Here is a 56761-nt window from a genome sequence, read left to right as displayed (position 1 = left end):
TCATCGTCCAGGCGCGCGATCTGGAGGTCCGTGCCCGCCTCGATCGCGATGGCGATCTGGTTGATCTGGATGGCGGCCCGGGCCCCGGCCTCGGTGTAGAGCGCGTTGCCCGCGGCGAGCGCGGTGTTCGCCGCGGCCGGGGTCCACTCATCCTCCGGCGACTGGCGGAAGGCGACGCTGCCCTGCACGCGGGCAAGGCGGCCAACCCGGCCCGGCGGCTCCTCGGCGACGGCCTCGACGTCATCGGGCGCGTCGGGGGCCGCCTCGCCGTCGCGCGGCAGGCGCAGGCCCAGCGATTGCTCGGCGCCGGGTGGCAGGGCGGTGTGGGGAACGAGCGGGTTCGGGGTCTCGGCCGGCAAGGTGCGAGGCGGCACCTGCGGGCTCTCGGCCGCCGGTGGTTCGCCCTTGCCCTGGGCCGGGGCAAGGCCGGGCAGCAGCGATAGCGGAATCGCGGCGAACGCCATCCGCCGGAAATTGCCGCGATTGCTCTTCGTGCCTGTCACCAGCCTCGTCCTCCCGCGCGTCGTGTCGCGCGCGGAAGATATCTAAGCGCGGCTCTGTGCAGAAACGATGGCAATCGATCCGTCGTGATGACGGCACGATCCGCCGGACGGCCTGGGGTCACCCCAGGCTGATCGGCGTCAGGTCCTGGAACCAGCTCTGCGCCTGGACGAAGCCGCGCACGTTGCGCGTCATGGCCCGCGGGTTGAGGTCGTGCGCGACGAACAGGAACAGTGCCTCGTCCAGCACCTTGTCATGCAGCTGCTTGAGGATGGCGTCCTGGGCGGGGATGTCGAAGGTCTCGTAGACCTGCTGGATCAGCGCGTCGTAGGCCGGGTCGTTCAGGTAGCCCCAGTTGTTCGCCACCGGCGAGACGAGGTCCGACTTCAGCAGCCGGATCATGGCGCTGTAGGGATCGAGCGCGGTGTAGGTCACGTTGATCGCGGTGCAGCCGCGGATGTTGGGCGAGCGCGCGCCCTCCCGCCACGTCGTCAGCAGCGTGTTCCAGTCGAACACCTCGAAGGTGATGTCGATGCCGATTTCCTTGAGGCTCTGCTGCAGCGCCTCGTTCATCGCGAGAGGCTGCATCTGGCCGGAGCCGGAGGCCGAGATCGCGACCTTGGTGCGCATCGGATTGCGCGGGGTGAAGCCGGCCTGGGCCATCAGCGCGCGCGCGGCGTTGGGGTCGTAGTTGAGGCGCGGCGAGCGCACCGGGTTCCATGGGCCGCCGACCGGCACCAAGCCGCCGCCCTCCAGCATCATCCCGCCCAGCATGTCCTTCATGCCGGCCCGGTCCACGCCGAGGTTGGCCGCGCGGCGGACGCGGACGTCGCGCCAGGGCGAGCCCTCGATGAGCGAGAGGTGCCAGGTCCAGTTATGGCCGTACTGGTTCGACGTGATGTTGAACCCGGCCTGGCGCAGCGAGGGGATGGCGTCGGGCGGCGGGGCCTCGACGAAATCGACCTGGTTGGAGCGCAGTGCCGCGACGCGCGTGTTGGGCTCGGGCAGCGGCAGCAGCGTCACGCGGCCCACCTTCGGGATGCGCGCCGTCTCCCAATAGTCCGGGTTGCGCACCAGCACGGCGCGCTCGCGGATGTTGAAGCTCTCCAACTTGAACGGGCCGGTGCCCACCGGGCGCTGCAGAAGCCGGTCATTGTCGCGGCCCGCCGCCTCCCAGGCACCCTGATGGGTGATGCCGGTCCAGGTCGCGCCATAGGGAACCAGGCTATCCACCGTGCGCGTCTCGAGGATGAAGGTGCGCTCGCCTTCGGCGTACCAGCGCAGGTTGGTCGGCATGCGGCCGCGCACCTGGGAGGAGCCGCGCGCGTCGTAATGCGGCGCGTCGGGCTTGAAGGCGCGGTCGTAGGAGAACACCACGTCCTCGGCGGTCAGCAGCTTGCCGTCGTGGAACTTCACGCCTTCGCGGATGGTGAAGATCCAGCGCTTGGGGTCATTGGGATCGACGCGCCAGGCGGTGGCAAGGCCGGGCCGCAGCGCGGCCGGGCCATCGGATTTGGACAGGTCCCACATCACCAGGTGGTCATAGAGCGTGATGCCCATGAAGCGGTGCCCCTCCGCACCCTGATCGGGCATGCCGTTTGGCAGCGGCACCGCGGAGGCGGTCATCCCGACGCGGAGGTTCGTCGTGGGCGCGCCCTGCGCGAGGGCGAGGTCCCAGGGCAGGGCGGCGGCGGCGAGGCCGCCGAGGAGGGTGCGGCGGCTGGGCGCGAAGGGCATGGGACGTCTCCGGAGCGATGGTTCGGGCAGGAATGTCGCGCGGGCAGCGTGGCGCTCGCAATCAGCCGGGCGGCGTTATTGGCGTCTTGCGGCCCTGGTTTGCCTCAATGATGGGCGGCGGAAGGGCTGTCTGCTCAGCCGTTATGCGACGGGGGGAAGGCACGGCGGAGGGAGGTCACAGCTTCGCCGCCGGTGCCTCCGTCGACGCGACAGCATTGACAACCCTGGCCCGGCCATGTGCGCGGCGCTCCGGCCGACGCGCTGCTCGCAGCCTCGTCGTCATCCGGTCTCTCACGCGCGCCGGCGTGGATGAGACACCGAGGTCGCCCTGCCGCAGCTTGCCCCGAGCGGGCGCCGAGACCACTCTGCCGGCAAAATACGGGAGGCTGTCCCATGACGCATCGTCGCACCCTATTGCTCGCGGGCGCCGCGCTCGCCGCGCCGCGCATCGCGCGCGCTCAGGCCTGGCCAACGCGGCCCGTCACCCTGGTCACCGGCTATGCTCCGGGCGGCCTCACCGACCTGACGGCGCGGGCCATCGCTGAGCGCATGCAGCGCGACCTCGGCCAGACCGTGCTGGTCGACCCAAAGCCGGGCGGCGCCACCTCCCTCTCCGCCACCCAGGTCGCGCAGGCGCGCCCGGATGGCTACACCCTGCTAATGGGGGCGACCTCGCTGGCCATCAACCCGGCCTTGCAGCCGAGCTTGACCCCGCGCGACCCGCGGCGGGAGCTGCTACCGGTCGGCATGGCGTACACCAGCCCCTTCGTGCTGCATGTGCACCCGGACCTACCGGTCCGCACGCTCCCCGAGCTGATCGCCTACGGCAAGGCGCGGCCGGGGCAGCTCAACTTCGGCTCCTCCGGCACCGGGGCGGTGAACCACCTGTGCCTGGAGATGTTCAAGCGCGATGCCGGCATCGATGTGGTGCACATCCCCTATCGCGGCGGTGCGCCGGCGCTGATCGACCTGCGCGCGGGGCGCATCCAGGGCATGTTTGCCGCCGTGCTGGAGGCGCTGCCCACGATCCGCGAAGGCCATACGCGCGCCATCGCCATGTCGTCCGCCGCCAGGCTGCCGCTGATGGCCGATGTGCCGGCGGTGGCGGAGACCCTGCCGGGCTATGACGGCGTGTTCTGGCAGGGGTTGTTCGCCCCCATCGGCACCCCGGCCCCGATCGTGGAGCGGGCCGCCACGGTGCTGCGCGCCGCGACCGAAGACCCGGAGCTCGGCGCGCGGCTGGCGGCGCAGGGCGTCGCCCTGCAGACCGGCAATGCCGCCTACCTCGCCGATCTGCTCGAGCGCGAGACGGTGACCTGGGGCCGGCTGATCCGGGAGGCGAATATCCGCGCGGAGTAGCGCGGCGCGGCATTTGCTAGCTTTGGGATCGCAGGTTCCAGGGGGTCATGGGTCATGAAGCCATTTGCATGGGCGCTCGCGGCGATGGCCGCGCTTGCGCAGCCGGCACTCGCGCAGCCCGCGCCGCGCACCCTGCGCATCGCCATGACCGCGGCCGACGTGCCGACCACCTCCGGCATGCCCAACAATGGCTATGAGGGGATGCGCTTTCTCGGCTACCCGATCTTCGAGCCCTTGGTGCAGTGGGACCTCTCCCGCGCCGACGTGCCGGCCGATATCCGCCCCGGCCTCGCCGAGCGCTGGGAACAGGATGCGACCGATCCGCGCAAATGGCGCTTCTCGCTGCGCCGGGGCGTGGCCTTCCATGACGGGACGCCGTTCAATGCGGATGCGGTGATCTGGAACCTCGATCGGTTCTTCCGCAATGACAGCCCGCAATTCGACGTCACCGGCAGCGCGATCGCGCGCGGCCGCATCTCCGTCATGGGTGCGTATCGCAAGATCGACGACTTCACCGTCGAGATCGAGACGACGCGCCCGGTTTCCTACTTCCCCTATCTGGCCACGCTGATCCTGTTCACCTCGCCGGCCTCCTTCGAGGCGGGTGGGCGGCAATGGGCGCAGGTGGCCGCGCTGCCGCCGGCCGGCACCGGCCCCTTTCGCCTGACGCGCTTCGTGCCGCGCCAGCAGGCGGAGCTCTCGCGCAACGCCACCTATTGGGAGGAAGCGCGCCGCCCCCGCCTGGATCGCGTGGTGCTGCTGCCGATGCCGGAGGCGAATACGCGCCTTGCCGCGCTGCGCTCCGGGCAGGTGGATTGGATCGAAGTACCGCCTTCGGATGCCATCGCCTCGCTGCGCACGGCTGGGTTCCAGGTGGTCACGAACTCCTACCCGCACGTCTGGCCCTGGGTGTTCGCCGCCGGGCGTGCGAGCAGCCCGACCTCCGATGTGCGCGTGCGCCAAGCGCTGAACTACTGCTTCGATCGCGGCGGGATGGTGGCCCTGCTGAGCGGGACGGCAGAAGCCTCGGTCGGCTTCTTCAAGCCGGAGGACCCGCGCTTTGGTTCGCCGCAGAACCGCTATCGCCTGGATGCGGCGCGCGGCCGTGCGTTGCTGGCGGAGGCAGGCTATGGCGCGCAACGGCCGCTGCGGCTGAAGATCGCGATCTCGCCCTCCGGCTCGGGCCAGATGCTGCCGCTGCCGATGAACGAGTTTCTGCAGCAGAGCCTGCGCGAGAATTGCGGCGTCGAGATCAGCTTCGAGGTGGTGGAGTGGAACACGCTGCTGGGTGCGCAGCGCGTGGCACCGGACCAGCCGGCCTGGCTGGGGGCGGATGCGGTGAACATCTCGCTGGTGTCGTCGGATTCATCGCAGATGGCGCGGTGGTTCCTGGGGTCCAATGCATCGCCGCGCGGGTCCAATGCGGGGCATTGGCTGGATGCGCGGTTCGATGCGGCCTTCAGCGCGCTGGAGACGGAGCGGGATCCGGCGCAGGTGCAGGCGCAGCTGCGCGTGGCGCATGAGCGGCTGGTGGATGATGCGCCGTGGCTGTGGATTGTGCATGACCTGAACCCGCGGGCGATGAGCCGACGCGTGCGAGGGTTTGTGTCGGCGCAGAGCTGGTTTCAGGATTTGACGACGGTTGAGGTGCAGTAAGACTGGGTGAAAAGAATTTCCCCCAGACTCCCATTCTTTTATTTTTGGCTTTTTGGTGCTGGCTATGAGGAAGCACCAATAGATAGAAAAGAAAGAATGGGGCGAAAACGTATACGTTTTCGGGGGAAAGTCATTTCCCCCATGCTTTCTTTTTGGAGGGGGCTCATGAAGAAGCTTATTTTGGCGCTGATCCTGCTGGCGATGCCTGCCATGGCACAGCAACCGCGCGTGCTGCGCATCGCGATGACCGCGGCGGACGTGCCTACCACCACCGGCATGCCCAACAACGGCTTCGAGGGCATGCGCTTCCTCGGCTACCCGATTTTCGAGGGGCTGGTGTTGTGGGACCTGTCGCGCAGCGACCAGCCAGCGACGCTGCGACCGGGCCTCGCCGAGAGTTTCGCGCAGGACCCCAATGACCCCAAGATCTGGATCTTCCGGCTGCGCCCTGGCGTGACCTTCCACGACGGGACGCCGTTCAACGCCGATGCGGTGATCTGGAATTTCGACCGCTACTTCCTCAACACCAGCCCGCAATTCGAACCGGCGGCGAGCGGCATCAGCCGCGCGCGCGTCACCATCCTCGAGAGCTATCGCAAGATCGACGACATGACGATCGCGATGACCACCGTGCGGCCGGCCTCCTACTTCCCCTACATGGTCGTGTACCTGCTGATGACCTCGCCACAGTCCTTCGAGCAGGCTGGTCGGGACTGGGCGCGCGTCGCGCTGCTGCCGCCGGCGGGGACGGGGCCGTTCCGGCTGTCTCGCGTGGTGCCGCGGCAATCGGCGGAGCTCACGCGTCATGACGGGTATTGGGACCGCACGCGCATCGCCCGGCTGGACCGCATCCTGCTGCTGCCGATGCCGGAGGCGAATACGCGCATGGCGGCGCTGCGCTCGGGCCAGGTGGATTGGATCGAGGTGCCGCCGCCCGATGGCATCCCCTCGCTGCGCCAGGCAGGATTCACGATTTCCACCGGCAGCTACCCGCATGTCTGGCCGTGGTTCTTCCAGATGGAGGGCGACACGCCGTTCCGCGACGTCCGGGTGCGCCAGGCGCTCAACTACTGCGTCGATCGCACCGGCATGGTGGGGCTGCTGAACGGCACGGCGGAGCCTTCCGTGGGCTGGCTGAAGCCCGGCGACCCCGCCTTCGGCACGCCCGATAATCGCTACAGTTTCGACCCGGCGCGCGGGCGTGCGTTGCTGGCGGCGGCTGGCTTCAACGCGCAACGGCCGCTGACCTTCAGGGTGCTGATCTCGCCCTCGGGGTCGGGCCAGATGCTGCCGCTGCCGATGAACGAGTTCCTGCAGCAGAACCTGCGCGAGGCCTGCGGCGTGCAGGTGAATTTCGAGGTGGCGGAATGGAACACGCTGCTGACGGCCGTGCGCAGCCCGCCTGGCGCGCCGATCCTGAACGGGGCGGTGTCGATCAATCCGTCCTCGCCATCGTCGGACCACTCGGTGGCGGTGCGCTACTTCATGCGCGCGGCCTTCCCGCCCACGGGCTTCAACTGGGGGCAATGGGTGGACCCGGCCTTCGAAACCGCGATGGGTCAGCTGGAGTCGGCGCGCGACCCGGCGGCGGCGACGGCGGCCTTCGCGCTGGCGCATGCTCGGTTGGTGGACAACCCGCCCTGGCTCTACATCGTGCATGACCTGAACCCGCGCGCGATGAGCAGGCGGGTGCGCGGGTTCACCCCGGCGCAGAGCTGGTTCCAGGACTTGGTGCCGGTGGAGGTGCAATAAACCCGGCCATCATTGACGCGGCGCAAGGCGACGAGGAAAAGGGTCCCTAAGAAGACCGTCGCCTTGGGAGGAATGCCGCAATGGCCGATGACCTGATGATCGCCGTGAAGCCCGAGATCGCGGAGCACGCGCGCGTCACCGCCGCGCAGCGCGAAGCGATGGTGGCCGAGGCGACCGCCGACCCCGACGCGTTCTGGGCGAAGGAAGCGCAGCGCATCGCCTGGATGCAGGCGCCGAGCATCATCAAGAACACCAGTTTTACGGGTGATGTGTCGATCAAGTGGTTCGAGGATGGGGTGCTGAACGCCTCCGTCTCCTGCCTCGACCGGCACCTGGCCACGCGCGGCGACCAGGTCGCGATCCTGTGGGAAGGCGATGACCCGAGCACCGATGCCAAGGTCACCTACCGGCAGCTGCATGAGCGCGTGTGCAAGCTGGCCAACGCCATGCGCGGCATGGGTGTCGCGAAGGGCGACCGCGTCTGCATCTACATGCCGATGATCGTGGAGGCGGCGGTCGCCATGCTCGCCTGCGCGCGCGTGGGTGCGGTGCATTCGATCGTGTTCGGCGGCTTCTCGCCCGACAGCCTGGCCAGCCGCATCCAGGATTCCGAATGCGTGATGTTGATTACCGCCGATGAAGGCCGGCGCGGCGGCCGCAAGGTGCCGCTCAAGGCCAATGCGGACGAGGCGCTGAAGGCCTGCCCCTCCATCAGCAACGTGATCGTGGCGAAGAACACCGGCGGCGCCGTGGCGATGCAGGCCGGGCGCGACCATTGGTGGGCGGATGCCTGCGACGCGCAGCCGGCCGAATGCGCGCCGGAGCCGATGAACGCCGAGGACCCGCTCTTCATCCTCTACACTTCGGGAAGCACCGGGAAGCCCAAGGGCGTGCTGCACACGACCGGCGGCTACATGGTCTGGGCCAGCTTCACGCATGAGAACGTCTTCGACTACCGCCCCGGCGAGATGTACTGGTGCACGGCCGATGTGGGCTGGGTGACCGGGCACACCTACATCGTCTACGGCCCGCTCGCGAACGGCGCGACCACGCTGATGTTCGAAGGCGTGCCGAGCTGGCCCGACAATGGCCGCTTCTGGCAGGTGGTCGCCAAGCACAAGGTGAACATCTTCTACACCGCGCCCACCGCGATCCGCGCGCTGATGCGCGACGGCGAGGGGCCGGTTAAGAAGCATGACCGGTCGTCCCTCCGCATCCTGGGTTCCGTCGGCGAGCCGATCAATCCCGAGGCCTGGCTATGGTATTACCGCGTGGTGGGCGATGAGCGCTGCCCGATCGTGGACACCTGGTGGCAGACCGAGACGGGCGGCATCCTGATCTCGCCGCTGCCGGGCGCGGTGGGCCAGAAGCCGGGATCGGCCACGCTACCGCTGCCCGGTGTGCTGCCGGCGCTGGTCGACAATGAGGGCACGCTGCTCGAGGGCGCGACCGAGGGCAACCTTGTGATCCTGGATTCCTGGCCGGGGCAGATGCGCACGGTCTATGGCGACCATGAGCGCTTCATCCAGACCTATTTCTCCACCTTCCCCGGCAAGTATTTTACCGGTGACGGCGCCCGGCGCGACGCGGATGGCTACTGGTGGATCACCGGCCGCGTGGATGACGTGATCAACGTCGCCGGTCACCGCATGGGCACAGCCGAGGTCGAGAGCGCGCTGGTCGCGCATGCGTCCGTGGCGGAGGCGGCCGTGGTCGGCATGCCGCACGACATCAAAGGCCAGGGCATCTACGCCTATGTGACGCTGATTGCCGGCGTCGAACCCACCGACGCTCTTCGCAAGGAACTGGTCGCCTGGGTGCGGAAGGAGATCGGACCGATCGCGACGCCGGACGCCATCCAATGGGCGCCGGGGCTGCCGAAGACGCGCTCCGGAAAAATCATGCGCCGCATCCTGCGCAAGATCGCGGCGAACGAGACCGAGGGGCTGGGCGATACTTCGACGCTCGCGGACCCAAGCGTGGTGACGGACCTGATCGACAACCGGGTGGGTTAGCGCGTCTCAATCCGCGCGGATGTTCCCTTCGCGGATTACCTGCCGCCACCGTGTCAGCTCGCCCGCGATCAGCGCGGTGTAGGGGCCGCTCTTCAGATCCCCTGGCCGCACGCCGATGCTCGCAAAACGCTGCTTCACCGTGTCCGAGGCCAGCGCCTCCGCGATCAGCGCTTCCCAGCGCGCGGCGAGCCCGGGCGGGATGCCCGCGGGCGCCGAGAAGCCGAACCAGTTGGTCGATGTGACGCCCGCGAACCCGGCCTCCGAAAACGTCGGCACGTCGGGCAGCGTCGCGTCGCGCGCCGTCTCGCTCTGCGCGATGGGCTTGAGGCGACCGGCGCGGATATGGCCCATCGCGGTCGGCAGGCTCTCCATCAACGACGGCAGGTTGCCCGCGATCACATCCGTCATCGCAGGTGCGGAACCGCGATAGGGCACATGCGTCAGCTCGACCCCGGCGGCGCGGCCGAACAGCTGCCCGATAAGATGGTTCATCGTGCCATTGCCGCCCGAGCCATAGGTGAGCGCGCCCGGCTGCACCCGCGCGGCCGCGATGTACTCGGCCAGGGTCGCGGCGGGAAAGGCGGGGTTCACCAGCAGCACCGAGGGGAAGGTGCCGATGCTGTGGATGTGCACGAAATCGCCCATCGGGTCATACGGCACGTTCGCGTAGAGCACCGGCCCGATGCCGTGCGAGGCCGCGTTCGAGATCATGACCAGATGCGCATCGCCGCGCGCCTTGGCGACCAGGTCGGTGCCGACCAGCCCGCCGGCGCCGGGGCGGTTCTCCACCACGATCGGCTGGCCGAGGCGATTGCCGAACCACTCCGCCAGGGTGCGCGAGAGGATGTCCGCGGCACCCGCGGGCGGGAAGTTCACGATCCAGCGGATCGGGCGTTCCGGCCAGGCGGGCTGCGCCGCGACGCCCCGGGCCAGCAGCAAGGCGGGTGCGGCGAGCAGCGCGCGTCGGGAAGGGCGAGGCATCATTCAAACTCCGGCATTGGCGCCTTGCGCGCAGGGCGCGTTGTTTGCAAGGCTCGTGCCGCCCTGGAGACACGCCATGCCGGCCTTCATCTGCACCGCCTGCGGCATCCAGCACGCCGAGAGCGACGCGCCGCCCGCATCCTGCGCCATCTGCGCCGATGAACGCCAATACGTCCCCCCGACCGGGCAGGGCTGGACCACGCTGGAGCGGCTGCGGCGCACCCATATGGCCACGTTCCGGATGGAGGGCGCGCTGCTCGGCATCGGCACCGCGCCGGCGGTGGGGATCGGCCAGCGCGCGCTGCTGCTGCGCACGCCGGCGGGCAATGTGCTGTGGGATTGCGTGAGCCTGATCGATGACGCGATGGTGCAGGTCATCAACGCGCTGGGCGGCCTTGCCGCCATCGCGATCTCGCATCCGCACTACTACACGACGCAGGTGGAGTGGAGCCGCGCTTTCGGAGGCGTGCCGGTGCACTTGCACGCCGCCGACCGCGAATGGATCATGCGCCCCGACCCCTGCATCGAGTTGTGGGAGGGGGATGCGAAGCCGCTGCTGCCCGGCGTCACGCTGATCCGCGCCGGTGGGCATTACCCCGGCGGCACCGTGCTGCATTGGGCGGAGGCCAAGGGCGCGCTGCTGACCGGGGATCTGCTGCAGGTGGTGGCGGACCGCGCGCATGTCGGCTTCATGTGGTCCTACCCGAACTTCATCCCGCTGGGTGCGGCGCCGGTGCGCGGCATCGCCGCGCGCATCGCGCCCTACCGCTACGACGCGGTCTACGGCGCCTTCTGGGACCGGGTGATCCTGTCCGGTGCGGAAGATGCGGTCGCGCGCTCCGTCGCGCGGCACGTCGACTGGGTGGGGCGGACCGAAACGGGATGATCCCGGGCATCGCCATCGCCGCGCTGATCACGGCCGCCCTCGCGCTGCTGCTGGTGGGTGCGGGGTTGTGGCGCATGACGCAGCCGGCCGATCGCGGTCGCCTGGCGCTGGGCTTCGCGCTCGCGCTGCCGTTGCAGCCAGGCGCGTTCTGGCTGGTGCGGATGCCGCTGCACCATGCGCTGGTCGGCGCGCTCGGCACCGAGGGCGTGATGGCCTGGCTGCCGATCCTCTACGCGCCGGTGACGGAGGAAGCCGCGAAATGGGCGGTGCTGTTGGCGGTGTTCCGCGGCGTGCGCCCGACCCTCGCGCTGCCGGCGGCGCTGGCCATCGGTCTCGGATTCGGGATCGGCGAGATCGGCTTCCTGGCCGAACGCCTCGCGCGAAGCCCGGCCATGGCGGCGCTGCCCTTCTGGATGTTCGGCGGATTCCTGGGTGAGCGCATCAGCGTCTGCATCATGCACGGGCTGTTCATCACGCCGCTCGCCTTCGCCCTGGCGCATGGCCGCGGCGCGGTCCTCGCGGGGCTGGCCGGCATGGGGGCGCACCTCGCACTCAACGCCCCGATCCTGCTGATCGGCGCCGCGCCCTTCGGTGTGCCGGCGGAGGTGTGGCAGGGGCTGGTTTCGCTGTGGCTGGCGCTGATGCTGGTGGCGGGGCTCGCCTGGGCCATCGCGGCGCACCGGGGCGCCGGTGGGCGTTCACCCTTGGGCGAAAGCGATTGTCCGGAATGCGGCAAGCGCTATCCGCGCCCGCTGCTCGCGGCCAATCTCGGCGCCTGGCGCTATGAGCGCTGCCCCTGCCGGAAATGGCACCGCGTGCGCGCCTGAGCTCAGCCGAGGCGAGCGACGCGTCCGTCCCAGACCCGGGCGAGGGTTTCGGCGTTCAGCAGGCGGCGCGACGTCTCGGCGGCCTTGGCCTCGCTCAGCGTCGGGACGTCCCGGTGCGGGGCGCCGCAGGACAGCGCGACGGCGGCATTCTCGGCCATGTAGATCGCGATCATCACCGCCTCCGCGATGGATCCGCCCACGACCACCGCGCCGTGCGCGCGCAGCAGCGCGGCGCGATGCGGGCCGAGCGCTTCGGCCAGGCTCCAGGCTTTCTCGGCGGTGTCGACCAGCATGCCGCCGGCGCCGAAGGGCGCGCTGTCCCAGAGCGGGATGTCCCAGCCGGCGATCGAGCCGGTGTGGAAGACTGGGCGCAGCGGCGGCGCGCCGGGCATGGTGAAGGGCAGCAGCGGCCGCGCATGGTGGTGGATGCAGACCTGCACATCCGGCCGCAGCGCGAAGACGCCGGCATGCAGCACGGCTTCGGAATAGCTGCGCACGGTCGGGTCTTCACAACGGCCTTCGGCATCGTAGCGGCGGAAATCCTCGACGGTGACCAGGTTGGGCGGCCGCGCTCGGGAGAGCCAGAACCAAGTCGGATCCTCGGGATCGCGCAGCGCGATGTGGCCGAAATCATCGACGACATTCTCGTGCGCCAGGATGCGGTTGGCCCGGCCCAGCTCTTGCAGTGCCGCTTCGATCGCCGTTCCTGCCTGCATGCGAAAACCTTCTTTTCGGACCCGATCGATGACCCTGCCACCGATGCACCGCCGCGCCCTGCTTGTCACCCCTGCCCTCGCCCTCGCGCGCCCGGCGCGCGCTCAGGCGCGCAGCGTGCGCATCGTGGTGCCCTACCCGCCCGGCGGCGGCATCGACATCTCCGGCCGCATCTTCGCCGAGGCGCTCGCGCCGCGCCTGGGCGAGAGCTGGGTGGTGGAGAACCGCTCCGGTGCCAATGGCGCCATCGGCAGCCAGGTCGTGGCGCGCGCGGAAGCCGATGGCCGAACCTTGCTGTGCAATTCCGACAGCCATCTGCTCGCGCGCGGCGTGATGCGGCAGGTGCCCTATGACCCCGTCGCGGATTTCACGCCGATCGCGCGGCTCGCGGTCTCGCCGCTGGTGCTGATCGGCGCGCCGGGTCTGGCCGCGACGGACCTGCCGGCGCTGGTCGCGGATATCCGTGCGCATCCGGAGCGGCACGCCTTCGCCAATACCTCGCTCGGCACCTCCGGGCATCTCGCGACCGAGGTGTTCCGCCTCGAGGTCGGGCAGCCGGTGCTCGTCGTCTCCTATCGCGGTACGGGACCGGCGCTGCAGGATGTGGTGGGCGGGCAGACCAGCCTGATGATGGCGCCGCTGCTCTCCGCCCTGCCGCTGATCCAGGGCGGGCTGGTGCGCGCCTATTGCGTGACCGGCACGGGGCGCGCCGGCGTCGCGCCGGAGATCCCCAACGCCGCGGAGCGCGGGATGCCGGCGCTGGCCGCCATCGCGCCGTGGTTCGCGCTGTGGGGACCGAAGGGGCTGGCCGAGGCGCAGGTCACGCGCATCCATGGCGCCGTGCGCGAGGCCTCCGCCACGCCCGAGGTGCGGCGCAAGCTCGCCGATCTCGGCGGCGAGCCGGTTGAGGGCGAAAGCCCGGCGCAGTTTGCCGCCTTCATCGCGGAGGCGACCGCGCGAGGCCTCGATGTGCTGCGCCGCGCCGGCGTCGAACCGGAGTGAGCGTCAGGCCTCGGCGGCGAGGCGGGTGAGCGCGGCGCGGTAGGTCGTGTCGAACAGCGCATCCAGCGCCGGGTTCACGCCCTTGAGCCCGACCGCGACGCGCCCGGCCCAGCCGACATATTCGACGCGGCGGGCATGCGGCCAATTGGCCGGGGGGCTCTCCATGATCGCCCGCAGGTTGGAGATCTTGTCGGCGAGCTTGAGTTGCTTGGCGGCATCGGTCCGCTGCGCCGCATGGCTGATCTGGAGCGCCTTGCGCATCTCCTTGGGCAGCGTCTTGTCGTCGGTGGCTTCGGCCACGATGGCGGCCACGGTGTCGCCGAAGCCGGCGATGAGCTCCTCCGGCGTCACCTCGGTGTCCTCCACCGTGTCGTGCAGGTAGGCGGCGATGACGGCCTCGCGCGGGGCGCCATGGGTCGCGAGGATCTGCGCCACCTCGATGACGTGGTGGACATAGGGCTCGCCGGCCGCGCCCTTGCGGGTCTGGCCGGCATGGGCGCGGGCGGCGAAGGTTTTGGCGCGCTGGAATTCGGGATCGGTTTCGGTCATGCTTTACATCCTAGTCAGAGAGCAATTGTTTCGGGAACGCTTTCCATGCAGGACGCCCATTCGCTCGCCACGCGGGCCTTTCTCGAATGGCTGGAGAAGGCACCGCGCGGCTATGAGGAGACCATGGCGGGTTGGCGCAGCTCCTGCCCGCGCCTCGCCCTGTGGGAGGATGCGCTGGCCGAGGGTTTCATTCGTGTCGAGCCAGAGCCTGGCGGCATGAGCACCGCGCGGGTCGCGGTGACGGAAGCCGGGCGCAACTGGCTGCGGGGTTGAGGCGACGCGCGGCGCTGCTGTTGCTCGCCACCCCTCCCGCCGCCGCACAGACGCCGCTACGCGCGCGCGTCGAGACCAGGCTGCGCGATGCGCGGGCGATCCTGCGCCCGCACAGCGCCGTGGGGCGTGGCGACGACCCGGTGGAATTCATCCGCCGCCGCTAACGTGCAGCGGCCGGTGTTTCTGGCTCTGGTCGCTGAATGGCTAGCCGACGCCGGCCCCCCACACCACCGTGCTGCGCGACGTGACCCGCGCCCGCGAGGCGACCGACACAATGGACGAAGACGGCGCCATCGCCTCGATTGCCAGCGCACCTTGTCGCGCGTGCCGCGATAACTCCCCCACCTCTCTCCGGGCCGCGCCCTTTCGCGGACCGCCCGCCGCGAATGCGGCGCGCGCCTAGTGGCGCGAGGCAAGCCGCCGGAGGCGGCGCCCGCCGCTTGAGGGCTCAAACAGCGCCTGATTTTGAGAGCCCGCTTGGGCTCTGAAAATCAGGTGTTCATCGCGTCAAAGAAGTCCTGATTGGTCTTGCTGTACTTCAGCTTGTCGAGCAGGAATTCCATCGCGTCCTGCGTCCCCATCGGATTCAGGATGCGGCGCAGCACCCACATCTTGGACAGGCTCGCGCGATCGACCAGCAGTTCTTCCTTGCGCGTCCCCGACTTGGTGATGTCGATCGAGGGGAAGATGCGCTTGTCGGACAGCTTGCGGTCCAGGATGATTTCGCTGTTACCGGTACCCTTGAACTCTTCGAAGATCACCTCGTCCATGCGGCTGCCGGTGTCGATCAGCGCGGTCGCGATGATGGTGAGCGAGCCACCTTCCTCGATGTTGCGCGCAGCACCAAAGAAGCGCTTGGGGCGCTGCAGCGCATTGGCGTCCACGCCGCCGGTCAGCACCTTGCCCGAGGAGGGCACCACGGAATTGTAGGCGCGCCCCAGGCGGGTGATGGAATCCAGCAGGATCACCACGTCGCGCTTGTGCTCGACCAGGCGCTTCGCCTTTTCCAGCACCATCTCGGTCACCTGGACGTGGCGCGTCGCCGGCTCGTCGAAGGTGGAGGCCACGACCTCGCCGCGCACGGTGCGGGCCATGTCGGTCACTTCCTCGGGCCGCTCATCGATGAGCAGGACGATCAGGAAGACCTCGGGGTGGTTGGCGCTGATGGATTTCGCGATGTTCTGCAGCATCACCGTCTTGCCGGTGCGCGGCGGTGCGACGACCAGCGCGCGCTGCCCCATGCCGATGGGCGAGACCAGGTCGATGACGCGGTGGGTGTAGTCCTTCTGCGGGCCCTTCGCGACGGCCTCCGCTTCGGGGTTCTCCATCTTCAGACGGCGCGTCGGATACAGCGGCGTGAGGTTGTCGAAGTTGATGCGGTGGCGCAGCGCCTCGGGGGGCTCGAAATTGATCGCGTTGACCTTGAGCAGGGCGAAGTAGCGCTCCCCATCCTTTGGGGCGCGGATCTGGCCCTCGACGGTGTCGCCGGTGCGCAGGCCGAAGCGGCGCACCTGGGCGGGGGAGATGTAGATGTCGTCGGGGCCGGGGAGGAAGTTGGCCTGCGGGCTGCGCAGGTAGCCAAAGCCGTCGGGCAGGATCTCGAGCGTGCCGTCGCCAAAGATGGCCTGCTCGTTCTCGGCGAGCTGCTTGAGGATCGCGAACATCATGTCCTGCTTGCGCAGGGATGAGGCGTTCTCGATCTGCAGGTTTTCGGCGAAGAGAAGAAGGTCGGCGGGGGTTTTCGCCTTAAGTTCGGAAAGGTGCATGGGTCGCGGTGCGTCCGGCGTGTGTGTGGGGGTGGGCCCTGCCGCGCGGCATTCGCCTGCGCTGCGCCGCGATGCCTGGAACGGCCGCGGCATTGAACCCGAAAGGAGAGAGGAAGGTCTGGGGCGGCGAGGAAAGCGCCTCGCCGTGGCAACGTTTCCAATGCTTAAGCGGAAGGCCTGGGCACGTCAAGCCGAGCCGGATCGAGCGCATCGGCGCTTACCGGGCCGGGGCGCTCTGCGGCGGCTGGCCGCCGACCGGGGCGTTTGGGGCGCGCTCGCCGGCGGTCGAGGTGCCCATCATGCCCTGCGGCGTGACGCCTGTCGCACCGGGAAGCTGCTGGCCCGCGGCGGCGCCATCGGTGCCGCGGTTGACCGTCTGCGGGCTCTCCGTCCGAGGCGGCTGGGTGGCGGGGCCGACATCGCGGGCGCCGGGGTGGTCGGGCTGGCGACCGCCCGCCTCGGGCTGGGTCTGCGCCGCGAGCGGGGCGGCAAGCGCGAGGAAGAACATCGTCATGCGGATCATGGTCGCCTTACCCCGGCTTTCTTGTGGGAGGCCAACGGCGCGCAGCGTGACGGGTTGCACGCACGTCCAGGCGCCCTACTCGATGGCGCGCAGCAAGCTGCCCTCGGTGAGGATCTGCGGCAGCACGCGCGGCGCGCCGCCACCGGCCGGGTAGAATAAATAGAGCGGCACGCCATCATGTCCCTGGGCGCGGAGAAAACCCGAGATCGCGGCGTCGCCGCGGGTCCAGTCGCCGGTGAGCTCGACGATGCCGCGCTCGGCGAAGGCGCGACGGACGCCCTCGGTGCCGAGTGCCACGCGCTCGTTCACCTTGCAGGTGATGCACCAGGCAGCGGTGATGTTGACGAAGACCGGCCGGCTTTCGGCGCGCAAGGCGGCGAGGCGCGTCTCCGACCAGGCCTCGCCCATCGGGTCGGCGACGGCGGCGGGTGCGGCGGCGAGCACCGGAAGCAGCGCGAGCGCGCCGATCGCCATGGCGCTTGCGACGGCGCGCCCAAAGCGCCAGCCGCCGGCCTGCGCGACGCCCAGCGCCCAGGCGCCGAAGCCGATCAGCACCGCACCGGCGAGCGCCCAGAACACGCCCGTGGAGCCGAGCTGCTCGGACAGCACCCAGACCAGCCACGCCGCCGTGGCGAACATCGGAAAGGCGAGCGCCTGGCGCAACCGCTCCATCCACGCACCGGGGCGCGGCAGGCGCCGGGCAAGCCCGGGCGCGACGGCGAGCAGCAGGTAGGGAAGCGCCATGCCCGCCCCCATGGCGGCGAAGACGGCAAGCGCAGGGCCGGTGGGCATCGCGAGCGCGGCGCCGATCGCGGCTGCCATGAACGGTGCCGTGCAGGGGGTGGCGACGAGGACGGCGAGAACCCCGGTGAAGAATGCGCCGGCATGTCCCGGTGTCGCCGCGAGCCTGCCGCCGGCCGCGACGGGGCCGCCCACCGCGAATACGCCCGCGAGATTGAGGCCGACCGCGAAGATCAGCCAGGCCATGCCCGCCACGAAAACCGGCGAGGTGAACTGGAAGCCCCACCCCGCGACGCCGCCCGCCGCGCGCAGCGCGACCAGCCCGCCGCCGAGAGCAATGAAGGACAGGATGACGCCCGCCGCGGTGCTGACCCCGTGCGCGCGCACAGTGCCCCGCGTCGCGCCCGACATGCGCGCGAGGCCGAGCGCCTTCATCGCCAGCACGGGGAAGACGCAGGGCATGAGGTTGAGGACCAGCCCGCCGAGCAGTGCCAGGCCGATCGCAGGCCAGAGCGTCGTCGCTGCCTGGATAGGCAGCGCGCCGGGCGCCGCGGCGACCGCAAAGGCGCTGCGCTGGCCGCCGGCATCGGTGATGGCGATGACGCCCTCGATCGTGGGCGGGATCGGCTCGCCGCCGCGACGGAGGCCAATCGAGAGCGCGCCGTCGCGAAGTTCGAGCGGCTGCGGCGCGGCATTGTCGATGACGCCCGGGGCCTCGGGGAAGAAGAAGGCCTCGCGCACGGTTGCACGGCTGAGGCCGGGGCCGGTGAGCTCGACGGCGCCGCGGGTGCCCTCGAAGCCGATGCGCATGGCGAAGGGGCCGGCGCGCGGCGCGGCGGCATCGGCGCGGGCGAAGACCGGGGCCGCGTCGGGTGCGGTGCGGGCGGCGGCCTCGACGGGAAGGGTGAGGGTGAAGCGCCCCTCCTCGGGGATGCAAACCTCCTGGCAGACGAGCCAGGTTGCCGTGGCCTCGATCGCGAATGTGTCGCCCGGGCGGAGGGCAGCGGGGGGCGTCACAGCGATGGTGAAGATGGCTTCGCCCTCGTAGCCGAAATTCACCAGCGGACCGTAGGGAATGCGGCTGGGGGCGGGGAACTGCATCGGCGCGGCGGTCGCACCTTCGGGCAGGGCGAGGGTGACCTCCGGCGGCTGGCCGGCGTCGCCGGGGTTGCGCCAGTAGGTGTGCCAGCCGGGCGCGAGCTGCTGGCGCAGCGCGAGGCGGAACGGCACGCCGGAGGCGATGGCCGCAACCTCGGTAACCAGCGTGACGCGAGCGCGGGGCGTCTCTGCCGCAAGTGCGGGGAAGGTCAGAAGGAGGGCCAGGAGACGCCACATGGCGGCAGATATAGGTGCGGCGGCGAGATTGGGGGAGATAATTTCACCCCGGCGCTGGGCAGGCGCCCCCAACCCGCACCAGCAGCCAAAAACAAAAGAAGAGGGTCCGGGAGAATTCCTTCTCCCGGCCTTCCTTCAGCTATGCGCTAGCATCGCCAGCAGCAGCAATGCGACGATGTTCGTGATCTTGATCATCGGGTTCACCGCCGGGCCGGCCGTATCCTTGTACGGATCACCCACCGTATCCCCGGTCACCGCCGCCTTGTGCGCGTCGGAGCCCTTGCCGCCATAGTGGCCGTCCTCGATGTACTTCTTGGCATTGTCCCAGGCACCGCCGCCGGTGGTCATGGAGACCGCGACGAAGAAGCCGGTGACGATGACGCCGAGCAGCATGGCGCCCAGGGCGGAGAAGCCCGCGGCCTTTCCGCCAATGGCGTTGATGCCGAAATACACCACCAGAGGTGCCAGCACCGGCAGCATCGAGGGGATGATCATCTCCTTGATGGCCGCCTTGGTCAGCAGGTCCACGGCGCGGGCGTAATCGGGCTTGTCGGTGCCGGCCATGATGCCGGGCTTCTCGCGGAACTGGCGGCGCACTTCCTCGACCACGGCCATGGCGGCGCGCCCCACTGCCGTCATCGCCATGCCGCCGAACAGGAATGGCAGCATGCCGCCGAACAGCAGCCCGACCACCACGTAGGGATCGGCGAGCGAGAAGGTCAGGTTCCCCATGCCCAGGAAGTAGGGGTAGGTCGCGGCATTGGCGGCGAAGTACTGCAGGTCCTGCGTATAGGCTGCGAACAGCACCAGCGCGCCGAGGCCGGCCGAGCCGATCGCATAGCCTTTGGTTACCGCCTTGGTGGTGTTGCCGACCGCGTCCAGCGCATCCGTCGTCTGGCGGATTTCCTTGGGCAGCCCGGCCATCTCGGCGATGCCGCCGGCATTGTCGGTCACGGGGCCGAAGGCATCGAGCGCCACCACGAACCCTGCGAGCGCAAGCATGGTCGTGACCGCGACCGCGATGCCGTAAAGGCCGGCAAGGTTGTAGGTGATCAGCACGCCCGCGATGATGATGAGCGCGGGAACCGCCGTGCTCTCCATGCTCACGGCCAGGCCGCGGATGACGTTGGTGCCGTGCCCGGTCACGGAGCTTTCCGCGATGGCCTGCACGGGTCGGTAGTTGGTGCCCGTGTAGTATTCGGTGATCCACACGATCGCCGCGGTGACGGCGAGGCCCACGCAGCCGCACCAGAACAACGCCATGGGGCCGAAGGTCACGCCGCCGGCGGTGATCGGCCCGGTGCCCCACATCAGGAAGGTGAGCGGCAGCAGCACGACCAACGAGAGCACGCCGGTCACGATGAAGCCGCGGTACATCGCGCCCATGATCGACTGGTTTGCCGGCAGCTTCACGAAGTAGGTGCCGACGATGGAGGTCACGACGCAGACGCCACCGATGGCCAGTGGATAGAGCATCCCCTCCACCATGCGCTGCGCATCGGCGCCGAAGCTAATCGCGGCGAGAACCATGGTCGCGACCATGGTGACCGCATAGGTCTCGAACAGGTCGGCCGCCATGCCGGCACAGTCGCCCACGTTGTCGCCCACATTATCGGCGATGGTGGCGGGGTTGCGGGGGTCATCCTCGGGGATGCCGGCCTCGACCTTGCCGACCATGTCGCCGCCGACATCCGCACCCTTGGTGAAGATGCCACCACCGAGCCGGGCAAAGATGGAGATAAGCGAGGCGCCGAAGCCGAGGGCCACGAGCGCGTCGATCACGGTGCGGTTGTTCGGCGCGAGGCCGCCGATCACGACGAGGATGAAGAAGTAGACCGCGACGCCGAGCAGCGCGAGGCCGGCGACCAGCATCCCGGTGATCGCGCCCGACTTGAACGCCACGTCCAGCCCGGCCGCGAGCGACCCCATCGCCGCCTGTGCCGTGCGGACATTCGCGCGCACCGAGACGTTCATGCCGATGAAGCCGGCAAGCCCCGAGAGCACCGCGCCGATCAGGAACCCGATCGCGACAGCGAAGCCGAGCCGCCAAGCGACGAGGGCGAACAGCACCACGCCCACGATGCCGATCGTGATGTATTGCCGCTTGAGGTAGGCCTGCGCGCCTTCCTGGATCGCCTGCGCGATCTCCTGCATGCGGGCGGAACCGGCATCGCGGCTCAGCACCTCCTGCCCCGTCTTGACGCCGTAGACGATGGACAGCGCACCGAGCGCGATCACAACGATCAGCCAAACTGTCAGCAAGGCCCGACCTCCCCGATTTTTAGGAAGGCTAGGCTGCCATCGCCCCAAGGGTCCAGCCCATGGGGCCAAAAATAAAAGAAGGAGGTTCGGGAGAAGTCCTTCTCCGGGCGCTTACTTCTTCGCGCGCTCGATGGCCTCGACGATCAGCTTCTTCGCTTCCGCCGCATCTCCCCACCCCAGCACCTTCACCCACTTCCCGGGCTCCAGATCCTTGTAGTGTTCGAAGAAGTGCTGGATCTGCTCCAGCGTGATCGCCGGCAGGTCCGTGGCATTGGCGACGTTAACGTAGCGCTTGGTGAGCTTGGAGACCGGCACGGCGATGATCTTCTCGTCGCCGCCGCCGTCATCCTCCATCCGAAGAACGCCCACGGGACGGACATTCAGGTAGGCGCCGGGAATGATCGGACGCGTATTCGCGACCAGCACGTCGATCGGGTCGCCATCGGCGGACAGCGTGTGCGGCACGAAGCCGTAATTGCCCGGGTAGCGCATCGGCGTGTGCAGGAAGCGGTCCACGAACAGGGTGCCGGCTTCCTTGTCCATCTCGTACTTGATGGGCTCGCCACCGATGGCGACCTCGATGACGACGTTCACGTCCTCCGGCGGGTTGTTGCCGATGGGGATGGCGTCGAGGCGCATGATGACAGGACTCCGGATGGTTCGATGACGGCGCCTCCTAGCAGCGGCGAGGCTTGGCGGCTAGGCTCGCCGCCGATTGAGGGGGAGTGCGGACATGGGATTCCGGTTCATCGTGGCGGCGCTCGCCCTGCTGCTCGGCGCCGGCCTCGGCCCGGCGCGGGCGCAGGAGCTGGTGCAGAAGCAGGTCTTCGAGGCCGGCGCCTACCGCACGCGCAACGGCGGCACCATCGCCAATGTGCGCATCGGCTACCAGACCATGGGCACGTTGAACGAGGCGCGCGACAATGCCGTTCTGATCACGCATTTCTTCTCCGGCAACAGCCATGCCTTCGGCCGGCTCGCGGCCGGGGGGCCGGTCGGCTACTGGGATGCGATCATCGGGCCGGGGCGCGCGATCGACACCAACCGATACTTCGTCGTGTCGTCGGACACGCTCACCAACCTCAACGTGCCGGATGTGAACACCGTCACCACCGGCCCCTCCAGCATCAATCCGGATACCGGGCGGCCCTATGGGCTGACCTTCCCGGTGGTCTCGATGCGCGACTTCATCGAGGTGCAGAAGCGGCTGCTCGACCACCTCGGCGTGCGCCGCCTGGCACTGGTGGCGGGCGCCTCGATGGGTGCGCTGCAGGTGATGGAATGGGCCGCGGCCTACCCGGAGATGATCGACCGCGTGATGCCGGTGATCGCGCATGACGTGGACCCGTGGAACCTCGCCTGGCTCGACGTGTGGGAAGCGCCGATCCGCATGGACCCGAATTGGCGCCAGGGCGACTACTATGGGCAAGGGCGGCAGCCGCCGCTGGCCGGGCTGGCCGAGGCGCTGCGCATCGTCACCCTGCAATCGCGCGACCGCGGCTGGGCGCGCGGCCTCGGCATGCGCGCCGCCGAGGGCAACGACCCCGCGCGCAACATGATGGACCGCTTCGCCATCGAAAAATGGCTCGACGACGCGGCCACCGCGCGGGCGCGCACCTCGGACGCCAACGCCTTCCTCTACCTGGTGCGCGCGAACCAGCTGTTCTTCAACGAGTATGAGACGCCCGAAGCCGCTTTCGCGCGCAGCCAGGCGCGTTGGCTCGTCGTGCCCTCGCCCGGCGACAGGGTGTTCCCGATCGAGGGCGTGCGCGAGATGGTGGACACGCTGCGCCGCGTCGGACGGCCGGTGGCGGTGGCCGAAGTCGGCGGCCCGCTGGGCCACCTGAACGGGGTGGCGGGGATGGCACCGCTCGCCGAGAGGATTCGCGTTTTCCTGGCGGAATGAGTCCCCGCAAGGTCATAAGCGCTTCACACTCCTGGCATCCATAAGAGGCTCTACTTCCTTCGCCGGAATTCTTGAAGGAGAGCAACCATGGATCAGGTCATTCCGGCCGCGCCACTGGCGTCACCATTGCCCAAGGGCACATCCGTCTTCGACCAGAAATTCGGCGGCCAGAGCAGCGGGCCAGTTGCGAAGATCGCGCCGCTGGTGTTCGGCGCGATCGTTCTCGGCGGCCTCGCCTACGCGGTGCTCCGCCTGCTGAGCGACCTGGGTGATTCGCATGAGCTCGGCGCCGCGCCGTTCATCCTGCTCGGCATCGCCCTGCTGATCGCGCTGGGCTTCGAATTCGTCAACGGCTTCCACGACACGGCCAACGCCGTCGCCACCGTGATCTACACCCATGCGCTGCCGCCGCAGGTCGCCGTGGTGTGGTCGGGCTTCTTCAACTTCCTCGGCGTGCTGACATCCTCCGGCGCCGTCGCCTTCGGCATCATCTCCCTGCTGCCGGTGGAACTCATCCTACAAGTGTCGAGCAAGGCCGGATTCGCGATGGTCTTCGCGCTGCTGATCGCGGCGATCATCTGGAACCTGGGCACCTGGGCGCTGGGGCTGCCGGCCTCCTCCTCGCACACGCTGATCGGCTCGATCATCGGCGTGGGCATCGCCAACAGCCTCAACAACGGCGCCGACGGCACCTCGGGCGTGGATTGGACCAAGGCGACCGAGATCGGCTACGCGCTGCTGCTCTCGCCGGTGTTCGGCTTCTGCTGCGCGGCGGGCCTGTTCCTCACCATGCGCTACCTGGTGCGCAAGCCGGCGCTGTACAGCGAGCCCGAGGGCAACAAGGCGCCGCCGCTGTGGATCCGGGGGCTGCTGATCTTCACCTGCACTGGCGTGTCCTTTGCGCACGGTTCCAATGACGGGCAGAAGGGCATGGGCCTAATCATGCTCATCCTCATCGGCACCGTCCCCACCGTCTATGCGCTTAACCGCGCGCCCGACGCGCCGACGACCGCGCAGTTCGTCCAGCTCACGGTCGGTGTCGACGCGGCCCTCGCGCGGCATGCCGGGCCCGCAGCCAACACGCCCTATGTCGGTGATCCGCGCCTGGCCGTGACCGAATATGTGCGCGACAAGGCGCTGCTGCCGGATTCTGTCCCGGCGCTGCGCCAGCTGGTCGCCGAGATCGCCGAGAATGTGCGCCGCTACCCGGAACTCCGCCTGCTGCCCGACGCGATCGTGCCGAACGTGCGCAACGACATGTACCTGGCGAGCGAGGCCTTCCGCCTCTTTGCCAAGACCCGGCAGGTGACCTTCGCCGGCGAGGAAGCGCGCGCGGTGAACGCATACCGCGAACTGCTCAACGGCGCGACGCGCTTCATCCCCGATTGGGTGAAGGTGGCGGTCGCGATCGCGCTCGGCCTCGGCACCATGGTGGGGTGGAAGCGCATCGTGGTGACGGTGGGCGAGAAGATCGGCAAGACGCATATGAGCTACGGCCAGGGCGCCTCGGCCGAGCTGGTGGCGATGGGAACCATCTTCGCGGCCGACATCTACGGGCTGCCGGTGAGCACCACCCACGTGCTCTCCTCGGGCGTCGCGGGCACCATGGCGGCGAGTGGCTCGGGCCTGCAAATGTCGACGTTACGGAACCTGCTGATGGCCTGGGTGCTGACGCTGCCCTGCGCCATCCTGATCTCGGGCAGCCTGTTCTTCCTGTTCCTGCAGATCTTCTGAGAGCAGGCCTAGGCGCAGCGCCATTGCGGCGCCGGCCAAGTCGCGGCAGAAAACGACCATGGGCCTGTAGCTCAATGGTCAGAGCGGACCGCTCATAACGGTTTGGTTGCAGGTTCGAGTCCTGCCGGGCCCATAAAAAAATAAGGCCGGGGAAAGGAATTTCCCCGGACCCCATTCTTTATTTTTGCGATTTTAAGCGGGCGTGAACATGTAGATCGGAGGCGCGCCGTCCTGGGAGGGTTTCCAAACGAGCTTCACCGGCAAACCAATCCGCAGCGCGTCCAGGTCGCAGTCCACGATGTTCGTCATGATCCGCGGGCCTTCGTCGAGCTCTACATAGGCGACGGCGTGCGGCTCCTTCGTCCGGGCGACCGTGAAGGTGTAGATCACGCCCGTGCCCTTGGCCGGCACCAGCTCCACATTGTTCGACAAGGTGAAAGGCGAGCAGCCTCGCGGGTAGAAAAAATGCTCCCCCGTGTCCTTGCACAGACCGATCAGGAAGCGATGCTCCGCCGCCGCCTCCCAGAACGCCTTGTTGGTCGGGTCGATCGCCGGCGCGGGAAGGGCGCGCTCGAAAGCCATGGTGGTCATGTTCGGATCACTCCCGCTCGAGGATGACGGTGCCGCTGCCGTGGCGGATGCTGAGCAACCCACCCGTGCCATGCGCCAGCACCAGGTCGGCATTCTTCACCTGCACGGCCGGGTGCGCCTCGCCGCGCGCCTGGCGCACGGCTTCGATCACCTTGGTCATGCCGCCGCGATTGGCCGGGTGGTTGTTGCACAAGCCCCCGCCATCGGTGTTGAAGGGCAGCTTGCCGACGCCCGAGATCAGGTTGCCGTCGGAGACGAACTTCCCGCCCTGGCCCTTCTCGCAGAAGCCGAGATCCTCCAGCTGGATCAGCACCGTGATGGTGAAGCTGTCGTAGATCGACGCATACTTGATGTCTGCCGGCGTACAGCCCGCCATCGCGAAGGCCCGCGCACCCGAGGCGCGCGCGCCTGAATAGGTCACGTCGATGGTGCCGCCCGCCTGGTGCTTCACCGCCTCGCCCGTGCCGCGCACCTTGACCAGCGGACGCTTGAGGGACTTCGCGATCTCGGGCCGCGTGACGATCAGCGCGCCGCCGCCATCGGAAATGACGCAGCAATCCAGCCGGTGCAGCGGGTCCGCGACCAACGGCGAATTCACGACGTCTTCCACGGTGACCACCTTGCGCAGCATCGCGTGCTCATTGTGCTGCGCGTGGTGCGAGGCCGCGACCTTGATCCAGGCGAGCTGCTCCGACGTCGTGCCGTACTCATACATGTGCCGCATCGCGGACATGGCGTAGGCGGTCGCGACCGTGCGGCCCATCGGGATCTCGAAAGGATCATCGGGCACGTTCACTCCCCAGGAACGCGGCGCGGTGCCGGTCGCCATCGCCTCCGAACGCGGGCGGCCCGCCAGCGTGATGAGCGCGACATTGCACTTGCCCATCGCGATTGCTTCGGCGGCGTGGGCCACATGGATCTGGTAGGAGCTTCCGCCGGTGTCGGTACTGTCCACATGGCTGAGATTGTTGAGGCCCATGTAGTCGGCCATGTTCAGCATCCCCAGGCCGGGGGCGTCGCCAGCGCAGAAATAGCCGTCGATGTCGTCCTTGCTCAGGCCCGCATCCTGCAGCGCGCCATAGGCGACCTCGGCGTGGAGCTGCGCCACCGACTGGTGTTCCGCCTTGCGCGTCGGGTGCTCATAGGCACCGACGATATAGGCCTTGCCGTTGATGCTCATGGCCGGTTGTTCCCGCTTGTCATGCTGCTCCCCTTGATCCAGTCGGCGGAGGGCAGCACAGGGCGCAGGGCCTGTCACCCCCTTGGGCCGCACGGCGCCCCTGCCCTAGGCTCGCGGCTTCACGGCGAGAAGGAAGCGTCATGGCGCAGGCGATGTTCGATCTCACGGGGCGCTTGGCGCTGGTGACCGGATCCAGCCAGGGCATCGGCTTTGCGCTCGCCCGTGGCCTGGCGCAGGCGGGTGCGCGGGTCGTGCTGAACGGCCGCGATGCCGCGAAGCTGGCCGCCGCCGCGCAACGCCTGACCGCCGAGGGACTGGCCGTGGAACAGGCCGCCTTCGACGTCACCGAGATCGCCGCACTCGACGACACGGTCGCCGCCATCGAGGCGGCGCACGGCCCGCTGCACATCCTGGTCAACAATGCCGGCATCATTCGCCGCATGCCCTCGGTCGATGTGACGCCCGCGCTGTGGCGAGAGGTGCTGGGCACCAATGTGGACGCGGTATTCTTCCTGGCCCAGGCCGCGGCGCGGCGGATGATCCCGCGCGGGGAGGGCAAGATCATCAACATCTGCTCGGTCCAGAGCGAGTTGGGCCGCCCGACCATCGCGCCCTATGCAACCTCGAAGGGTGCACTCCGTATGATGACCCGCACCCTCTGCGCCGAGTGGGCAAAGCATGGCGTGCAGGTGAACGGCATCGCGCCTGGCTACTTCGACACGGAGCTGACCAGCGCGCTGGTGCAGGACAAGGTGTTCACGGAATGGCTTTGCCAGCGGACGCCGGCCGGTCGCTGGGGTCGCGTGGAGGAGCTGGTGGGCGCCGCCGTCTTCCTGGCCGCTCCCGCGTCCAACTTCGTCAACGGCCAGCTCTTATACGTCGACGGCGGCATGACCGCCGTGGTGTGAGGCGTCGGTCCCGGGCATCACCAGTAGAAAAAATAAAAGAGTGGGCCTGGGGAAATTCCTTTCCCCAGCCTTGCTTTGTTCAGTGAAGCCGAAGTTCCCCATCGGCAAACCGCAGCTCCGCCTGTCTGGTCAGCGCCGCCGACGCAACGCGCACGGAGTGGAGTGGCCCCTCGATCTCCCGCCGCCAGAAATCCAGAAACCGCGCCAGCTCGGGGAATTCCGGCGCCTTGTCCAGTTTCTGCCAGATGAAGCTCTGCAGGACCGTCGGGTGGTCGGGCATGTGGTAGAGGATTTCGGCTGTCGTCAGCCGCCAATCGGGAATGCGGATGAGGGGTTTTAGTGTCGCCATATCCATTTTCAGCACGGACTGCGTCTCCAGCCACCAGCACCACCCCTGCCCATCAGGGACGTGAGCGGAGAAGAATGACATGGCCATGACGCACCACATCAACAAAAAACGAGTGATCTCAGATCATTAGCACTCGCATTCGGAGAGTGCTGCAAGCGCTTGACGCACGCACGCGTCGGCGTTAGTTAGCTGGCACTCCTTCGGGGGGAGTGCTAGCGGCCGGCGGGCCATTCGGGACGCCGCTCCGACACTCCACAGCCCCCGTCGAGAGACGTGCTTCAATCATGAGGCGTCAGGAGAGAGATCACATGAGCTTTCGTCCCCTGCATGACCGCGTTCTCGTTCGCCGCGTCACCGCGGAAGAGAAGACGGCTGGCGGCATCATCATCCCCGACACGGCCAAGGAAAAGCCCCAGGAGGGCGAGGTTGTGTCCGTGGGTTCCGGCACCCTGAACGACAAGGGCGAGCTGCGCGCCCTGGACGTGAAGGCCGGCGACCGCATCCTGTTCGGCAAGTGGTCGGGCACCGAGGTCAAGATCGGCGGCGAAGAGCTGCTGATCATGAAGGAGTCCGACATCCTGGGCATCGTCGAGGGCTCCCTCGAGGCGAAGAAGGCCGCGTAACAACGCGCCTTCCGCCTGAACGATACTAGCACCCGAACCCAACCAAGAGGTAGAACCACATGGCTGCGAAAGACGTTAAGTTTGGCGCCAGCGCGCGCGAGAAGATGCTGCGCGGCGTTGATATCCTGGCCGACGCCGTCAAGGTGACCCTGGGGCCCAAGGGCCGCAACGTCATTCTCGACAAGAGCTTCGGCGCGCCGCGGATCACCAAGGACGGCGTCACCGTCGCCAAGGAGATCGAGCTCGCCGACAAATTCGAGAACATGGGCGCCCAGATGGTGCGCGAAGTGGCCTCGAAGACCAACGACGTGGCCGGCGACGGCACCACGACTGCCACGGTGCTCGCCCAGGCGATCGTCCGTGAGGGTGCCAAGGCCGTGGCCGCCGGCATGAACCCGATGGACCTCAAGCGCGGCATCGACCAGGCCGTGAAGGTGGTCGTCGAGGAGCTGAAGACCCGCACCCGCAAGATCACCACCTCCGCTGAAGTCGCGCAGGTCGGCTCGCTCTCCGCGAATGGCGAGCATGAGATCGGCGAGATGATCGCCAAGGCGATGGAGAAGGTCGGCAACGAGGGTGTCATCACCGTCGAAGAGGCGAAGTCCATCGCCACCGAGCTCGACGTCGTCGAGGGCATGCAGTTCGATCGCGGCTACGTCTCCCCGTACTTCATCACGAATGCGGAGAAGATGGTTGCCGAGATGGAGAACCCCTACATTCTCATCTTCGAGAAGAAGCTCTCCCAGCTCCAGCCGATGCTCCCGCTGCTTGAAGCCGTGGTGCAGTCCGGCCGTCCGCTCGTCATCGTGGCCGAGGACGTCGAGGGCGAGGCCCTGGCCACGCTCGTCGTCAACAAGCTGCGTGGCGGCCTGAAGATCGCCGCCGTCAAGGCGCCGGGCTTCGGCGATCGCCGCAAGGCGATGCTCGAAGACATCGCGATCCTGACCGGTGGCCAGGTGATCTCCGAGGATCTCGGTATCAAGCTCGAGACCGTGACCCTCGCCATGCTCGGCCGCGCCAAGAACGTGCGCATCGAGAAGGAGAACACCACGATCATCGACGGCGCCGGCGAGAAGGCCGACATCACCGGCCGCTGCGAGCAGATCAAGGCGCAGATCGAGGAGACCACCTCGGACTACGACCGTGAGAAGCTGCAGGAGCGTTTGGCCAAGCTCGCGGGCGGCGTCGCCGTCATCCGCGTCGGTGGCAGCACCGAGGTCGAGGTGAAGGAGCGCAAGGATCGCGTCGACGACGCGCTGCACGCGACCCGCGCCGCGGTCGAGGAAGGCATCGTCCCCGGTGGTGGCGTGGCGCTACTCCGTGCCTCGCTGAAGCTGGCCGGCCTCAAGGGCCAGAACAACGACCAGCAGGTCGGCATCGAGATCGTGCGCCGCGCGATCATGGCGCCGGCTCGCCAGATCGCGGAGAACGCCGGCAAGGACGGCGCCGTGGTCTCCGGCGAAGTGCTGCGCTCGGATGTCTACGAGTACGGCTATGACGCCCAGAACGACGAGTACAAGGATCTCGTCGCCTCGGGCATCATCGACCCGACCAAGGTCGTGCGCACGGCGCTGCAGGATGCGGCCTCGGTCGCCTCGCTGCTGATCACCACCGAAGCGATGGTTGCCGAGCGTCCCGCGAAGTCCTCGGCACCGCAGGGCGGTGGCGGCGGCGGCATGGGCGGCATGGGCGACATGGATTTCTGATCTCCTTCACAGGGGTTCGGAAGACAGGAAGGGCGGCCCGTAAGGGCCGCCCTTTCTTATTGTGCACCGCCACATAACGCGCCTTTTGTTTGACAGCGCCGGCTGCCCCGGATCAGCTTATCGTGCCAACCGTCTTTGGCCCGCCGTGACGTGCCTCGGGATACCGGGTGCCTCCATGACGTCCCAATTCCCCGGTTGCCTGCCCAGGTGATGATCGCCGGGCATAGCGAAAGAGGAGGCAGTCGCATGTCGACAGGTACCGTGAAGTGGTTCAACGCAACCAAGGGTTTCGGCTTCATCGTCCCGCAGGAAGGTGGCAAGGACGTCTTCGTCCACATCACCGCGGTGCAGAAGGCCGGGCTGCAGGGTCTGAACGAAAACCAGAAGGTCAGCTATGACGTGGTGATGGAGCGCGGCAAGGCCGCCGCCACCAACCTCAAGCCGCTCTGAGCACCTCGACATCTCCGATGGAACCGGCGTCGCGAGGCGCCGGTTTTTTCATGCCCGCCTGACAGGAAACGCGCCGATGTTCGACCTGCCCGCACTCGAAGCCGCGGCCGACCTCGTGCACGCCGTCTTCCCTCCGACGCCGCTCATCGCCTGGCCGCTGCTGTCCGAACGCGCAGGCTGCGTGGTCGTGGTGAAGCACGAGAACCACACCCCCGTCGGCGCCTTCAAGATCCGCGGCGGCATCACCTATTTCGACCGCCTCGCGCGCGAGCGCCCCGGCACGCGCGGCGTCATCTCGGCGACGCGCGGCAATCACGGGCAATCCCTGGCATTTGCCGGAGCCCGCGCCGGCATCCCGGTCACCATCATCGTACCGTGCGGGAACAGCACCGAGAAGAACGCCGCGATGCGCGCGCAGGGCGCACGCCTGATCGAACATGGCGCGGATTTCGACGCCGCCCGGATCGAGGCCATGTGCATCGCCACGGCCAAGGGGCTGGAATTCACGCCCTCCTTCCACCCCGATCTCGTCATCGGCGTCGCCACCTACGCGCTCGAACTCTTCCGCGCCGGACCGCCGCCGGATGCGCTCTACGTGCCGATCGGGCTGGGCTCGGGCATCTGTGGCTGCATCCTGGCGCGAGACCTGCTCGGCCTCTCGACCGAGATCATCGGCGTGCAGAGCACCGAGGCGGATTCCTACGCGCGGAGCTTTGCCGCCGGGCAGGTGGTGACAACGGAAACCGCGCTCACCCTCGCCGACGGCATGGCGACGCGCATCCCCGATGCGGCGGCCCTCGAGATCATCCGCCGTGGCGCGAGCCGCATCGTGACCGTGACGGATGCCGCGGTGGCCGAGGCGATCCGCGCCTATTGGACGGACACCCACAACCTGGCCGAGGGCGCTGGCGCGGCGCCGCTGGCGGCGCTGCTGCAGGATAAGGCGCAGATGCGCGGCAAGCGCGTGGCGTTGATCCTGTGCGGCGGGAACATCGACCTGGCTCTGTTTCGCAGCTGGATCCGGTAAGGCGCGCCCGGGGGTCTACTTCCCCGGGCGGCCTTGCTTACCGAAGGGTCAGCGGCGCCACCAGCCGCTGCGCTTGGGCAGCGCGACCGCAGCCTCCGCGTCCAGGACGATCGGCTGGACCGGCGCGGCGGCCACCGGCTCGACCGGTGACGGGGCAACCGGCGCGGCGGCAGCGGGTTCCGGGGCAGCCGGTGCCGGCGCCGGCACCGGCTCGATTACAGCTTCGACGGCGACAGGCCCGGGCGCCGGCGTTTCGGCGACCAGCTCGGCCGACGCCGTGTCGACCGGCGTCGTGTCGACCTCGGCCGGCTCAGGCTCGGGCGAGGCGCCACGCTTCGACGGGCGCGCGGCGGCCTGGGCTTCGGCCGCGGCCTCGGCAGCTTCCATGACCGAGAAGATGTCGTCGATCTGGCCTGCGAAGGGATCCGCCGGCGTCGGGCCCGCGTAGCGCGGCGGGCGCGGCGCGCGCGTGGGTGGCGGCGGCGGCGGCACCGCGATCTCGCCGATCTCGTCGCCGGCATCCGGCTCCGCCGCATCGGACGGCTCGGCCGCACCGTTCAGGCCAGGCGCTTCGCGACCATCCGGACCTTCGCCACGCCGGCGTCGGCCACCCCGGCGGCCACGACGTCGACGTCCATCGCTGGCATCGCCCTTCTCGCCGCCCTCATCCGGACCGGCTTCCGCGCCGTCGACGGCATCGCCCGCATCGCTGGCCTCGGCGCCGTCCAGCGCCTCGGTCAGGGCGACGTCACCCTCGGCATCCTGGTCGGAACCCTCGCCGGATTCGGACGCACCCTCGCCCGGCTGGCCATCCTCGCGGCGGCCACGGCCACGGCGGCGGCGGCGGCGACGGCGGCGCTCGGCCTCCTCGCTCGTCTCGGGACGGGCCTCGGCCGGTGCACCATCGACGGGCGCGGCCTCGGCGGCCTCCTCCTCGGCGATCTCCTCGGGCAGCTCGGGCTCCGGCGCGTAGTCCATGCGCAGCGCCGACGGCGCGGTCGCGACCGCATCCGGCGACTGCGCGCGCACCCGCTCGACGCGGAGGTTCGGCGCGATCAGCGTGTCGTCCGGCTGCAGGAAGACCTGCATGGACCAGCGCTCCTCGATCTGCGCCAGGCGCTCCCGCTTGCGGTTGAGCAGGTACAGCGCGACCGGGCCGGCCAAATGCACGACGATCTCGGCGGAACGGCGGCGCGCGCCCTCCTCCTCGATGGCGCGCAACGCCTGCAAGGCGCTGCTCTCGATGCCGCGCACGAAGCCGCGGCCCTGGCAATGCACGCAGATGACCGTGTTGTGCTCGGCGATGGAGGGGCGCAGGCGCTGCCGCGACATCTCCAGCAGGCCGAAGTGGCTGATGCGGCCGACCTGGATGCGGGCGCGATCATGGCGCAGCTGGTCCTTCAGCCGCTTCTCCACCATCGCATCGTGGCGCGAGGATTCCATGTCGATGAAGTCGATGACGATGAGGCCCGCGAGATCGCGCAGGCGCAGCTGCCGCGCGATCTCCTCGGCGGCTTCGAGGTTGGTGCGCAGCGCGGTGTCCTCGATGTGCCGCTCGCGCGTGGCACGTCCCGAGTTCACGTCGATGGCGACCAGCGCCTCGGTCTGGTTGATGACGATGTAGCCGCCCGAGCGCAGCTGCACGGTCGGCGAATTCATCGCGTCCAGCGCCGCGTCCACGCCGTGGCGGGCGAACAGCGGCGTCGGTTCCCGGTGCAGCCGCACCTTCTGGGCGTTGGCCGGCATCAGCATGCGCATGAATTCGCGCGCCTGCTGGAAGGCGTCGTCGCCCTCCACCACCAGCTCATCCACGTCGCGCGAGAAGACGTCGCGGATGGAGCGCTTGATGAGGTCCGCTTCCTCATAGATCAGCGCCGGCGCGGAGGAGGCCAGCGTGCGGTCGCGGATGGAATCCCAAAGCCGCAGCAGATATTCGCAGTCGCGCGTGATCTCGGGCTTGGGACGGTTGGCACCGGCCGTGCGCACGATCAGCGACATGCCATCGGGCAGACCCACATCGTCGATCGCCTCGCGCAGGCGCTTGCGGTCGGTCGCCGAGGTAATCTTGCGGGAGACGCCGCCCCCACGCGGGCTGTTCGGCATCAGGACCGAGAAGCGGCCGGCGAGCGAGATGAAGGTGGTCAGCGCCGCACCCTTGGAGCCGCGTTCTTCCTTGACGACCTGGATCAGCAGGATCTGGCGGCGGCGGATGACTTCCTGGATCTTGTAGTGGCGCAGAAAATTCGGCGTCGAGCGGCGTTCGCTGCGGCCCTCGCTCTCGCCGTCGCCGGTCTCGTCCTCGCTGGCAGGGTCTTCGCCGCCGAGAAGCTCCGGCATCGGCGCCTCGGGCGCGCGGTCTTCCTCGGCAAGCGCCTCGCTCGCCTCGTCCGCGACGCGCTGCTCCTCGAAGGCGGCATCCTCGGCGGCGGCTTCGGCGGCATCCTCGCGCACCGCATCTGCGGCCTGCATGTCGGCGCGCGCGGCGGCACGATCCTCGGCCTCGTCGGCGAGCGCCTCACCCTCGACGCGCTCGGCATCCATGGCGAGCGGCTGGGCCTGCGGCTCGGCGGGCGCATCGGCCACGACCTGCGCGACATCCTCGGCAGGGTCGGTGATGGCGAAGGGCTCGGCCGGCGTCGCATCGTCGAGCGCGTCGGGCGCCGCTTCGGCCGTGACCGGCTGGTCGACCTGGGCCGGCTCGCGCGGTGCGCGGTTGCGGCGGGCCTCGCGCTGCTGGGCGGCGCGTTCCTCGGCCTCGTCCTCGGCGCGCGCCTCGGCGGCCTGCATCGCGATCAGGCGCTGCCGGTCCGCGACCGGGATCTGGTAGTAGTCCGGGTGGATCTCGCCGAAGGCGAGGAAGCCGTGCCGGTTGCCGCCATACTCGACGAAGGCGGCCTGGAGCGAGGGCTCCACCCGCACCACCTTCGCAAGGTAGATGTTGCCCTTCAGAGGGCGGCGATGCGCCGTCTCAAGGTCGAATTCTTCAAGCCTGGTGCCATCCAGCACGACGACCCGGGTCTCTTCCGGGTGGGCCGCATCGATCAGCATACGTTTGGTCATCGACAGGAATGCTCCGCGCCGCGGGCCGGGCTGCGATCAGCGGCAGGGCCAGGGCGGAATGGGGTGGATCGGCCCGAGCGGAGTCATGGCTGCGCGGCGCGATCATGCGGTCAGCGGCCAAAGCATCCTCCTCTCTCGGTGGGCCAGGGCTGCCTTGAGGGGCAGGACCGGGCCCTGGGTGGGCGCGCCTTCTCCTCGTGCCCCTTGGCCCTGCACCCCGACGCGCCGCGAACGGGCGTGAGGGGCGGAGGCGCAGACGGGCCGGCGGGATGCGTCTCGCACGCTTTCCCGATGATCCACGTCGTGATCGAAGCGGGTGCGCTGCGTTTGCATCGGGTCATCCCGTCGCGGCGAAGGGGGCAGGCGGGACCATTAAAGCTGCGCGACACCCGCTGAAGGGGTACGAAGTCCGCGCGACCATGGCTCCAAGGCGCCTGGGTAAACCTTTCGCCGGCAACGAAAGCCGCCGGGGCTACACACCCTAGGCGCTGCCGCGACAACGGGCAAGCCATGCTGCTGGCTCAACCACGCCATCCATGCCACATCGTCGGGGATTGCGCGCGAATCGGGGAGAATGCGCCTGCGATGCCGGCTGATGAACGCCCAGGGCTGACCCGGCGGCACTGGCTTTTCGCCGGCCTGATCGTGGGCCTGCTCCCCCAGGCCACGCTCGCGCAGGCGCTGCCGCTGCGCATCAGCAACGGCGCCCGCCGGGCTCGCCTCACGCTGATCCTGGGCGCGGGCCAACGCTATGCAATCAACGCGGCGGCCGGGCCGGATCGCCTGATCATCCAGCTTCCGGAGCTCGCCTGGCCGGCGGCGGGACTCCCTGCCCGCGGCGGCCTTATCGCGGAGCTGCGATTCGAACCCGCCGCCTCGCGCCTCACCGTGCTGCTGTCCGAACCCGCCCGCGTGCGGCTGCGCCCTGGGCCAGCAGTGCCCGGCGAATTGCGCCTGGAACTGACGCCGGTCGAGGAGGACGCCTTCGCCCGCCTGGTTCGCGCGCGCGAGCCGTTATTGCGCGGCAGCCTCGCCGCAACCGCCCGCGCCAGGCCGCTGGTGGTGATCGATGCCGGACATGGCGGCCGCGACCCCGGCACCATCGGCGCCGACGGCACGCTCGAGAAGCGCATCACGCTGGCCACCGCGCTCGAGCTCAAGCGCCAGCTCGAGGCTGGTGGCCAAGTGCGCGTGGCGATGACGCGGACGCGCGACATCTTTGTCCCGCTCGCCGCGCGCGTGGACCTCGCCCGCCGCCAGGAAGCGGCGCTGTTCCTCTCTATCCACGCCGACAGCGCGCCGGGCGCGCGCGGCGCCTCGGTCTACACGCTCTCCGACACCGCGACCGATCCGCTGTCTGAGGCACTGGCGCGGCGCGAGAACAATGCCGACGCGATGGGCGGCCTGCGCCTGCCCTCCGTCACGCCCGAGGTCGCGAGCATCCTGCTCTCGCTTATGCGCGCCGAGACCCAGGCCGGCAGCGCGCGCATCGCGCGCCTCGCGGTCAATGAGCTCGGCGAGGCGACGGCGCTGCTGCCCAACACGCACCGCCAGGCCGCCTTCGTGGTGCTGAAATCGCCCGAGACGCCATCGGCGCTGGTCGAGCTCGGCTTTCTGTCGAGCAGCGCGGACGAGGCGGCACTCCGGCGGCCCACGCATCGGGCGCGGCTGGCGCAGGCTCTGGCCAGGGCCGTCGAGGGCTATGTGAGGGCCTAAAAGACTGGGGGAAAGAATCTCCCCCAGACCCCCATTCTTTTGTTTTTATCATTTGGTCTGGCAGCATGGCCAGCACGGGTTCGTTGATGGCAGCGCGACCTGGCGACGCGAACCAATGATCAAAAATGAAAGAATGGGGGTTTGGGGGAAATTCATTTCCCCCAAGCTTTCTAAAGCTGCGACTCGATCGGCAGCCAGCGCATCACCCACGCCGCCAGCCGCCGCCGCCAACTCGCCGCCGGCTCGCGGCCGAGCGGCGGCCCGTGCTCGTCGGTCCAGGCGATGCGGCCGCGCTCCAGCCGAACCCGCCAGCTGCGCCCGCCATCCGACAGCCGCCGATGCTGCCGTCGCAGCAGCCGCGCCAGGCCGCGATGGTCCAGCATCACGCCCATCTCGGTGTTCAGCGAGGCCGAGCGAGGGTCCATGTTGAACGAGCCGATGAAGACCGGCCCATCATCGACCATCACCGCCTTGGTGTGCAGGCTGGCCCCCTTCGAGCCGAACAGCCCGGCCTTGGTCTCGACGCTCGCCTTGAGCTCGTAGAGTTCCACGCCCGACGCGAGTAGCGCGGGCCGATAGCGCGAATAGCCGCCATGCACCGCGACCACATCAGTCGCCGCGAGCGAATTGGTGATCACCGCGACGCGCACGCCGGAGGCGACCAGCCGCGCCAGCAGCGCCGTGCCGGCCGGGCCGGGCACGAAATAGGGCGAGATGATCAGCGCTTCCCGCCGCGCCGTCGCGAGCAGCGCCATCAGCGCCGGCGCGACCGTGCCGCTCGCATGCCCCGACGCCTTGGCCGGCGGGTCGGCCAGGATGGTGAGCGCGTGCTCGGGGATGTGCAGCGTCGAGGCATCGGCCACCTCCGCGAGCAGGTCCGCGGCGTGCGGCGCCGACGCGCGGCGGTCAAGCAGCCTGCGAAAGCGGCGCAGCGAGGTTCGCCGCGCCCGCAGCCGCGCGATGCGGCCGAGCGGCCGCGCCAGCGGGCTGCGCCAATAGGCCTCGAAGATGGTGGAAGCGGGTTCCGCGGCGGGACCCTCGATGCGCACGTCGAGGTCACGGAAGTTGAAATCGCCGCCGGCGTCGAAGTAGCGGTCGCCGATGTTCCGTCCGCCGCAGATCAGCCGGGTGCCGTCCGCGATCCAGGCCTTGTTGTGCATGCGCCGGTTGAGATGCCAGCTGCCCAGCAGCATCTCCAGCATGAAGCCGGACTGTCCCCAGCGCCGCCAGCGTCCCGCGTTGAAGCGGCGGATCTGGATGCGCGGATGTGCGGCGAGGGCGGTGAGGCTGCCATCCTTGCCGATGATGTTCAGCGCATCGAGCAGAAGGCGCACGCGAACGCCACGATCCGCCGCGTGCAGGATCTCGCGCGCCAGCAACGCCCCGGTCAGGTCGTTGTGCCAGAGGTAGTATTGCAGATCGAGGCTGTGGACCGCGCCCCGCGCCGAGGCGACCCGGTCGGCGAAGGCGCCGAGCCCCTCGGGCAGCAGTGCTACGGTGCTCGCCGCCAGCCCCGCCTTGCCCGAGACGTTCATGCCGCCTCGGACAGCGCCGACGCGAGCACGATGCGCGCGGTGAGCGGCAGGTGGTCCGACGCCTGGCGCGCGAGGGGGCTGTCATGCACATGCGCCGCGGTGATCAGCCCGTGCGGATGCGCGAGGATGCGGTCGAGGGCGAGGAACGGCTTGCGCGAGGGGAAGCTCGGCAGCGGCGGCCCGAACGGCCCGAACAGGGGTGCGAGCGGTGCCAGCGAGGAGGCGACGCCCGGTCGCCATTCATTGAGGTCGCCCATCAGCAGCATCGGCATCGGCGCCGCATCCTGCAGCTCCGCCAATATATGCGCCGCCTGCAGCGCACGGTGCCGGCGCAGCAGCCCCAGATGGGCGGTAACCACGCGCAGTGGCCCCTGCGGCAGCGCGAGTTCCACGATCAGGGCGCCGCGCGGCTCCGCGCCGGGCAGCGTCACCCGCCGTGTCAGCGTCGCCGCGCCGCCGCGCACCAGCAACGCATTGCCACGCCAGCCATGCCCGCCCGGCGTCTGCGAGATCGGCACGTGCATCAGCCCGGTGCGCCGCTCGATGGCGCTGAGGTCGAGCAGGCCGACGCGGTGGCCGAAGCGGCGGTCGGCTTCCTGCAGCGCGACGATATCGGCGCCCAGCTCCTCGATGACGGCGGCGACGCGCACCGGATCAAATCGGCGATCGACGCCGATGCAGCGATGGATGTTGTAGGATGCGACGACCAGGCTCGCCTCGGCCGCCGCGCCGCCATCGCGCGGCGGCGGCGGTGCCGGGTGGCGACGGGTGAGCGCGCCTTCCAGCACGTGCAGCGCGCCGCGCACGCCCTCGGGCAGTCGGGCGCGGCGCGGGGGGCGGGGGGGATTCTGGCTCATCGGGGATCCGCATGCTGCAGAGGGGCGAGGCGCGCGTGGCAACGCGTCGAGGTGAAAGGCAGGCGCCGACGCGCGGTTGCAAGCGGCGTATATCTGGCATGGCGATGTCGGAAAACCACCATCGGCATGCCATCGCACGGCTTCGGCAACCTTTGCCAAGATCCTCGCGTTCCATGGTCACGCGTTTCGTGAGGAGGCCCTCCCCGTGCTCTACTACACGTTGATTTTCCTGGTGGTGGCGCTGGTGGCAGGCGTTCTCGGCTTCGGCGGAATCGCCTCCGCCGCCAGCGGAATCGCAAAGGTGCTGTTCGTCATCTTCCTGGTGCTGTTCGTTGTCTCGCTGCTCGCCGGGCGTGGCTGGGCGTGAGCGACGCGCCGGCGACAGCTGCCGAACCCGTTCCCCTCCAGCGGGCGGCGACGCCCGACCTGCGCGGCTTCCGCCGCTGGACCAAGGCCTGGCTGACCGCGCCCGATCGCGGCCGCGCGCGTTGGATGATCGCCGGCGTCATCGCGCTGACACTCGCCCAGGTCGGCATCCAAATCCGTTTCAACGTGTGGAACCGGGATTTCTTCGACGCGCTCGACAAGCGCGATTCCAACGCCTTCGAGACGCAGATCCTCATCTTCCTGGGCCTTGCGGCGCTGTCGATGGCGATCTCGGTCTATCAGCTCTACCTCAAGCAGCTTATCCAGCTCACCTGGCGCGAATGGCTCACGCGACGGCTGACGGCGCTCTGGCTGCATGACGGGCGCCACTACCAGCTCGAGATGGGGGCCACCGAGGCCCGCAACCCCGACCAGCGCATCTCCGAGGATGTCCGCGTCTCGACCGAGCTCGCCGTCGAGTTCACCCTCGGGCTGCTGATCTCGGGCACCATGCTGATGGCGTTCATCGGCATCCTGTGGCAGCTCTCCGGCCCGCTCAACCTCGCCTTCGTCGGCATCAACCTCGACGTGCCCGGCTACATGGTCTGGGCGGCGCTGATCTATGCGATCGCCGGCTCCGTGCTCACCTACATGCTCGGCCGGCCGCTGATCGGGCACAACATCCATCGCACCGGCGCCGAGGCGGATTTCCGCTTCGGTCTGACCCGGGCGCGCGAAAGTGCCGAGGGCATTGCGCTGATCCGCGGCGAGACCGATGAGCGGCGTGGCCTCAACGTGCTGTTCGGCCAGGTCCGCGGCTCCGTGCTCAAGGTGCTGCAGAGCCAGCGCAACCTGATGTGGCTGACGTCTGCCTATGGCACGCTGGCGATGATCTTCCCCACCGTGGTCGCCTCGCCGGCCTATTTCTCCGGCGCGATCTCGCTCGGCGGGCTGATGCAGATCGGCGCCGCCTTCGGCCAGGTACAGGGCGCGCTGAACTGGTTCGTGACCAACTTCCCCCAGATCGCCGAATGGCGCAGCGCCGTCGCCCGCGTCACCGAATTCACCGACGCTCTGGAGGACCTCGAAGCGCTGCACACCGATGTCGCGCAGCCCACCATCGGCATCCGCGAGACCGCTGAGGGCGAGCCTGAGAACCTGATCTTCCAGGACCTGGAGATCGCCTTCGCCGATGGCACCACGGTGATCGCGGACGCCTCGGCCGAGATCGCGCCGGGCGAGCGCGTGCTCATCAAGGGCGAGTCCGGCAGCGGCAAGTCGACGCTGTTCCGCGCGATCGGCGGCATCTGGCCCTGGGGCGCGGGCGAGATCATCACGCCGCCCCGCAAATCCATGGCCTTCCTGCCGCAGAGGCCCTACCTGCCGCTCGGCACTCTCGAGACCGCGCTGTGCTACCCGCAATGGCCGAGCGACTTCACCGTGGAACAGAAGACCGAAGCGCTCGAGCAGGTCGGCTTGAAGCACCTCGCGACAAGGCTCGAGGATACCGAGCGCTGGGACCGCATCCTGTCGCTGGGCGAGCAGCAACGTCTCGCCTTCGCGCGGCTGATGCTGCAGAAGCCGCGCTGGATTTTCCTCGACGAAGCGACGGCGGCGCTCGACGAGGCCAACCAGGACCAGATGATGCAGCTGCTGGTCGACAATCTGGGTGAGTCGACCCTGGTCTCGATCGGCCACCGGCCGGGGCTCGAGGCGTTTCATACCCGCACGCTGACCCTGGTGAAGCGCGAGGGCGGCGCCCGCTTCGCGCGGCCCAAGCGCAGCGCGCCGGCGAAGACTGCGGTGCGCTGGAAGCTGCCGGCGCGGAGCCTGGCCGGGTAAGGTGGTAAGCCCACCTTGCTGGCCGCCTACGGCTAATGTCTTGGTATGGAAGCGGCCTGGGTAAGGTCGCCTCGCTTTCGGCTTTCCGTCACCGGCCCTAAAAGCTGACGCAGGTGCCGTGGCGTTCGTAGGCTTTCCCAGCGCGTCTCCATCCCGGTAATAGTCACCGTATCCTCGATCACGAAAAAGGGCCGGAGCATTATCCGCTCCGGCCCAAATCCGTGTCGGTGCCGGGCCCGAAGGCCCGGCGCCGCAAGGCTCAGCGGTTCTGCGGGTAGGCGCCCGAGGTGTTCGAACCGGTCTGACGGTCATAGGCGCGCTGGGCGGCGGTGCCAGGCGGGTTGCCCGGACGGCCATCGGACTGCGCGGGGTAGGCGCCCGAGGTGTTGGTCCCGGCGTTGCGGTCGAGCGTGCGCTCGGCGGCGGTGCCGGGCGGGTTGCCCGGGCGGCCATCGGACTGCGCGGGGTAGGCGCCTGAGGTGTTGGTCCCGGCGGCGCGGTCCACAGCCCGGCCCGCGGCAGTGCCCGGCGGATCGGAGCGGCTGTCGGCACAGGCGGCGACGCCGATCACCAGGGCGAGGGGGGCAAGAAGGCGGAGAACGCGCATCGTGTTTGTTCCTTCGTGAGAGCCAACAATCTGGCAACGAAGAACCAACGTTTGCGTGACGCTGGAGTTTCAGGCCGCCTTGTCAAGCCCGGGGGCGTTCTCGTTCGCGGCGCGGCGCAGCGTCGCGAGAAACCGCTCTCGTCGCCATTGCATCAGCCGCCACCCGGCCCGCGCCGCGACGGAGGACATGCGGCCGCGCGGGTCAAGCCCGATCGACTTGAACACCATCGCGGTGCTGCGCTCGATATGGCGATAGCGGTAGAAGCCCATCGCGCGGCCCATGTAGCCGGCGATGCAGCGCTCATGATTGTAGGGGGTGCCGTCACCCTCGTTGCCGCAATGATAGGCATAGGCGAGCTCGTCATCCTCGGACTCGCCGATGCGGCCGAGGGCGACGCGCAGGCGCTGGACGAAACCGAGGTTCTCGCGGCCGAGGTAGCGCCTCATGTGGTCGTAGAACAGCTTGAAGTGGCGGTATTCGTCCGCGGCGATCAGGCGGCAGACCTCGCGCAGCACCGGCTCCTCGGTCGAGTCGCCAAGCGCGGTGTAGTAGCTCGACGTGCCGGTCTCGACCATGCAGCGCGCGATGAGCTCGCCGGTGCGGGAGCCGCGGATGGAGGCGTCGACGGAGGTCTCGATCTTGTAGCCGGCGCGGTAGCGGGCGAAGGCGGCCTCGAAATCCCACGATGGGTCGGCGCACATGCCCCAGCGGCCGAGCGCGTCGCCGTGCTGGATCTCCTCGACGGCCCAGTTGTCGGCGGCAGCGCAGAAGGCGGGGTCGTCGCGGAAGACGTTATTGAGGTAGGCGGTGTAGTCGGTCGCATTGCGCTCGACCATGGCGGCGGCCTTGACCAGCGGCACGATCGCGGGATCGACTTTGCCGGGATCGAACTTGTCCCAGGCGATCTGATCGATATGCCAGTGCTTCATCCGGTCCCCACTCGTTCATCACACCAAAGCACGATGCGATGGGCGCGACATCCTGGTGACGCCCGTCAAGGCTCCGTCAACCAACTTCCCAGGTTGCGTAGCACAGCGCGGGATTCAAGGCGAAATGCGGGATTGTGCGCGCCCGGACCGGTGAAACAATCGCGTCGAGAATGATGGTCCCCAGATAAGATCCAGGCCCGGACGGGCTCAGGGTGCTTCGGCGGTGGCGACCATCGCCTGGGCGGAGAGCAGGGCCACCATGGCCTGGTCGCGCTTTTCCGGCGTGCTGGACTGAAGGTCCACCATGCCGGCCTCGGCCTGTGCCAGAGCAGTCGCCGCGGCGGCCTTGGACAGGTTCGCGACCGGCGTCGCGTCATCGGCGAGCACGGTGACGCGTTCGGGCGTGATCTCGGCGAAGCCGCCATTGACGAAGAGGTGCTCGGTGACCTGGCCGCCCTCGGTGACGCTGATGACGCCGCCGCGGAGGGCCACGATCATCGGCGCATGGCCGGGCAGCACGCCCATCTCGCCTTCGGCCGCGGGGATGACCGCCATCTCAACCGGGCGGCTGAGCAGCAGCCGCGCCGGGGAGACGAGTTCGAGCTGGAAGGTGCCGGCCATGGGGATGCCTTACGCCGCCTGCTTGAGGGTTTCGGCCTTCTTCACGGCCTCCTCGATGGTGCCGACCATGTAGAAGGCAGCCTCGGGCAGGCTGTCATACTCGCCCTTGCAGATCGCGGCGAAGCTGCGGATCGTGTCCTCGAGCTTCACGAACACGCCCGGCGTGCCGGTGAAGACCTCGGCCACGTGGAAGGGCTGGCTGAGGAAGCGCTGCAGCTTGCGGGCGCGGGCCACGATGAGCTTGTCCTCCTCGGACAGCTCGTCCATGCCGAGAATGGCGATGATGTCCTGCAGCGACTTGTAGGTCTGCAGGATCTTCTGCACTTCGCGGGCGGTGTTGTAGTGCTCGTCGCCGACGATGCGCGGGTCCATGGCGCGCGAGGTGCTGTCCAGCGGATCCACGGCCGGGAAGATGCCCAGCTCCGCGATCGAGCGGTTCAGCGTTGTCGTCGCGTCGAGGTGGGCGAAGGAGGTGGCGGGCGCCGGGTCGGTCAAGTCGTCGGCGGGCACGTAGATGGCCTGCACCGAGGTGATCGAGCCCTTTTTGGTCGAGGTGATGCGCTCCTGCAGGGCGCCCATGTCCGTCGCCAACGTCGGCTGATAGCCGACGGCGGAGGGTATGCGGCCGAGCAGCGCGGAGACTTCCGCGCCGGCCTGGGTGAAGCGGAAGATGTTGTCGATGAAGAACAGCACGTCCTGGCCCTGCTCGTCGCGGAAGTACTCCGCAAGCGAAAGGCCGGACAGCGCGACGCGGGCGCGCGCGCCCGGCGGCTCGTTCATCTGGCCGTAGACGAGCGCCACCTTGGAGCCTTCGGTGTCGTTCTCGTTGAGCTTGATGACGCCGGCATCGACCATCTCGTGATAGAGGTCGTTGCCCTCGCGGGTCCGCTCGCCGACGCCGGCGAAGACCGAGACGCCGCCGTGGCCCTTGGCGATGTTGTTGATCAGCTCCTGGATGGTGACGGTCTTGCCGACGCCGGCGCCGCCGAACAGGCCGATCTTGCCGCCCTTGATGTAGGGGGCGAGCAGATCGATGACCTTGATGCCCGTGACCAGGATTTCCGCCGAGGTCGACTGGTCCTCGAAGGAGGGCGCGTCGCGATGGATGGTATAGGTCGTGTCGTGCGGGACCGGACCGCGCTCGTCGATCGGCTCGCCGATGACGTTGAGGATGCGGCCGAGCGTGCCGTTGCCGACCGGGACGGAGATGCCCACGCCGGTATCGACGACCTCATGGCCGCGGACCATGCCGTCGGTCGTGTCCATCGCGATGGTGCGCACGGTGCGCTCGCCGAGGTGCTGCGCCACTTCGAGGACCACGGTGCGCTCGCCGATCTTGGTGGTGAGCGCGTTGAGGATGGCGGGCAGCTCGCCGGGGAACTGCACGTCCACCACAGGGCCCAGCACCTGGGCGATCTTGCCGACATTGTTCTTCATGACATGGCTCCTAAGGGCCGTTGTAGAAATCGAACTTGCGTTCGACCGTCCGTCACAATCTAGCACTCAATTCCGCGTGGCTCGCGCCACGGACGCTCGGCCGCAAACTCTCAGACCGCCTCGGCACCGGAGATGATCTCGATCAGCTCCTTGGTGATGTTGGCCTGTCGCGTGCGGTTATAGTTGAGCGTGAGCTTGTTGATCATCTCGCCGGCGTTGCGCGTGGCATTGTCCATCGCGTTCATCTGGGCGCCGTAGAAGCCGGCGGAATTTTCCAGGATGGCGCGATAGACCTGCACGCCGAGATTCTGCGGCAGCAGGGCGGCGAGGATTTCCTCTTCCGAGGGCTCGTATTCGTAGACCGCCTGCGGGCCGGCCTTGGCCTCTTCCTGCACCTCGGGCAGCGGCGCCGGGATCAGGCGCTGCTCGGAGGGGATCTGGCTGATCACCGACTTGAAGCGGTTGTAGATGAGCGTGCAGACGTCGAACTCGCCGGCTTCGAGCATGGCGGAAATCTTCGCCACCACTTCGGCCGCATCGGCGAATTCGACGGTCTTCTTGCCCTGGAAGCTGACCTCGCCCACGAAGCGGGAGGCGAATTCGCGCTTGAGATAGACCGCGCCTTTGCGACCGATGGACAGGATCTTGACCGTCTTGCCCTCGGCCTCCAGAGCGCGGACCCTGGCGCGGGCGAAGCGACCCACACCGGAATTGAACGCGCCGGCGAGACCACGATCCGCGGTCATCACCACCAGCAGATGCACCTGGTCGCGCCCGGTGCCGACCAGCAGCGGCGGCGCATCCGGGGATGACGCGACGGCCGCGCCCAACGAGGCGAGCATTCGCTCCATCCGCTCGGCATAAGGCCGCGCGGCTTCCGCCTGGGACTGCGCGCGGCGCAGCTTCGCGGCTGCCACCATCTTCATCGCCTGCGTGATCTTCCGCGTGGATTTCACGCTGTTGATCCGCATGCGCAGCATCTTGAGGCTGGCCATGGGATGCGGCCTTTAGGCGAAGGTTTTCGCGAAACCATCGAGGAAGGCGATCAGCTTCTTCTCGGTATCGCCCGAGATGGCCTGCTCCTTCGCGATGGCCTCGACGATGCCCGGCTGGCTCGTCTTGATATCGGCCAGCAGCCGGCGCTCGAACTCGCCGATCTTGCCGATGTCGATCTTGTCGAGATAGCCGCGCGTGCCGGCAAACAGCGAGATCACCTGCTCCTCGACGGGGACCGGCTTGTACTGCGGCTGCTTCAGCAACTCCGTCAGGCGCGCACCGCGGGCGAGCAAAGCCTGCGTCGTTGCGTCGAGGTCGGAGGCGAACTGCGCGAAGGCGGCCATCTCGCGGTACTGGGCGAGCTCCAGCTTGATCTTGCCGGCGACCTGCTTCATCGCCTTGATCTGGGCGGAGGAGCCGACGCGCGAGACGGACAGGCCGACGTTCACCGCCGGGCGGATGCCTTTGAAGAACAGCTCGGTCTCGAGGAAGATCTGGCCGTCGGTGATCGAAATCACGTTGGTCGGAATGTAGGCCGAGACGTCGCCGGCCTGCGTCTCGATGACCGGCAGCGCGGTCAGCGAGCCGGCGCCGAAGGCGTCGCTCATCTTGGCCGCACGCTCGAGCAGGCGGGAGTGCAGGTAGAACACGTCGCCGGGGTAGGCTTCGCGGCCCGGCGGGCGGCGCAGCAGCAGCGACACCTGACGATAGGCGACCGCCTGCTTCGACAGGTCATCGTAGAAGATGACGGCATGCATGCCGTTGTCGCGGAAGAACTCGCCCATCGCGCAGCCGGCGTAGGGGGCGAGGTACTGCATCGGCGCCGGATCGGATGCGGTGGCGGCCACGATGATGGAATATTCCAGCGCGCCCTGTTCCTCGAGCGTCTTGACCAGCTGGGCGACGGTGGAGCGCTTCTGCCCGACGGCCACGTAGATGCAGTAGAGCTTCTTCTTGTCGTCGGCGCCGGCGTTGACGTGCTTCTGGTTGATGATCGTGTCGATGATCACCGCGGTCTTGCCGGTCTGCCGGTCGCCGATGATCAGCTCGCGCTGGCCGCGGCCGATCGGGATCAGCGCGTCGATCGCCTTCACGCCGGTCTGCATCGGCTCATGCACCGACTTGCGCGGGATGATGCCGGGCGCCTTCACCTCGATCAGGCGGCGCTCGGCGCCCGCGATCGGGCCCTTTCCGTCGATCGGGTTGCCCAGCGCGTCGACCACGCGGCCGAGCAGGCCCATGCCGACCGGCACGTCCACGATCTCGCCGGTGCGGCTGACCGTGTCGCCTTCCTTCACGCCCTTGTCGTTGCCGAAGATGACGACGCCGACATTATCGTTCTCGAGGTTCAGCGCCATGCCCTTGAGGCCGGCGTTCGGGAACTCGACCATCTCGCCGGCCATGACATTCTGCAAGCCATAGCAGCGGGCCACGCCGTCACCGACCGTGAGCACGGTGCCGACTTCGGCGACATTCGCCTCGGCATCGAAGTTCGCGATCTGCGACTTCAGGATTTCCGAGATTTCCGCAGGACGGATGTCCATATCAGGCGGCCCCCTTCATGGCGTACTGCAGGCGCTGCAGCTTGGATTTGATCGAATTGTCGTACAGGCGGGAGCCGATCCTTACGATCAGGCCCCCGAGCAAAGACGGGTCGAGATGCTCGACCAGGCGCACGCCCGAATAGCCGGCATCCGTGAGCCGCGCGGCGATGGCGGCGCGCTGCACGTCGGTGAGCGCATGGGCGGTGGTGACTTCGGCGGTCTGCTGGCCGCGACGGGCGGCGAGCAGGGCACCGAAGGCGCCGGCGATCTCGGGCATGGCGCCGAGACGGCGGTTGGCGATCAGCACGCCCATGAAATTATGCACTTCCTTGCCGATGCCCGCGCGTTCCATCACGCCGAAGGCGGCGTTGCGCTGCGAGGCGGCATCAATGCGCGGATCGGCGATGAAGGCGCGGAAATCGGCATCCTCGCGCCACAGCTGGAACAGCCGGTCGAGGTCGCCGGCGATGCGGTCGATCGCACCAGGCTCCTCGCGCCGCGCATCGTCGGCGAGCGAGAGCAGCGCCTGCGCATAGCGCGTGGCAAGGCCGGAGGCGGTGGTGGTCTGGGCAGAAGCGATCGTCTCGTCGATAGCGGCCACGGGCGATCACGGTCCTGTCTTGGCAGCGCGCGTGGCACCGCGGTTGGCACGATCCGCGCGTGGTCAGGGGCCAGAAACCCGCCCCCCGGCGGCGCGCTGCGGTTAGCATAGGGATAACGGGGCCGCAACTGATGCAGGGGCAGAAAGCGCCGGGGGAAATGAATTTCGCCGCTGCCCGCCTCAGAGGAAGCCCACCGGGTCCACGTCCACCTGCACCTTTACACTTGCGGGTATAGCCACCCGCGCCAGCCATTCCCGCAGCAAGGGCTGCACCGCGATGCCGCGCCGCGCCTTGAGCAGCAGGCGCCGCCGGTGCCGCCCGCGCAGAAGGGCCAGCGGGGCGGGCGCCGGGCCGAGGACCTGCACGCCCTCCATGGCGGGTGCGGCGAGGCCGAGGTCGCGGGCCACGCGGTCGGCGGCGCGCTCCTCCTCGCTGCTGACGATCAGCGCGGCGAGGCGGCCGAAGGGCGGCCAATGGCCGGGGCGGCGGGCGGCGGACTCGGCTTCCATGAAGCTTTCGAGATTCCCCGAAACCAGCGCCTGCATCACCGGATGATCGGGGTTGAAGCTCTGCAGCAGCACGCGCCCGCGTGCCGCTTCGCGCCCTGCCCGGCCGGCCACCTGGTGCAGCAGCTGCACCGTGCGTTCGGCGGCGCGCAGGTCGCCGCCGGCAAGGCCGAGATCCGCGTCCACCACGCCCACCAGGGTGAGGTGCGGGAAGTGCCAGCCCTTGGCCATGATCTGGGTTCCGATGAGCAGGTCCACCTCGCGCGCCTCGATCGCGCGCGCGGCGGCCGCCGCGGCGGCCGGTCCGGGCAGCGTGTCCGACGCCATGACGATGACCCGCGCCTCGGGCCAGAGCGCGACCGACTCCTCCAGCACGCGCTCGATCCCTGGACCGATCGGCACCAGGGAGTTGGGTGCGGCGCATTGCGGGCATTGGGCGGGTGGCGGTTCGGTGTGGCCGCAATGGTGGCATTGCAGGCGCTTGTGCGCGCGATGCTCGACCAGCCAGGCGGAGCAGTTGGGGCATTGCATGCGGTGGCCGCAGCTGCGGCACAGCGTCATCGGCGCGTAGCCGCGGCGGTTGAGGAACAGCATCGCCTGCTCGCCGCGCGCCAGTGTGGCGGAGACGGCATCGGCCAGTACCGGGCTGAGGAAGCGGCCGCGCGGCGGCGGGTCGCGGCGAAGGTCGACGACCGCGACCTCCGGCAGCACCGCGCCGCCGTGCCGCGCCGGCAGGTCGAGCAGGGCGTAGCGCCCGGTCTCGGCATTGTTGCGGGTTTCCAGCGACGGCGTCGCGCTGACCAGCACGCAGGGCGCCTCGGCCAGGCGGGCGCGCACCACGGCCATGTCGCGCGCGTGGTAGACCACGCCCTCCTCCTGCTTGAAGGCCGTCTCATGCTCCTCGTCGACCACGATCAGGCCGAGGTCGGGGAAGGGCAGGAACAGCGCGGAGCGGGCGCCGACCAGGACCTGGGCCTCGCCTTCGGAGACCGCGCGCCAGGTGACGCGCCGGGTGCGCGAGGTCAGCTCGGAATGCCACAGCGCGGGCGCGACGCCGAAGCGGGCGCGGAAGCGGTCCAGCCATTGCGCGGAGAGGGCGATTTCCGGCAGCAGCACGAGCGCCTGGCGGCCCTGCCGCAGGGCTTCGGCAACGGCTTCGAAATACACCTCGGTCTTGCCTGAGCCGGTGACGCCGCTGAGCAGCGTCACGCCATAGGCGCGCGCGGCGACGGACGCGCGCAGCGCCTCGGCGGCGATGGCCTGATCCTCGGCCAGGCTCGGGCCGGGGAAGTCGGGGTCGGGGCGGGCGAAGGCCCTGCCGCGCGGCAAGGGCGCGGGGCGGAGGAAGCCTGCATCAGCCAGGCCGCGCACCACGCCCGGCGAGACCCCCGCCACCTCGGCCAGCGTGGTCCCCCCCACCACCAGCCCGGGCGAGAGCTGGGCGAGGACACGCTTCCTCGCTGGCGTCAGCCGCTGGTCCGCCGGCGGTTCGGCCAGCGTCCAGCCAGCCTGCATCGGCTGGGCCTCCAACGCGGAGGGACTCGACAGCGCCATGCGCAGCACCGCGCCCGGCGGGCTGAGCGTGTACTGCGCCACCCAGTCGATGAAGGCGCGCAAGCTGGCCGTCATCGGCGACACGTCCAGCCGGCCAATGATGTCGCGCAGCTTGCGCTCGGGGAGCGTGGGGTCGGCATCGCCGTCCCAGACCACGCCGATTTCCTGCCGCTTGCCGAGCGGGACCAGAACGATGTCGCCGGATGCGGCGTCCATGCCCGTCGGCACGCGGTAGTCATAGGCGTCCGCCAGCGGCAGCGGCAGCAGCACCCGGACACGAACCGACGCGGCGCTTTCGGGGGTGAGCGCGAATGGGGTAGGGTCGGGCATGCTCACCCAGGAATCCCGCGCATGAAGTTCTTCGTCGATACCGCCGATGTCGGCGAGATCCGCTCGCTCATGGACACCGGTCTGCTCGATGGCGTGACCACCAACCCGTCGCTCATCGCCAAGTCAGGCCGCGACATGAAGCAGGTGATCGCCGAGATCTGCGACATCACCCCCGGCCCCGTCTCTGCCGAGGTCACCGCCACCGACGCCGAGGGCATGCTCGCCGAGGGCCGCTTCCTGCGCACCATCGCGGCGAACGTCTGCGTGAAGGTGCCGCTGACCGAGGCCGGACTCATCGCCTGCCGACGCCTGTCCGGCGAGGGTGCTATGGTCAACGTCACGCTATGCTTCTCCGCCGCCCAGGCGCTGCTCGCGGCCAAGGCCGGGGCCACCTTCATCTCGCCCTTCGTGGGCCGGCTCGACGATATCGGCCAGGACGGGATGGAGCTGATCGCGGACATCGTTGAGATCTACAACAACTACCCCGCGCTCACGACCGAAGTTCTGGTGGCCTCGATCCGCCACCCCGTCCATGTCGTGCAGTCGGCGAAGCTTGGCGCGCACGTGGCGACGCTGCCGCCAGCCGTCATTCGCCAGCTGATGAAGCACCCGCTGACCGACAAGGGGCTCGACGCCTTCCTCGCCGATTGGAAGAAGACCGGGCAGTCCATCCTGTGACCGAGCTGGGCCCCGACGCGGTCGAGGCCTGGCTGCGCGGCCACCCGCACTTCCTCGCGGAGCGGCCGAAGCTCTACACGGTGCTGACGCCCCCAAAGCGCCTGCACGGCGAGGCGATGGCCGACCACATGGCCGCAATGATCGCGGCCGAACGCGCGAAGATGTCCGCCCTCGAGGTCGAACTCGCCCGCATGCTCGCCCAGGGCCGCGCGCAGGATGGGTTCTCGGACCGCGTCGCGCGCGCGGTCCTCGCGCTGATGCGCACGCGCGATGCGGTCGATGCCGTGTCTCATGAACTGCCCGCCCTGCTCGGCATCGACAGCTGCACCCTGGCCGCCGAAGCCCCTGCGCGGCGCGGCGTGCTGCCGCTGCCCGCAGGCAGCGTGCTCCGCCTCATCGGCGCCGGGCGCGAGGCCGTGGTGCGCGCCGCCCCGCTGGAGACTGCCCTGCTTCACGCCGAACAGGCGCCACTCATCGCCCGCGATGCACTCGCCCGTGTCCCAGGACCCGTGCCCATGCTGATCGCGCTCGGCGCGCGCGAGGCGGCGGCCCTGCCCGAAAGCCACGCCGCACCCCAACTCGCCTTCCTCGGCCGCGCGGTGGCCGCCGCCCTCGCGCGATGACCGGCGACCAGGCGCTCTCCGCCTATCTCGGCTTCCTCGCCTCGGAACGGCGTGCCAGCCCGCACACGCTCGAAGCCTACCAACGCGACATTGCAACCTTCCTGGGCTTTCTCACCCAACACCTGGGCCAAACCCCGGACCTCGCCGCCCTCGGCACGCTCAAGCCCACCGACTTCCGCGCCTTCCTCGCCCAGCGCGCCGCCGATGGCCTTGCCGCCGCCTCCCGCGCCCGCGCGCTCGCGGCCGTGCGAGGGTTCCTGCGACACCTCACGCGCCGGCACGGGATGGCGGCCCTCCCCCTCGCGGCCATGCGCGGCCCGCGCCCCAAGCCGCCCGTCCCGCGCGCGCTGAACGCCGCCGACGCGAAGGACATCACGACCCGGATCGGCTCCCGCTACGACCCGGCGCGCCACCCTCTGGCGCCCCTGCAGGCCGCCCGCGACGTGGCGCTGTTCACGCTTCTCTACGGCGCCGGCCTCCGCATCGCCGAAGCCCTCGCCCTGAATATCCGCGACGCGCCGCTGCCGGGCTCCGACGCCTCGCTGCGCATCACCGGCAAGGGCGGCAAGGAACGCATCGTCCCTATCCTGCCCGTCATCCGCGACGCCATGGCCGCCTGGCTGGCCCACCGTGCCGGCGCCGCGCCCGACGCCCCCCTCTTTATCGGCGCCCGCGGCGACCGGCTCGATCCGGCGGTGGCGCAACGATCATTGCGCGAGTATCGCCGCCTCGCCGGCATCCCCGAACACGCCACGCCCCACGCGCTGCGGCACTCCTTCGCCACCCACCTGCTCGGCGGCGGCGCGGATCTGCGCGCGATCCAGGAACTGCTCGGCCATGCGAGCCTCAGCACCACGCAGCGCTACACCGCGGTCGACGCCGTGGCCCTTCTGGAAACCTGGCGCCGGGCGCACCCGCGGGCCTGACGCCCACCTCACATCCGCGCTGTCACGCCTGATCCTCGGCAGGCCCGGCCCCATCTCTCGTGGCGTACACGCGAGGAGAGCGGCGATGGAGATCACGCGGGCAGGATCACATGCCTCGGGCAAGGGACCGGCCGAGTGGTTCACCGGCACGGTGCGCATCGACCCGCTGTTCAGCCCGCCTGACCCCGCGCGCGTCGGCGGCGCGCTGGTCACCTTCGAACCCGGCGCCCGCACCGCCTGGCACACCCATCCCCTGGGTCAGACGCTGCTCGTCACCACGGGCTGCGGCTGGGTGCAGCGTGAGGGCGGGCCGGTCGAGGAAATCCGCCCCGGCGACGTCGTCTGGTTCGCCCCCGGCGAGAAGCATTGGCACGGCGCGACGCCCACCACCGCGATGTCCCACATCGCCATCCAGGAGAAGCTGAACGGTTCGCCGGTGGATTGGATGGAGAAGGTGAGCGACGCGGATTACCGGCGCTGAGGCGCATCCTGCGTTCCTCCCGCACGTCACGTCGCGGCGGCGCAACCTGACGCCGGCGGGGGCGTTCCCCCGGCACCTGCCAGGCGAGCCTGGCCACCAGCGGCATCGCGCACCCGATCGAGGCGCGCCCCCAGACAAGAAGGATCGGATGCCATGCGTTCACCTGGCCATCCCACGATATCGCGTCGCGCGCTCGTCGCCGCGGCCGCCACGACCGCGGCCACTGTGCCGGGCGCCGTCGACGCGCAAACCGCGCCCGCCGCCATCGCAACCCCCAGCCCCGGAGCCCCCGCGATGGCGAAATTCTCCCTGCGCGTGAATGGCGCCGCGCGCGAGCTCGAGCTCGACCCGCGCACCACGCTGCTCGACGCCCTGCGCGAGCATCTGCAGCTGACGGGCAGCAAGAAGGGCTGCGACCACGGCCAGTGCGGCGCCTGCACCGTCATTGTCGAGGGACGGCGCATCTACTCCTGCCTCACCCTCGCGGTGATGCATGAAGGCGAGGCGGTCACGACCATCGAGGGCCTCGGCCAGCCGGACAATCTGCACCCGATGCAGGCGGCCTTCGTCAAGCATGACGGGTACCAGTGCGGCTACTGCACGCCGGGCCAGATTTGCGCCTCGGTCGCGATGCTCGACGAGATCAAGGCCGGCATCCCCAGCCATGTCTCGGCCGACCTCGTCGCCACCGCGCAGGTCACGCCCGAGGAAATCCGCGAGCGCATGAGCGGCAACATCTGCCGCTGCGGCGCCTATTCCAACATCGTCGACGCGATCACCGAAGTCGCCGGGAGGCAGGCATGAAGCCCTTCACCTATGAGCGCGCCCGTAACCCTAGCGAGGCGGCCGCCGCCGCGCGCCAGCCGGGAGCGCGGTTCATCGCCGGCGGGACGAACCTGATCGACCTGATGAAGCTGCAGATCGAGACGCCGACGCATCTGATCGACGTGAACGGCCTGGGTCTGGACCGTATCGAGCCGACGCCGGAAGGCGGGCTGCACATCGGCGCGCTAGTTCGCAACACCGAGCTGGCTGCTGATGCGCGCGTACGGCGCGACTACGCCGTGCTGTCGCGCGCCCTGCTCGCCGGCGCGTCGGGGCAGCTGCGCAACAAGGCGACTACGGCGGGCAACCTGCTGCAGCGCACGCGCTGCCCGTATTTCTACGACACCAACCAGCCGTGCAACAAACGCCAGCCCGGCAGCGGATGTTCCGCGATCGGCGGCATTACCCGCCAGCTCGCCGTGATCGGCGCCAGTGAAGCCTGCATCGCGACGCACCCGAGCGACATGGCCGTCGCCATGCGCGCACTCGACGCCGTGGTTGAGACGGTCAAGGCCGATGGTGCCACGCGGCGCATCCCCATCGCCGAATTCCACCGCCTGCCCGGCGACACGCCGCATGTCGAGACCGCGCTGGAGGCCGGCGAGTTCATCACCGGCGTGACGCTGCCCGCACCGCTCGGGGGCAAGCACTTCTACAAGAAGGTCCGCGACCGGGCCTCCTACGCATTCGCGCTGGTCTCGGTCGCTGCCGTGGTGCAGCCCGATGGCAGCGGGCGCGTGGCACTCGGCGGCGTCGCACACCGGCCATGGCGCGTGGAGGCGGCCGAGCGCGAGCTGCCGCGCGGTGCGAAGCCGGCGATGGCCGCGATCCTGTCGGGCGCGCGCCCGACCCATGAGAACGCGTTCAAGGTGACCCTGGCGGAGCGCACCCTCGCCTCCGTCCTGGCCGATGCGAGGGGCTGAGCCATGAAGTTCGAAACACCCGCCACGACCAACCCGATCGACCAGCTCAAGATCGTAGGGAAGCCGGTCGACCGCATCGACGGGCCGCGCAAGACCACCGGCACCGCACCCTACGCCTATGAGCGGCATGACGTCGCACCGAACCAGGCCTATGGCCAGGTGCTCGGCGCCGGCATCGCCAAGGGCCGCGTGACCGCGATGGACACAAGCGCGGCGCGCGCCGCGCCAGGCGTGGTCGCCATCGTCACCACGCTCGACATGCCCCGGCTGGAGAAGGGCAAGACCAACACCGCCTCGCTGTTCGGCGGCCCCGAGATCCAGCACTACCACCAGGCGATCGCGGTGGTTGTGGCCGAGACCTTCGAGCAGGCGCGCGACGCTTCCGCTATGATCCGGGTGGAGTATGCGCGCACGCCCGGCCGCTACGACCTCGAGGCCGAGATGCCGCACGCCGAGCTGACCGCGCCCGAGAGCGATGATGACTCTCCCCCGCCGCCGCCGGAGGACCGGGTCGGCGATTTCGAGGGCGCCTTCGCGGCCGCGCCTGTCACGCTCGACGCGACCTACACCACGCCCGACGAGAGCCACGCGATGATGGAGCCGCACGCCTCCATCGCGCAGTGGGAGGGTGACAAGCTCACCGTCTGGACCTCGAATCAGATGATCGCGTGGGGCAAGCGCGACCTGGCCAAGACGCTGGGCCTCGAGCCTGGGAATGTCCGCATCGAGTCGCCCTTCATCGGCGGCGGCTTCGGCGGCAAGCTGTTTCTGCGCGCCGATGCAGTGCTCGCCGCGCTGGGTTCGCGCGCGGCGAGGCGGCCCGTGAAGGTCGCGCTCACCCGTCCCATGATCGCGAACAACACCACCCACCGTCCGGCGACGATCCAGCGCATCCGCATCGGCGCCGGAAGCGACGGGCGCATCACCGCCATCGCCCATGAAAGCGTCTCGGGCGATCTCGAAGGCGGCAAGGCGGAGACGGCGGTCATGCAGACCAAGTTGCTCTACGCCGGCGCCAACCGGCTGACCGCGATGCGGCTCGCGGTGATGGATCTGCCCGAGGGCAATGCCATGCGCGCGCCGGGCGAGGCGCCGGGACTGATGGCGCTCGAGATCGCGATGGACGAGATGGCCGAGAAGCTGGGCATGGACCCGGTGGAATTCCGCATCGTGAACGACACCCAGGTCGACCCCGAGGATCCGGCGCGGCGCTTCTCGCAGCGCCAGCTCAACGAATGCCTCCGCCTGGGCGCCGAGCGGTTCGGCTGGGCGAGGCGCAACGCCACACCCGGCGCGCGCCGAGAGGGACGCTGGCTGATCGGCATGGGCATGGCGGCGGGCTTCCGCAACAACCTGGTGATGAAGTCCGGCGCTCGGGTGTTGCTCGATGCGAGCGGCGGCGTCACGGTCGAGACCGACATGACCGATATCGGCACCGGCAGCTACACCGTCATCGCGCAGACCGCGGCCGAGATGATGGGCGTCGGCCTCGACAAGGTGACGGTACGGCTGGGCGATTCGAGCTTCCCGGTCTCTGCCGGCTCCGGCGGGCAGTGGGGCGGCAACAGCGCGACCGCCGGCGTCTACGCCGCCTGCGTGAAGCTGCGCGAGGCGGTGGCGCAGCGCCTGGGCTTCAACTCGGCCGAGGCGGAATTCGCCGATGGCGTGGTGCGCGGCGGCAACCGCAGCGCGCCGCTTGGCGAGGCGGCGGGTGCCGACGGACTCGTCGGCGAGGACACCATCGAATACGGCGACCTCGCCAAGCGCTTCCAGCAATCGACCTTCGCGGGGCATTTCGTGGAGGTGGCGGTGGACGTCGCGACCGGCGAGACCCGGGTGCGGCGGATGCTCGCGGTCTGCGCGGCGGGGCGCATCCTCAACCCCAAATCGGCGCGCAGCCAGGTGATCGGGGCGATGACCATGGGCGTGGGCGCGGCGCTGATGGAGGAACTGGCGGTCGACAAGCGCCACGGCTTCTTCGTCAACCACGACCTCGCCGGCTACGAGGTGCCGGTCCATGCCGACATCCCGCACCAGGAGGTCATCTTCCTCGACGAGGTGGACCCGATCTCCTCGCCGATGAAGGCGAAGGGTGTCGGTGAACTCGGGATCTGCGGCGTCGGCGCAGCGGTCGCGAACGGCATCTACAACGCGACCGGCGTGCGACTGCGCGACTACCCGATGACGCTCGACAAGATGCTCGACCGCCTGCCCGAGCTGGCCTGAACCGGGCGGGCGATCAGATGTGCAGCGCGCGCCCGTCCACGGCGAGCGCTGCTTCCTTCACCGCCTCGTTCAATGCGGGGTGCGCGTGGCAGGTGCGGGCGATGTCCTCCGCACTGGCGCCGAACTCCATCGCCATCACCAGTTCGGCGATCAGCGTGCCGGCATCGGGGCCGATGATGTGGGCGCCGAGCACGCGGTCGGTGGCCTTGTCGGCGAGGATCTT

At 69.1% G+C, this 56761-nt stretch carries 51 protein-coding genes and 1 tRNA gene (2 of these 52 running past the window's edge); 27 read left to right on the top strand and 25 right to left on the bottom strand.

What is annotated here, in order from left to right; genetic code table 11:
- Window positions 1-503, bottom strand: part of the annotated coding region (locus GXW79_RS21590) for a DUF6600 domain-containing protein (protein WP_211873266.1) (this coding region is incomplete at its 3' end). The annotated region extends 1346 nt beyond the left edge of the window; 503 of its 1849 annotated nt are in view.
- A 118-nt stretch (window positions 504-621) separates the two neighbouring features.
- On the bottom strand, window positions 622-2238 hold the full coding sequence (locus tag GXW79_RS05130; protein WP_211873265.1) for an ABC transporter substrate-binding protein: 1617 nt from the start codon (window positions 2236-2238) through the stop codon (window positions 622-624).
- Between the two features lie 393 nt (window positions 2239-2631).
- Here GXW79_RS05130 and GXW79_RS05125 point away from each other — a divergent pair, with 393 nt between their 5' ends.
- The 4 genes from GXW79_RS05125 (at window position 2632) to acs (ending at window position 9020) form a co-directional block, all read left to right on the top strand.
- The gene (locus GXW79_RS05125; protein ID WP_211873264.1) at window positions 2632-3597 is read left to right on the top strand and encodes a Bug family tripartite tricarboxylate transporter substrate binding protein; all 966 of its coding nucleotides are present in this window, start codon (window positions 2632-2634) and stop codon (window positions 3595-3597) included.
- A 54-nt stretch (window positions 3598-3651) separates the two neighbouring features.
- Window positions 3652-5253: an ABC transporter substrate-binding protein gene (locus GXW79_RS05120; protein ID WP_211873263.1), complete on the top strand. Its 1602-nt coding sequence runs from the start codon at window positions 3652-3654 to the stop codon at window positions 5251-5253.
- Between the two features lie 165 nt (window positions 5254-5418).
- A complete protein-coding gene (locus GXW79_RS05115; RefSeq protein WP_211873262.1) occupies window positions 5419-7005 on the top strand; it encodes an ABC transporter substrate-binding protein in 1587 nt (528 codons plus the stop codon).
- Between the two features lie 80 nt (window positions 7006-7085).
- Window positions 7086-9020 (top strand): acetate--CoA ligase, encoded by a 1935-nt coding sequence (gene acs / locus GXW79_RS05110; RefSeq protein ID WP_211873261.1) that lies wholly within the window; start codon window positions 7086-7088, stop codon window positions 9018-9020.
- A gap of 6 nt (window positions 9021-9026) precedes the next feature.
- Here the strand turns inward: acs and GXW79_RS05105 are convergent, their stop codons facing one another.
- On the bottom strand, window positions 9027-10001 hold the full coding sequence (locus GXW79_RS05105; protein WP_246503725.1) for a Bug family tripartite tricarboxylate transporter substrate binding protein: 975 nt from the start codon (window positions 9999-10001) through the stop codon (window positions 9027-9029).
- A gap of 76 nt (window positions 10002-10077) precedes the next feature.
- Between GXW79_RS05105 and GXW79_RS05100 the strand changes: the two genes are divergently transcribed.
- On the top strand, window positions 10078-10887 hold the full coding sequence (locus tag GXW79_RS05100) for an MBL fold metallo-hydrolase (RefSeq protein ID WP_211873259.1): 810 nt from the start codon (window positions 10078-10080) through the stop codon (window positions 10885-10887).
- Window positions 10884-11714, top strand: a complete 831-nt coding sequence (locus GXW79_RS05095) for a hypothetical protein (protein WP_211873258.1) — start codon at window positions 10884-10886, stop codon at window positions 11712-11714. The genes GXW79_RS05100 and GXW79_RS05095 overlap by 4 nt, the downstream gene beginning before the upstream one ends.
- Before the next feature lie 2 nt (window positions 11715-11716).
- Here the strand turns inward: GXW79_RS05095 and GXW79_RS05090 are convergent, their stop codons facing one another.
- Window positions 11717-12430 (bottom strand): class II aldolase/adducin family protein, encoded by a 714-nt coding sequence (locus GXW79_RS05090; protein ID WP_211873257.1) that lies wholly within the window; start codon window positions 12428-12430, stop codon window positions 11717-11719.
- 28 nt (window positions 12431-12458) lie between these two features.
- Here GXW79_RS05090 and GXW79_RS05085 point away from each other — a divergent pair, with 28 nt between their 5' ends.
- Window positions 12459-13430 (top strand): Bug family tripartite tricarboxylate transporter substrate binding protein, encoded by a 972-nt coding sequence (locus tag GXW79_RS05085; protein ID WP_211873256.1) that lies wholly within the window; start codon window positions 12459-12461, stop codon window positions 13428-13430.
- A gap of 3 nt (window positions 13431-13433) precedes the next feature.
- On the opposite strand, the gene GXW79_RS05080 is transcribed toward GXW79_RS05085, so the two are convergent.
- Window positions 13434-13979, bottom strand: a complete 546-nt coding sequence (locus GXW79_RS05080; protein ID WP_211873255.1) for an HD domain-containing protein — start codon at window positions 13977-13979, stop codon at window positions 13434-13436.
- A gap of 45 nt (window positions 13980-14024) precedes the next feature.
- On the opposite strand from GXW79_RS05080, the gene GXW79_RS05075 reads away from it, so the two are divergent.
- Both GXW79_RS05075 and GXW79_RS05070 read left to right on the top strand, forming a co-directional pair.
- Window positions 14025-14252 carry a hypothetical protein gene (locus GXW79_RS05075; RefSeq protein WP_211873254.1) on the top strand — a complete coding sequence of 76 codons (228 nt, stop codon included), beginning with the start codon at window positions 14025-14027 and terminating at the stop codon, window positions 14250-14252.
- Window positions 14249-14416 (top strand): hypothetical protein, encoded by a 168-nt coding sequence (locus GXW79_RS05070; protein WP_211873253.1) that lies wholly within the window; start codon window positions 14249-14251, stop codon window positions 14414-14416. The genes GXW79_RS05075 and GXW79_RS05070 overlap by 4 nt, the downstream gene beginning before the upstream one ends.
- A 327-nt stretch (window positions 14417-14743) precedes the next feature.
- Here the strand turns inward: GXW79_RS05070 and rho are convergent, their stop codons facing one another.
- The 5 genes from rho to ppa form a co-directional block, all read right to left on the bottom strand.
- Complete coding sequence (rho, locus tag GXW79_RS05065; protein ID WP_211873252.1) at window positions 14744-16018, bottom strand: transcription termination factor Rho; 1275 nt, start codon at window positions 16016-16018, stop codon at window positions 14744-14746.
- 217 nt (window positions 16019-16235) lie between these two features.
- Entirely contained in the window at window positions 16236-16541 is a 306-nt protein-coding gene (locus GXW79_RS05060; RefSeq protein WP_211873251.1) for a hypothetical protein, read from the bottom strand.
- A 75-nt stretch (window positions 16542-16616) separates the two neighbouring features.
- A complete protein-coding gene (locus GXW79_RS05055; RefSeq protein ID WP_211873250.1) occupies window positions 16617-18617 on the bottom strand; it encodes a protein-disulfide reductase DsbD family protein in 2001 nt (666 codons plus the stop codon).
- Window positions 18618-18752: 135 nt separating this feature from the next.
- On the bottom strand, window positions 18753-20879 hold the full coding sequence (locus GXW79_RS05050; protein ID WP_211873249.1) for a sodium-translocating pyrophosphatase: 2127 nt from the start codon (window positions 20877-20879) through the stop codon (window positions 18753-18755).
- 111 nt (window positions 20880-20990) lie between these two features.
- The gene (gene ppa / locus GXW79_RS05045; protein WP_211873248.1) at window positions 20991-21518 is read right to left on the bottom strand and encodes an inorganic diphosphatase; all 528 of its coding nucleotides are present in this window, start codon (window positions 21516-21518) and stop codon (window positions 20991-20993) included.
- 94 nt (window positions 21519-21612) lie between these two features.
- Here ppa and GXW79_RS05040 point away from each other — a divergent pair, with 94 nt between their 5' ends.
- The 3 genes from GXW79_RS05040 (at window position 21613) to GXW79_RS05030 (ending at window position 24652) form a co-directional block, all read left to right on the top strand.
- A complete protein-coding gene (locus GXW79_RS05040) occupies window positions 21613-22785 on the top strand; it encodes an E22 family MetX-like putative esterase (RefSeq protein ID WP_211873247.1) in 1173 nt (390 codons plus the stop codon).
- Window positions 22786-22872: 87 nt separating this feature from the next.
- Entirely contained in the window at window positions 22873-24519 is a 1647-nt protein-coding gene (locus tag GXW79_RS05035) for an inorganic phosphate transporter (RefSeq protein ID WP_211873246.1), read from the top strand.
- Between the two features lie 60 nt (window positions 24520-24579).
- A tRNA-Ile gene (locus tag GXW79_RS05030) sits at window positions 24580-24652 on the top strand.
- A gap of 59 nt (window positions 24653-24711) precedes the next feature.
- On the opposite strand, the gene GXW79_RS05025 is transcribed toward GXW79_RS05030, so the two are convergent.
- Both GXW79_RS05025 and GXW79_RS05020 read right to left on the bottom strand, forming a co-directional pair.
- Window positions 24712-25110, bottom strand: coding sequence for a Zn-ribbon domain-containing OB-fold protein (locus GXW79_RS05025; RefSeq protein WP_211873245.1), 399 nt, complete (start codon window positions 25108-25110; stop codon window positions 24712-24714).
- 7 nt (window positions 25111-25117) lie between these two features.
- Complete coding sequence (locus GXW79_RS05020) at window positions 25118-26290, bottom strand: thiolase domain-containing protein (protein ID WP_211873244.1); 1173 nt, start codon at window positions 26288-26290, stop codon at window positions 25118-25120.
- A 140-nt stretch (window positions 26291-26430) separates the two neighbouring features.
- On the opposite strand from GXW79_RS05020, the gene GXW79_RS05015 reads away from it, so the two are divergent.
- Entirely contained in the window at window positions 26431-27198 is a 768-nt protein-coding gene (locus GXW79_RS05015; protein WP_211873243.1) for an SDR family oxidoreductase, read from the top strand.
- Window positions 27199-27277: 79 nt separating this feature from the next.
- Here the strand turns inward: GXW79_RS05015 and GXW79_RS05010 are convergent, their stop codons facing one another.
- Window positions 27278-27634, bottom strand: coding sequence for an usg protein (locus tag GXW79_RS05010; RefSeq protein ID WP_456315827.1), 357 nt, complete (start codon window positions 27632-27634; stop codon window positions 27278-27280).
- 221 nt (window positions 27635-27855) lie between these two features.
- On the opposite strand from GXW79_RS05010, the gene groES reads away from it, so the two are divergent.
- From groES to GXW79_RS04990, 4 genes are all read left to right on the top strand, one after another.
- Window positions 27856-28170: a co-chaperone GroES gene (groES, locus tag GXW79_RS05005; protein WP_211873242.1), complete on the top strand. Its 315-nt coding sequence runs from the start codon at window positions 27856-27858 to the stop codon at window positions 28168-28170.
- A gap of 59 nt (window positions 28171-28229) precedes the next feature.
- A complete protein-coding gene (gene groL, locus GXW79_RS05000) occupies window positions 28230-29876 on the top strand; it encodes a chaperonin GroEL (RefSeq protein WP_211873241.1) in 1647 nt (548 codons plus the stop codon).
- Between the two features lie 246 nt (window positions 29877-30122).
- Window positions 30123-30326, top strand: a complete 204-nt coding sequence (locus GXW79_RS04995; RefSeq protein WP_211873240.1) for a cold-shock protein — start codon at window positions 30123-30125, stop codon at window positions 30324-30326.
- A 76-nt stretch (window positions 30327-30402) separates the two neighbouring features.
- Window positions 30403-31353, top strand: coding sequence for a threonine dehydratase (locus tag GXW79_RS04990; RefSeq protein ID WP_211873239.1), 951 nt, complete (start codon window positions 30403-30405; stop codon window positions 31351-31353).
- A gap of 48 nt (window positions 31354-31401) precedes the next feature.
- On the opposite strand, the gene GXW79_RS04985 is transcribed toward GXW79_RS04990, so the two are convergent.
- Window positions 31402-34413 (bottom strand): ribonuclease E/G, encoded by a 3012-nt coding sequence (locus GXW79_RS04985; RefSeq protein ID WP_211873238.1) that lies wholly within the window; start codon window positions 34411-34413, stop codon window positions 31402-31404.
- 585 nt (window positions 34414-34998) lie between these two features.
- Between GXW79_RS04985 and GXW79_RS04980 the strand changes: the two genes are divergently transcribed.
- Window positions 34999-36129 (top strand): N-acetylmuramoyl-L-alanine amidase family protein, encoded by a 1131-nt coding sequence (locus tag GXW79_RS04980; RefSeq protein WP_211873237.1) that lies wholly within the window; start codon window positions 34999-35001, stop codon window positions 36127-36129.
- A 170-nt stretch (window positions 36130-36299) separates the two neighbouring features.
- On the opposite strand, the gene GXW79_RS04975 is transcribed toward GXW79_RS04980, so the two are convergent.
- Window positions 36300-37664, bottom strand: a complete 1365-nt coding sequence (locus GXW79_RS04975; RefSeq protein WP_211873236.1) for a phospholipase D family protein — start codon at window positions 37662-37664, stop codon at window positions 36300-36302.
- A complete protein-coding gene (locus tag GXW79_RS04970; protein ID WP_211873235.1) occupies window positions 37661-38521 on the bottom strand; it encodes an endonuclease/exonuclease/phosphatase family protein in 861 nt (286 codons plus the stop codon). Before GXW79_RS04970 ends, GXW79_RS04975 begins: the two co-directional genes overlap by 4 nt.
- A 205-nt stretch (window positions 38522-38726) precedes the next feature.
- On the opposite strand from GXW79_RS04970, the gene GXW79_RS04965 reads away from it, so the two are divergent.
- Window positions 38727-38888 (top strand): DUF1328 domain-containing protein, encoded by a 162-nt coding sequence (locus GXW79_RS04965; protein ID WP_211873234.1) that lies wholly within the window; start codon window positions 38727-38729, stop codon window positions 38886-38888.
- A complete protein-coding gene (locus GXW79_RS04960; protein WP_211873233.1) occupies window positions 38885-40729 on the top strand; it encodes an ABC transporter ATP-binding protein/permease in 1845 nt (614 codons plus the stop codon). Before GXW79_RS04965 ends, GXW79_RS04960 begins: the two co-directional genes overlap by 4 nt.
- Before the next feature lie 259 nt (window positions 40730-40988).
- On the opposite strand, the gene GXW79_RS04955 is transcribed toward GXW79_RS04960, so the two are convergent.
- The 8 genes from GXW79_RS04955 to GXW79_RS04920 all read right to left on the bottom strand — a co-directional run bounded on the left by GXW79_RS04955 (window position 40989) and on the right by GXW79_RS04920 (window position 49856).
- Entirely contained in the window at window positions 40989-41336 is a 348-nt protein-coding gene (locus GXW79_RS04955; RefSeq protein WP_211873232.1) for a hypothetical protein, read from the bottom strand.
- A gap of 69 nt (window positions 41337-41405) precedes the next feature.
- The gene (locus tag GXW79_RS04950; RefSeq protein WP_211873231.1) at window positions 41406-42266 is read right to left on the bottom strand and encodes a ferritin-like domain-containing protein; all 861 of its coding nucleotides are present in this window, start codon (window positions 42264-42266) and stop codon (window positions 41406-41408) included.
- A 207-nt stretch (window positions 42267-42473) separates the two neighbouring features.
- Window positions 42474-42887 carry an ATP synthase F1 subunit epsilon gene (gene atpC / locus GXW79_RS04945; RefSeq protein ID WP_211873230.1) on the bottom strand — a complete coding sequence of 138 codons (414 nt, stop codon included), beginning with the start codon at window positions 42885-42887 and terminating at the stop codon, window positions 42474-42476.
- A gap of 9 nt (window positions 42888-42896) precedes the next feature.
- Complete coding sequence (gene atpD, locus GXW79_RS04940) at window positions 42897-44324, bottom strand: F0F1 ATP synthase subunit beta (RefSeq protein WP_211873229.1); 1428 nt, start codon at window positions 44322-44324, stop codon at window positions 42897-42899.
- A gap of 110 nt (window positions 44325-44434) precedes the next feature.
- A complete protein-coding gene (locus GXW79_RS04935; RefSeq protein ID WP_211873228.1) occupies window positions 44435-45319 on the bottom strand; it encodes a F0F1 ATP synthase subunit gamma in 885 nt (294 codons plus the stop codon).
- Window positions 45320-45331: 12 nt separating this feature from the next.
- On the bottom strand, window positions 45332-46864 hold the full coding sequence (gene atpA / locus GXW79_RS04930; RefSeq protein WP_211873227.1) for a F0F1 ATP synthase subunit alpha: 1533 nt from the start codon (window positions 46862-46864) through the stop codon (window positions 45332-45334).
- A 1-nt stretch (window position 46865) separates the two neighbouring features.
- Entirely contained in the window at window positions 46866-47465 is a 600-nt protein-coding gene (locus tag GXW79_RS04925) for a F0F1 ATP synthase subunit delta (RefSeq protein WP_367614806.1), read from the bottom strand.
- Between the two features lie 180 nt (window positions 47466-47645).
- Window positions 47646-49856 carry a primosomal protein N' gene (locus GXW79_RS04920; RefSeq protein WP_211873226.1) on the bottom strand — a complete coding sequence of 737 codons (2211 nt, stop codon included), beginning with the start codon at window positions 49854-49856 and terminating at the stop codon, window positions 47646-47648.
- Between the two features lie 21 nt (window positions 49857-49877).
- Between GXW79_RS04920 and fsa the strand changes: the two genes are divergently transcribed.
- The 7 genes from fsa (at window position 49878) to paoC (ending at window position 56538) form a co-directional block, all read left to right on the top strand.
- Complete coding sequence (gene fsa, locus GXW79_RS04915) at window positions 49878-50534, top strand: fructose-6-phosphate aldolase (RefSeq protein WP_211873225.1); 657 nt, start codon at window positions 49878-49880, stop codon at window positions 50532-50534.
- Window positions 50531-51157 (top strand): DUF484 family protein, encoded by a 627-nt coding sequence (locus tag GXW79_RS04910; RefSeq protein WP_211873224.1) that lies wholly within the window; start codon window positions 50531-50533, stop codon window positions 51155-51157. Before fsa ends, GXW79_RS04910 begins: the two co-directional genes overlap by 4 nt.
- Window positions 51154-52083, top strand: a complete 930-nt coding sequence (locus GXW79_RS04905) for a tyrosine recombinase XerC (RefSeq protein WP_211873223.1) — start codon at window positions 51154-51156, stop codon at window positions 52081-52083. Before GXW79_RS04910 ends, GXW79_RS04905 begins: the two co-directional genes overlap by 4 nt.
- Window positions 52084-52168: 85 nt before the next feature.
- Window positions 52169-52564, top strand: coding sequence for a (R)-mandelonitrile lyase (locus GXW79_RS04900; RefSeq protein WP_211873222.1), 396 nt, complete (start codon window positions 52169-52171; stop codon window positions 52562-52564).
- 153 nt (window positions 52565-52717) lie between these two features.
- The gene (gene paoA / locus GXW79_RS04895; RefSeq protein WP_211873221.1) at window positions 52718-53368 is read left to right on the top strand and encodes an aldehyde dehydrogenase iron-sulfur subunit PaoA; all 651 of its coding nucleotides are present in this window, start codon (window positions 52718-52720) and stop codon (window positions 53366-53368) included.
- Complete coding sequence (locus GXW79_RS04890; protein ID WP_211873220.1) at window positions 53365-54312, top strand: FAD binding domain-containing protein; 948 nt, start codon at window positions 53365-53367, stop codon at window positions 54310-54312. The genes paoA and GXW79_RS04890 overlap by 4 nt, the downstream gene beginning before the upstream one ends.
- Before the next feature lie 3 nt (window positions 54313-54315).
- Window positions 54316-56538: an aldehyde oxidoreductase molybdenum-binding subunit PaoC gene (gene paoC, locus GXW79_RS04885; RefSeq protein ID WP_211873219.1), complete on the top strand. Its 2223-nt coding sequence runs from the start codon at window positions 54316-54318 to the stop codon at window positions 56536-56538.
- A 13-nt stretch (window positions 56539-56551) separates the two neighbouring features.
- Here the strand turns inward: paoC and lpdA are convergent, their stop codons facing one another.
- Window positions 56552-56761 carry the end of a dihydrolipoyl dehydrogenase gene (lpdA, locus tag GXW79_RS04880; RefSeq protein WP_211873218.1) on the bottom strand. It continues 1185 nt past the right edge of the window, so the window shows 210 of its 1395 coding nt (coding positions 1186-1395); its start codon lies off the right edge, out of view; the stop codon is at window positions 56552-56554.

This window comes from Plastoroseomonas arctica, assembly GCF_018128965.1.
GTDB classification, from domain to species: Bacteria; Pseudomonadota; Alphaproteobacteria; order Acetobacterales; family Acetobacteraceae; genus Plastoroseomonas; species Plastoroseomonas arctica.
This window is presented reverse-complemented; position numbering and strand designations above follow the sequence as displayed.

Coding starts and splice junctions, on each gene's coding strand:
- GXW79_RS05130 (WP_211873265.1), bottom strand. CDS start 2,238: ATGCCCTTCGCGCCCAGCCGCCGCACCCTCCTCGGCGGCCTCGCCGCC.
- GXW79_RS05125 (WP_211873264.1), top strand. CDS start 2,632: ATGACGCATCGTCGCACCCTATTGCTCGCGGGCGCCGCGCTCGCCGCG.
- GXW79_RS05120 (WP_211873263.1), top strand. CDS start 3,652: ATGAAGCCATTTGCATGGGCGCTCGCGGCGATGGCCGCGCTTGCGCAG.
- GXW79_RS05115 (WP_211873262.1), top strand. CDS start 5,419: ATGAAGAAGCTTATTTTGGCGCTGATCCTGCTGGCGATGCCTGCCATG.
- acs (WP_211873261.1), top strand. CDS start 7,086: ATGGCCGATGACCTGATGATCGCCGTGAAGCCCGAGATCGCGGAGCAC.
- GXW79_RS05105 (WP_246503725.1), bottom strand. CDS start 10,001: ATGCCTCGCCCTTCCCGACGCGCGCTGCTCGCCGCACCCGCCTTGCTG.
- GXW79_RS05100 (WP_211873259.1), top strand. CDS start 10,078: ATGCCGGCCTTCATCTGCACCGCCTGCGGCATCCAGCACGCCGAGAGC.
- GXW79_RS05095 (WP_211873258.1), top strand. CDS start 10,884: ATGATCCCGGGCATCGCCATCGCCGCGCTGATCACGGCCGCCCTCGCG.
- GXW79_RS05090 (WP_211873257.1), bottom strand. CDS start 12,430: ATGCAGGCAGGAACGGCGATCGAAGCGGCACTGCAAGAGCTGGGCCGG.
- GXW79_RS05085 (WP_211873256.1), top strand. CDS start 12,459: ATGACCCTGCCACCGATGCACCGCCGCGCCCTGCTTGTCACCCCTGCC.
- GXW79_RS05080 (WP_211873255.1), bottom strand. CDS start 13,979: ATGACCGAAACCGATCCCGAATTCCAGCGCGCCAAAACCTTCGCCGCC.
- GXW79_RS05075 (WP_211873254.1), top strand. CDS start 14,025: ATGCAGGACGCCCATTCGCTCGCCACGCGGGCCTTTCTCGAATGGCTG.
- rho (WP_211873252.1), bottom strand. CDS start 16,018: ATGCACCTTTCCGAACTTAAGGCGAAAACCCCCGCCGACCTTCTTCTC.
- GXW79_RS05060 (WP_211873251.1), bottom strand. CDS start 16,541: ATGATCCGCATGACGATGTTCTTCCTCGCGCTTGCCGCCCCGCTCGCG.
- GXW79_RS05055 (WP_211873250.1), bottom strand. CDS start 18,617: ATGTGGCGTCTCCTGGCCCTCCTTCTGACCTTCCCCGCACTTGCGGCA.
- ppa (WP_211873248.1), bottom strand. CDS start 21,518: ATGCGCCTCGACGCCATCCCCATCGGCAACAACCCGCCGGAGGACGTG.
- GXW79_RS05040 (WP_211873247.1), top strand. CDS start 21,613: ATGGGATTCCGGTTCATCGTGGCGGCGCTCGCCCTGCTGCTCGGCGCC.
- GXW79_RS05035 (WP_211873246.1), top strand. CDS start 22,873: ATGGATCAGGTCATTCCGGCCGCGCCACTGGCGTCACCATTGCCCAAG.
- GXW79_RS05025 (WP_211873245.1), bottom strand. CDS start 25,110: ATGACCACCATGGCTTTCGAGCGCGCCCTTCCCGCGCCGGCGATCGAC.
- GXW79_RS05020 (WP_211873244.1), bottom strand. CDS start 26,290: ATGAGCATCAACGGCAAGGCCTATATCGTCGGTGCCTATGAGCACCCG.
- GXW79_RS05015 (WP_211873243.1), top strand. CDS start 26,431: ATGGCGCAGGCGATGTTCGATCTCACGGGGCGCTTGGCGCTGGTGACC.
- GXW79_RS05010 (WP_456315827.1), bottom strand. CDS start 27,634: ATGGCCATGTCATTCTTCTCCGCTCACGTCCCTGATGGGCAGGGGTGG.
- groES (WP_211873242.1), top strand. CDS start 27,856: ATGAGCTTTCGTCCCCTGCATGACCGCGTTCTCGTTCGCCGCGTCACC.
- groL (WP_211873241.1), top strand. CDS start 28,230: ATGGCTGCGAAAGACGTTAAGTTTGGCGCCAGCGCGCGCGAGAAGATG.
- GXW79_RS04995 (WP_211873240.1), top strand. CDS start 30,123: ATGTCGACAGGTACCGTGAAGTGGTTCAACGCAACCAAGGGTTTCGGC.
- GXW79_RS04990 (WP_211873239.1), top strand. CDS start 30,403: ATGTTCGACCTGCCCGCACTCGAAGCCGCGGCCGACCTCGTGCACGCC.
- GXW79_RS04985 (WP_211873238.1), bottom strand. CDS start 34,413: ATGACCAAACGTATGCTGATCGATGCGGCCCACCCGGAAGAGACCCGG.
- GXW79_RS04980 (WP_211873237.1), top strand. CDS start 34,999: ATGCCGGCTGATGAACGCCCAGGGCTGACCCGGCGGCACTGGCTTTTC.
- GXW79_RS04975 (WP_211873236.1), bottom strand. CDS start 37,664: ATGAACGTCTCGGGCAAGGCGGGGCTGGCGGCGAGCACCGTAGCACTG.
- GXW79_RS04970 (WP_211873235.1), bottom strand. CDS start 38,521: ATGAGCCAGAATCCCCCCCGCCCCCCGCGCCGCGCCCGACTGCCCGAG.
- GXW79_RS04955 (WP_211873232.1), bottom strand. CDS start 41,336: ATGCGCGTTCTCCGCCTTCTTGCCCCCCTCGCCCTGGTGATCGGCGTC.
- GXW79_RS04950 (WP_211873231.1), bottom strand. CDS start 42,266: ATGAAGCACTGGCATATCGATCAGATCGCCTGGGACAAGTTCGATCCC.
- atpC (WP_211873230.1), bottom strand. CDS start 42,887: ATGGCCGGCACCTTCCAGCTCGAACTCGTCTCCCCGGCGCGGCTGCTG.
- atpD (WP_211873229.1), bottom strand. CDS start 44,324: ATGAAGAACAATGTCGGCAAGATCGCCCAGGTGCTGGGCCCTGTGGTG.
- GXW79_RS04935 (WP_211873228.1), bottom strand. CDS start 45,319: ATGGCCAGCCTCAAGATGCTGCGCATGCGGATCAACAGCGTGAAATCC.
- atpA (WP_211873227.1), bottom strand. CDS start 46,864: ATGGACATCCGTCCTGCGGAAATCTCGGAAATCCTGAAGTCGCAGATC.
- GXW79_RS04920 (WP_211873226.1), bottom strand. CDS start 49,856: ATGCCCGACCCTACCCCATTCGCGCTCACCCCCGAAAGCGCCGCGTCG.
- fsa (WP_211873225.1), top strand. CDS start 49,878: ATGAAGTTCTTCGTCGATACCGCCGATGTCGGCGAGATCCGCTCGCTC.
- GXW79_RS04905 (WP_211873223.1), top strand. CDS start 51,154: ATGACCGGCGACCAGGCGCTCTCCGCCTATCTCGGCTTCCTCGCCTCG.
- GXW79_RS04900 (WP_211873222.1), top strand. CDS start 52,169: ATGGAGATCACGCGGGCAGGATCACATGCCTCGGGCAAGGGACCGGCC.
- paoA (WP_211873221.1), top strand. CDS start 52,718: ATGCGTTCACCTGGCCATCCCACGATATCGCGTCGCGCGCTCGTCGCC.
- GXW79_RS04890 (WP_211873220.1), top strand. CDS start 53,365: ATGAAGCCCTTCACCTATGAGCGCGCCCGTAACCCTAGCGAGGCGGCC.
- paoC (WP_211873219.1), top strand. CDS start 54,316: ATGAAGTTCGAAACACCCGCCACGACCAACCCGATCGACCAGCTCAAG.